At 71.2% G+C, this 55,939-nt stretch carries 54 protein-coding genes and 2 pseudogenes (1 of these 56 cut by a window edge); 29 read left to right on the forward strand and 27 right to left on the reverse strand.

The features are described from left to right. The 4 genes and pseudogenes from ACCP09_RS20290 to ACCP09_RS20305 all read right to left on the reverse strand — a co-directional run. A pseudogene (locus ACCP09_RS20290) lies at positions 1–907 on the reverse strand (DUF11 domain-containing protein); the annotation flags it as partial. A 126-nt stretch (positions 908–1,033) separates the two neighbouring features. Further along, positions 1,034–1,516 carry a hypothetical protein gene (locus tag ACCP09_RS20295; RefSeq protein WP_027929439.1) on the reverse strand — a complete coding sequence of 161 codons (483 nt, stop codon included), beginning with the start codon at positions 1,514–1,516 and terminating at the stop codon, positions 1,034–1,036. Further along, positions 1,513–3,837 carry a molybdopterin oxidoreductase family protein gene (locus tag ACCP09_RS20300; protein ID WP_433748893.1) on the reverse strand — a complete coding sequence of 775 codons (2,325 nt, stop codon included), beginning with the start codon at positions 3,835–3,837 and terminating at the stop codon, positions 1,513–1,515. The genes ACCP09_RS20295 and ACCP09_RS20300 overlap by 4 nt, the downstream gene beginning before the upstream one ends. Before the next feature lie 55 nt (positions 3,838–3,892). Continuing rightward, positions 3,893–4,360 carry a MarR family winged helix-turn-helix transcriptional regulator gene (locus ACCP09_RS20305; RefSeq protein ID WP_027929437.1) on the reverse strand — a complete coding sequence of 156 codons (468 nt, stop codon included), beginning with the start codon at positions 4,358–4,360 and terminating at the stop codon, positions 3,893–3,895. A gap of 113 nt (positions 4,361–4,473) precedes the next feature. On the opposite strand from ACCP09_RS20305, the gene ACCP09_RS20310 reads away from it, so the two are divergent. From ACCP09_RS20310 to ACCP09_RS20370, 13 genes are all read left to right on the forward strand, one after another. Next, positions 4,474–5,544 (forward strand): 2,3-butanediol dehydrogenase, encoded by a 1,071-nt coding sequence (locus ACCP09_RS20310; RefSeq protein ID WP_433748896.1) that lies wholly within the window; start codon positions 4,474–4,476, stop codon positions 5,542–5,544. A gap of 93 nt (positions 5,545–5,637) precedes the next feature. Continuing rightward, positions 5,638–7,155 (forward strand): DHA2 family efflux MFS transporter permease subunit, encoded by a 1,518-nt coding sequence (locus ACCP09_RS20315; RefSeq protein ID WP_433748899.1) that lies wholly within the window; start codon positions 5,638–5,640, stop codon positions 7,153–7,155. A gap of 266 nt (positions 7,156–7,421) precedes the next feature. Then, positions 7,422–7,715 (forward strand): MSMEG_0570 family nitrogen starvation response protein, encoded by a 294-nt coding sequence (locus ACCP09_RS20320; RefSeq protein WP_084022524.1) that lies wholly within the window; start codon positions 7,422–7,424, stop codon positions 7,713–7,715. Further along, positions 7,712–9,025: an MSMEG_0569 family flavin-dependent oxidoreductase gene (locus tag ACCP09_RS20325; RefSeq protein ID WP_433748902.1), complete on the forward strand. Its 1,314-nt coding sequence runs from the start codon at positions 7,712–7,714 to the stop codon at positions 9,023–9,025. Before ACCP09_RS20320 ends, ACCP09_RS20325 begins: the two co-directional genes overlap by 4 nt. After that, on the forward strand, positions 9,025–9,843 hold the full coding sequence (locus ACCP09_RS20330; RefSeq protein ID WP_433748905.1) for an amidohydrolase family protein: 819 nt from the start codon (positions 9,025–9,027) through the stop codon (positions 9,841–9,843). The genes ACCP09_RS20325 and ACCP09_RS20330 overlap by 1 nt, the downstream gene beginning before the upstream one ends. Positions 9,844–9,884: 41 nt before the next feature. Continuing rightward, entirely contained in the window at positions 9,885–10,397 is a 513-nt protein-coding gene (locus ACCP09_RS20335) for an MSMEG_0572/Sll0783 family nitrogen starvation response protein (RefSeq protein WP_017982569.1), read from the forward strand. A 31-nt stretch (positions 10,398–10,428) separates the two neighbouring features. Then, a complete protein-coding gene (locus ACCP09_RS20340; protein ID WP_433748909.1) occupies positions 10,429–11,490 on the forward strand; it encodes an MSMEG_0568 family radical SAM protein in 1,062 nt (353 codons plus the stop codon). 4 nt (positions 11,491–11,494) lie between these two features. Next, a complete protein-coding gene (locus tag ACCP09_RS20345; RefSeq protein WP_123687350.1) occupies positions 11,495–12,862 on the forward strand; it encodes an MSMEG_0567/sll0787 family protein in 1,368 nt (455 codons plus the stop codon). Further along, positions 12,859–13,719 carry a carbon-nitrogen hydrolase family protein gene (locus tag ACCP09_RS20350; protein WP_433748913.1) on the forward strand — a complete coding sequence of 287 codons (861 nt, stop codon included), beginning with the start codon at positions 12,859–12,861 and terminating at the stop codon, positions 13,717–13,719. The genes ACCP09_RS20345 and ACCP09_RS20350 overlap by 4 nt, the downstream gene beginning before the upstream one ends. Before the next feature lie 4 nt (positions 13,720–13,723). Continuing rightward, a complete protein-coding gene (locus tag ACCP09_RS20355) occupies positions 13,724–14,557 on the forward strand; it encodes a carbon-nitrogen hydrolase family protein (protein WP_027929428.1) in 834 nt (277 codons plus the stop codon). After that, positions 14,554–15,615 carry an MSMEG_0565 family glycosyltransferase gene (locus ACCP09_RS20360; RefSeq protein WP_433748917.1) on the forward strand — a complete coding sequence of 354 codons (1,062 nt, stop codon included), beginning with the start codon at positions 14,554–14,556 and terminating at the stop codon, positions 15,613–15,615. The genes ACCP09_RS20355 and ACCP09_RS20360 overlap by 4 nt, the downstream gene beginning before the upstream one ends. Before the next feature lie 41 nt (positions 15,616–15,656). Further along, the gene (locus ACCP09_RS20365; protein ID WP_433748920.1) at positions 15,657–17,366 is read left to right on the forward strand and encodes an FAD-dependent oxidoreductase; all 1,710 of its coding nucleotides are present in this window, start codon (positions 15,657–15,659) and stop codon (positions 17,364–17,366) included. A gap of 254 nt (positions 17,367–17,620) precedes the next feature. Beyond that, on the forward strand, positions 17,621–18,052 hold the full coding sequence (locus ACCP09_RS20370) for an ATP-binding protein (protein WP_431908630.1): 432 nt from the start codon (positions 17,621–17,623) through the stop codon (positions 18,050–18,052). Between the two features lie 239 nt (positions 18,053–18,291). On the opposite strand, the gene ACCP09_RS20375 is transcribed toward ACCP09_RS20370, so the two are convergent. Beyond that, positions 18,292–18,951, reverse strand: coding sequence for a FadR/GntR family transcriptional regulator (locus tag ACCP09_RS20375; RefSeq protein ID WP_378336229.1), 660 nt, complete (start codon positions 18,949–18,951; stop codon positions 18,292–18,294). Positions 18,952–19,084: 133 nt separating this feature from the next. On the opposite strand from ACCP09_RS20375, the gene ACCP09_RS20380 reads away from it, so the two are divergent. From ACCP09_RS20380 to ACCP09_RS20395, 4 genes are read left to right on the forward strand one after another with little or no spacing between them, the layout of a single operon-like run. Beyond that, positions 19,085–19,969, forward strand: coding sequence for a fumarylacetoacetate hydrolase family protein (locus ACCP09_RS20380; protein WP_237338472.1), 885 nt, complete (start codon positions 19,085–19,087; stop codon positions 19,967–19,969). A gap of 11 nt (positions 19,970–19,980) precedes the next feature. Then, positions 19,981–20,742, forward strand: a complete 762-nt coding sequence (locus ACCP09_RS20385; protein WP_433748926.1) for an alpha/beta fold hydrolase — start codon at positions 19,981–19,983, stop codon at positions 20,740–20,742. Between the two features lie 29 nt (positions 20,743–20,771). Further along, positions 20,772–22,010 (forward strand): amidohydrolase family protein, encoded by a 1,239-nt coding sequence (locus ACCP09_RS20390; protein ID WP_433748928.1) that lies wholly within the window; start codon positions 20,772–20,774, stop codon positions 22,008–22,010. 60 nt (positions 22,011–22,070) lie between these two features. Further along, positions 22,071–22,421: a DUF1636 family protein gene (locus ACCP09_RS20395; RefSeq protein WP_433748931.1), complete on the forward strand. Its 351-nt coding sequence runs from the start codon at positions 22,071–22,073 to the stop codon at positions 22,419–22,421. 78 nt (positions 22,422–22,499) lie between these two features. On the opposite strand, the gene ACCP09_RS20400 is transcribed toward ACCP09_RS20395, so the two are convergent. From ACCP09_RS20400 to ACCP09_RS20435, 8 genes are read right to left on the reverse strand one after another with little or no spacing between them, the layout of a single operon-like run. Next, a complete protein-coding gene (locus tag ACCP09_RS20400; protein WP_433748934.1) occupies positions 22,500–23,891 on the reverse strand; it encodes an MFS transporter in 1,392 nt (463 codons plus the stop codon). Between the two features lie 35 nt (positions 23,892–23,926). Further along, the gene (locus tag ACCP09_RS20405; protein ID WP_433748937.1) at positions 23,927–24,934 is read right to left on the reverse strand and encodes an amidohydrolase family protein; all 1,008 of its coding nucleotides are present in this window, start codon (positions 24,932–24,934) and stop codon (positions 23,927–23,929) included. Then, complete coding sequence (locus ACCP09_RS20410) at positions 24,931–26,145, reverse strand: lipid-transfer protein (protein ID WP_433748940.1); 1,215 nt, start codon at positions 26,143–26,145, stop codon at positions 24,931–24,933. The genes ACCP09_RS20405 and ACCP09_RS20410 overlap by 4 nt, the downstream gene beginning before the upstream one ends. Then, on the reverse strand, positions 26,142–27,716 hold the full coding sequence (locus ACCP09_RS20415; RefSeq protein WP_433748943.1) for an AMP-binding protein: 1,575 nt from the start codon (positions 27,714–27,716) through the stop codon (positions 26,142–26,144). Before ACCP09_RS20415 ends, ACCP09_RS20410 begins: the two co-directional genes overlap by 4 nt. After that, positions 27,713–29,215, reverse strand: coding sequence for a bifunctional 3-(3-hydroxy-phenyl)propionate/3-hydroxycinnamic acid hydroxylase (locus ACCP09_RS20420; protein WP_433748946.1), 1,503 nt, complete (start codon positions 29,213–29,215; stop codon positions 27,713–27,715). Before ACCP09_RS20420 ends, ACCP09_RS20415 begins: the two co-directional genes overlap by 4 nt. Before the next feature lie 9 nt (positions 29,216–29,224). Next, positions 29,225–30,058, reverse strand: a complete 834-nt coding sequence (locus ACCP09_RS20425; RefSeq protein ID WP_433748949.1) for an SMP-30/gluconolactonase/LRE family protein — start codon at positions 30,056–30,058, stop codon at positions 29,225–29,227. Between the two features lie 2 nt (positions 30,059–30,060). Next, positions 30,061–30,990, reverse strand: coding sequence for a VOC family protein (locus tag ACCP09_RS20430; RefSeq protein ID WP_433748951.1), 930 nt, complete (start codon positions 30,988–30,990; stop codon positions 30,061–30,063). Continuing rightward, positions 30,987–31,811, reverse strand: coding sequence for a fumarylacetoacetate hydrolase family protein (locus tag ACCP09_RS20435; protein ID WP_433748954.1), 825 nt, complete (start codon positions 31,809–31,811; stop codon positions 30,987–30,989). Before ACCP09_RS20435 ends, ACCP09_RS20430 begins: the two co-directional genes overlap by 4 nt. Positions 31,812–31,966: 155 nt before the next feature. Here ACCP09_RS20435 and ACCP09_RS20440 point away from each other — a divergent pair, with 155 nt between their 5' ends. After that, positions 31,967–32,662 (forward strand): GntR family transcriptional regulator, encoded by a 696-nt coding sequence (locus ACCP09_RS20440; protein WP_433748957.1) that lies wholly within the window; start codon positions 31,967–31,969, stop codon positions 32,660–32,662. Here ACCP09_RS20440 and ACCP09_RS20445 read toward each other — a convergent pair. Then, positions 32,659–33,513 carry a LysR family transcriptional regulator gene (locus ACCP09_RS20445; protein WP_433748960.1) on the reverse strand — a complete coding sequence of 285 codons (855 nt, stop codon included), beginning with the start codon at positions 33,511–33,513 and terminating at the stop codon, positions 32,659–32,661. The genes ACCP09_RS20440 and ACCP09_RS20445 overlap by 4 nt on opposite strands. A 70-nt stretch (positions 33,514–33,583) precedes the next feature. Between ACCP09_RS20445 and ACCP09_RS20450 the strand changes: the two genes are divergently transcribed. Both ACCP09_RS20450 and ACCP09_RS20455 read left to right on the forward strand, forming a co-directional pair. Further along, complete coding sequence (locus ACCP09_RS20450; RefSeq protein ID WP_433748963.1) at positions 33,584–33,901, forward strand: hypothetical protein; 318 nt, start codon at positions 33,584–33,586, stop codon at positions 33,899–33,901. Continuing rightward, positions 33,898–34,650 carry an SDR family NAD(P)-dependent oxidoreductase gene (locus tag ACCP09_RS20455; protein WP_433748966.1) on the forward strand — a complete coding sequence of 251 codons (753 nt, stop codon included), beginning with the start codon at positions 33,898–33,900 and terminating at the stop codon, positions 34,648–34,650. The genes ACCP09_RS20450 and ACCP09_RS20455 overlap by 4 nt, the downstream gene beginning before the upstream one ends. 179 nt (positions 34,651–34,829) lie before the next feature. Here the strand turns inward: ACCP09_RS20455 and ACCP09_RS20460 are convergent, their stop codons facing one another. After that, a complete protein-coding gene (locus tag ACCP09_RS20460; protein WP_027929407.1) occupies positions 34,830–35,555 on the reverse strand; it encodes an SDR family oxidoreductase in 726 nt (241 codons plus the stop codon). A 79-nt stretch (positions 35,556–35,634) separates the two neighbouring features. Here ACCP09_RS20460 and ACCP09_RS20465 point away from each other — a divergent pair, with 79 nt between their 5' ends. The 3 genes from ACCP09_RS20465 to ACCP09_RS20475 all read left to right on the forward strand — a co-directional run bounded on the left by ACCP09_RS20465 (position 35,635) and on the right by ACCP09_RS20475 (position 37,709). Continuing rightward, positions 35,635–36,207 carry a TetR/AcrR family transcriptional regulator gene (locus tag ACCP09_RS20465; RefSeq protein WP_433748970.1) on the forward strand — a complete coding sequence of 191 codons (573 nt, stop codon included), beginning with the start codon at positions 35,635–35,637 and terminating at the stop codon, positions 36,205–36,207. A 58-nt stretch (positions 36,208–36,265) separates the two neighbouring features. Then, entirely contained in the window at positions 36,266–36,874 is a 609-nt protein-coding gene (locus ACCP09_RS20470; protein WP_123686517.1) for a TetR/AcrR family transcriptional regulator, read from the forward strand. A gap of 73 nt (positions 36,875–36,947) precedes the next feature. Beyond that, positions 36,948–37,709, forward strand: a complete 762-nt coding sequence (locus tag ACCP09_RS20475; protein ID WP_237338489.1) for an alpha/beta fold hydrolase — start codon at positions 36,948–36,950, stop codon at positions 37,707–37,709. 5 nt (positions 37,710–37,714) lie between these two features. Here the strand turns inward: ACCP09_RS20475 and ACCP09_RS20480 are convergent, their stop codons facing one another. Together ACCP09_RS20480 and ACCP09_RS20485 are read right to left on the reverse strand one after the other, a co-directional pair. Then, positions 37,715–38,152, reverse strand: a complete 438-nt coding sequence (locus ACCP09_RS20480) for a hypothetical protein (protein ID WP_433749029.1) — start codon at positions 38,150–38,152, stop codon at positions 37,715–37,717. Between the two features lie 88 nt (positions 38,153–38,240). Further along, positions 38,241–39,224, reverse strand: a pseudogene (locus ACCP09_RS20485) (FAD-dependent monooxygenase); the annotation flags it as partial. Positions 39,225–39,278: 54 nt separating this feature from the next. Between ACCP09_RS20485 and ACCP09_RS20490 the strand changes: the two are divergent. After that, positions 39,279–39,839, forward strand: coding sequence for a TetR/AcrR family transcriptional regulator (locus tag ACCP09_RS20490; RefSeq protein WP_433748974.1), 561 nt, complete (start codon positions 39,279–39,281; stop codon positions 39,837–39,839). A 5-nt stretch (positions 39,840–39,844) separates the two neighbouring features. Here the strand turns inward: ACCP09_RS20490 and ACCP09_RS20495 are convergent, their stop codons facing one another. The 7 genes from ACCP09_RS20495 to ACCP09_RS20525 are packed head-to-tail and all read right to left on the reverse strand — an operon-like array spanning position 39,845 to position 46,465. Then, positions 39,845–40,681 (reverse strand): fumarylacetoacetate hydrolase family protein, encoded by an 837-nt coding sequence (locus tag ACCP09_RS20495; protein ID WP_433748977.1) that lies wholly within the window; start codon positions 40,679–40,681, stop codon positions 39,845–39,847. A gap of 13 nt (positions 40,682–40,694) precedes the next feature. Then, complete coding sequence (locus ACCP09_RS20500) at positions 40,695–41,552, reverse strand: alpha/beta hydrolase (RefSeq protein ID WP_433748980.1); 858 nt, start codon at positions 41,550–41,552, stop codon at positions 40,695–40,697. Then, the gene (locus ACCP09_RS20505; protein ID WP_237338494.1) at positions 41,549–42,583 is read right to left on the reverse strand and encodes an NAD(P)-dependent alcohol dehydrogenase; all 1,035 of its coding nucleotides are present in this window, start codon (positions 42,581–42,583) and stop codon (positions 41,549–41,551) included. The genes ACCP09_RS20500 and ACCP09_RS20505 overlap by 4 nt, the downstream gene beginning before the upstream one ends. A gap of 28 nt (positions 42,584–42,611) precedes the next feature. Beyond that, a complete protein-coding gene (locus ACCP09_RS20510; protein ID WP_433748983.1) occupies positions 42,612–43,946 on the reverse strand; it encodes an MFS transporter in 1,335 nt (444 codons plus the stop codon). A gap of 4 nt (positions 43,947–43,950) precedes the next feature. Next, the gene (locus ACCP09_RS20515; protein ID WP_027929397.1) at positions 43,951–44,361 is read right to left on the reverse strand and encodes a RidA family protein; all 411 of its coding nucleotides are present in this window, start codon (positions 44,359–44,361) and stop codon (positions 43,951–43,953) included. A gap of 26 nt (positions 44,362–44,387) precedes the next feature. Then, a complete protein-coding gene (locus tag ACCP09_RS20520; RefSeq protein ID WP_123686509.1) occupies positions 44,388–45,995 on the reverse strand; it encodes an FAD-dependent monooxygenase in 1,608 nt (535 codons plus the stop codon). Positions 45,996–46,021: 26 nt separating this feature from the next. Beyond that, complete coding sequence (locus ACCP09_RS20525) at positions 46,022–46,465, reverse strand: cupin domain-containing protein (RefSeq protein ID WP_020417246.1); 444 nt, start codon at positions 46,463–46,465, stop codon at positions 46,022–46,024. Positions 46,466–46,636: 171 nt separating this feature from the next. Here ACCP09_RS20525 and ACCP09_RS20530 point away from each other — a divergent pair, with 171 nt between their 5' ends. Further along, complete coding sequence (locus tag ACCP09_RS20530; RefSeq protein ID WP_027929395.1) at positions 46,637–47,680, forward strand: helix-turn-helix domain-containing protein; 1,044 nt, start codon at positions 46,637–46,639, stop codon at positions 47,678–47,680. Between the two features lie 7 nt (positions 47,681–47,687). Here ACCP09_RS20530 and ACCP09_RS20535 read toward each other — a convergent pair whose 3' ends face one another. Next, positions 47,688–48,362, reverse strand: a complete 675-nt coding sequence (locus ACCP09_RS20535; protein WP_027929394.1) for a nitroreductase — start codon at positions 48,360–48,362, stop codon at positions 47,688–47,690. Positions 48,363–48,503: 141 nt separating this feature from the next. On the opposite strand from ACCP09_RS20535, the gene ACCP09_RS20540 reads away from it, so the two are divergent. Beyond that, positions 48,504–49,046, forward strand: a complete 543-nt coding sequence (locus ACCP09_RS20540) for a TetR/AcrR family transcriptional regulator (protein ID WP_433748990.1) — start codon at positions 48,504–48,506, stop codon at positions 49,044–49,046. Positions 49,047–49,065: 19 nt separating this feature from the next. Here the strand turns inward: ACCP09_RS20540 and ACCP09_RS20545 are convergent, their stop codons facing one another. Further along, positions 49,066–52,512 (reverse strand): indolepyruvate ferredoxin oxidoreductase family protein, encoded by a 3,447-nt coding sequence (locus tag ACCP09_RS20545; protein WP_433748993.1) that lies wholly within the window; start codon positions 52,510–52,512, stop codon positions 49,066–49,068. Positions 52,513–52,667: 155 nt separating this feature from the next. Here ACCP09_RS20545 and ACCP09_RS20550 point away from each other — a divergent pair, with 155 nt between their 5' ends. After that, positions 52,668–53,135, forward strand: a complete 468-nt coding sequence (locus tag ACCP09_RS20550) for an Lrp/AsnC family transcriptional regulator (protein WP_123686504.1) — start codon at positions 52,668–52,670, stop codon at positions 53,133–53,135. 36 nt (positions 53,136–53,171) lie between these two features. On the opposite strand, the gene ACCP09_RS20555 is transcribed toward ACCP09_RS20550, so the two are convergent. Next, positions 53,172–53,792 carry a TetR/AcrR family transcriptional regulator gene (locus tag ACCP09_RS20555; RefSeq protein ID WP_237338503.1) on the reverse strand — a complete coding sequence of 207 codons (621 nt, stop codon included), beginning with the start codon at positions 53,790–53,792 and terminating at the stop codon, positions 53,172–53,174. A 148-nt stretch (positions 53,793–53,940) separates the two neighbouring features. Here ACCP09_RS20555 and ACCP09_RS20560 point away from each other — a divergent pair, with 148 nt between their 5' ends. Next, positions 53,941–55,452, forward strand: a complete 1,512-nt coding sequence (locus ACCP09_RS20560; protein ID WP_433748997.1) for a CocE/NonD family hydrolase — start codon at positions 53,941–53,943, stop codon at positions 55,450–55,452. A gap of 38 nt (positions 55,453–55,490) precedes the next feature. After that, a protein-coding gene (locus tag ACCP09_RS20565; RefSeq protein ID WP_433749000.1) for a cyclase family protein crosses the window boundary here: on the forward strand, positions 55,491–55,939 show its 5' portion. Its footprint extends 334 nt past the window's final position; 449 of the gene's 783 nt are visible here — the first part of the coding sequence; its start codon is at positions 55,491–55,493; its stop codon lies off the right edge, out of view.

Raw genomic sequence — 55,939 nt, forward strand, 5'->3', positions numbered from 1 at the left:
GCAGGACGGTCAGCGCGCCGGTGGTGGCGGTGTTCGACAACCCGGTGCCGGCCGTGCCCACGGTCGTGCCCTCCGGCGAGGTCACCGAGATGTCGAACGAGTCGTTCGCCTGGCGTCGGTCGGTGACCTGCTTGTTCAGCGTCAGCTTCGAGGTCTGCACCGCGAACGCGACGGCCTCGATGCCCGCGTTCGACCGCAGGGTCTGGGAGAAGGTGGTCGCGCCGACCGAGTTGACCACGAGCGTGCCCCAGGTCGTGTTGGCTCCCCCGGTGCCCGTGCAGGTCACGGTGTTGGTGCCGAAACCGGTGGCGGTGCTTGCCTGGCAGCCCTGCGTTCCGGGAACCGAGGCGACCTGGTTGATCGGCTGGTTCGAATTCCAGGTGATGCTTTCGGCCCCGGTGTTCTCGGCGTCGGCGCCCACCAGCGCGTAACCACTCACGCGCGCGCCGCCCGAGTCCGTGACCACGATGTCGCGCAGGGTCAGCGTGTTGGCGCCGCTGACCCTGGTGTACAGCGCGGGCTTGCCCGGGATGTTCTTGTAGACCCTGTTGCCCATAGCCGATGCCGTGCCGTTGGTTGGCACGGCGAAGGCGGCCACCGGCACCGCCGGGCCGCCAGCGGGCCGGTTCACGATGTTGAACGTCATCGTGTAGCCGCCGGGCAGGGTGACTTTCATGTTCTGGCCCGCGGCGGAGCTGGCCTGGGTGTTGTTGTAGGCGCTCATGTCGAGCCAGCACAGGGTGGAAGCACTCGGCCCGCCGGTGCCGTAACCACAGCCGACCGGCGCATCCGCGGCCGAAGCCGGGGACGCGCCACCAACCATGGTCAGTGCCGCCAGCCCAGCGGCCGACAGCGCACCGCCGACGCGGGCGACGGCACGCCTCAGCGTGTTTGATTCCTGCGACATCCGTTTCTCCATCAGTCGATGTCACCGGTCGGTGACCAATGGAGACGGAATCCCACGGCGAGATCTGACGCGGGTAGTCAGCCCGGGGGACCCCCGCGCCGGCAACAGCCGGCTAGCTCTGGCGGCTCAACCGGCCAGCACCTGCGGGGACAGCTGCTTGAGCATCGCGTTGGTCCACTTCAGCTGGCGCAGCGTATGCGGGTGGCAGCGGCTCGCCAGGGCCTGCAGGTCGTCGTCCTTGATGGCCTGCGCTCCCTGCGCCAGCAGTTCCCAGTCCAGCGACACCCCGGCACACGCGCGGTGCAACCGGCGCAGGTCGGCCAGCAACAGCACCCCCGGCTCGGGCCGCGTGCTCAGCATCTCGCTCACCGCGGTGCGCACCGGCGCCAGCGGGCCCGACCGCTCGGCGACCTCGGCGCCCAGGTCCAGGCCGTAGGGGCGGCCGGCGTCGGCCAGCGCCCGGACGTGGTCGCGGGACCAGCGGGCCAGATCGCGGGCCACGTGGTGGATCTCGGGCTCGGCGTGGTGCCGGTCGGACACCTTGAGCAGGTCACGCACCAGCGCCTTCTCGGCGCGGTGCAGTTCCCGCAGGGCGAGGGCGATCTTCATCGGGCCCCCTCCACGCGCCGGATCGCGGCCGCCGCGGTCTTGAACAGCGGCTGCTTGGACACCGGGTCCCAGTCGGTGATCGTGAGCTCGTTGGCCGCCCGGTGCCGTCCGGACTGGTCGCCGGTGTCCCAGTACCCGTAGTGGAACGGCAGGAACAGCACCCCGTCCCGGATGCCGCGGATCCGCACCCGGGCGCGGACCGCGCCGCGTGGTGTGGTGATCTCGGCGATGTCCCCTTCGGACAGATCGTGCGCCTTCGCGTCCTGTTCGGACATCTCGACCCACACCTCGGGAGCCGCGTCGCGCAGTTGCGGCACCCGGCCGGTCTTGGTGCGGGTGTGGAACTGGTAGATCGTCCGCCCGGTGATCAACGCGAACGGGTGCTCCGCGGACGGCATCTCGTGCGGCGGCACGTACTCCGCCGCCTTGAACATGGCCTTGCCGTCCGGGTTGAACGCGCGGTACTCGTTCTGGTCGGCGGGCGCGCCGGTGACCAGGTCGCGCCCGTAGTCCTCGCAGTAGCCGGGCTGGGCGAAGAACTTCCCGTCGGCGTAGAGCCGTTCGGTGCCGTCGGGGTGTTCGGCGTCGCACGGCCACTGGATCGCGCGCTGACGCAGCTTGCCGTAGCTGAGCCCGGTGTAGTCGCAGGGCCGTCCGGCGCTGGCCCGCTTCCACGCCTCGAACGCCGTCTCCGCGTCGTGCCAGGACGGGAACGGCTGCCCGTCGCGGTCGCGGAAGTCCATGCGCCTGGCGTAGTCGAGGAAGATGTCCAGGTCCGGCCGCGCCTGCCCGGGCGGGTCGACGGCCTTCTCCGACAGGTGCACGGTGCGGTCGGCGTTGGTGAACACGCCCGTCTTCTCGCCCCACATCGCCGCGGGCAGCACCACGTCGGCCAGCTCGGCGGTCTCGGTCAGGAAGACGTCCTGGACCACGAGGAACAACCGGTCCTGGGACAGGATGGACCGGATGCGCGCGAGGTCGGGCAGCGACACCGCGGGGTTGGTGGCCGACACCCACAGCAGGCGCAGGCTGCCGTTCTCGGCGTAGCGGAAGATTTGCATCGCGTGCGTCGGCGGGGCGTAGTGCGGGATCTGCTTCACCTCGAGGTTCCACAGGTCCGCCAGTTCGGCGACGTGCGCGTCGTTGGCCCAGTTGCGGAACCCGGTGAGGTCGCCGTCGGCGCCGCATTCGCGGGTGTTCTCGGCCGTGGGCTGCCCGTTCATCTGCAGGACCCCGCACCCGGGGCGGCCGAGCATGCCGCGGACCAGGTTGATGTTGTTCACCTGCACGGCCGCGGCGGTGGCCTGGTGGGACTGGTAGAAGCCCTGCAGCACGGTGGACAGCAGGCGCTGTGCGCCGCCCAGCAGAGCCGCGGCCTCCCGGATGCGCGCGGCCGGGACTCGGCAGATCTCGGCCGCGCGTTCGGGCGGGTAGTCCGCGACGAGCGCGGCGAGCTGGTCGAAGCCCACGGTGCACCGGTCCACGTAGTCGTGGTCGACCCAGTCGCGGGCGATGATCTCGTGCAGCAACGCGTTCATCAGGGCCAGGTTCGTGCCCGGCAGGGGCGCCAGGTGCACGGTGGCCGCCCGCGCGACCGGGGTGTCCCGCGGGTCGACGCACAACAGCGACGGCGGGTTCGGCCCGGCGAGCCGGTCGAGCATCCGGCTCCACAGCACGCTCTGCGTCTCGGCGACGTTGTGGCCGTAGAGGGCGATGACGTCGGCGTGGTCGACGTCGGTGTAGGAGCCGGGCTGACCGTCGCAGCCGAAGGTCTCCTTGAGCGCGGCGGCCGCGGTCGCGGTGCACAGGCGGGTGTTGCCGTCGAGGTGGTTGGTGCCGATGGCGCCGTGCGCGATCGCGGCGAGCGTGTAGTACTCCTCGCAGAAGAGCTGGCCGCTGGTGTAGAAGCCGATCGAGCTGGGGCCGCGCTCGTCCAGCAGGGCCCGGCTGCGGTCGGCGACCAGGCCCATCGCCTCGTCCCAGCTCGCCTCGACGAGCCGCCCGTCCCGGCGGACCAGCGGGGTGGTGAGCCGGTCCGGCGAGGCGTTGGCCTGCCAGCCGTAGAGGTCCTTCGGGTCGACGCGGCCGCGGTTGACCCGGTCTTCGGCGCGGCCGCGGACGCCGACGAGGCGGCCGTCCTTGACGGCCAGTTCGAGGCCGTCGCCGTTGGAGTGCAGGACCGCCGCCGTCGGGACCCACCGGTCGACGTCGTCCTCGGTCAGGCCGTCGGCGAGCTGGGAATCGACCCGCACGGGCCAGGACTGTCCCGGTCCGTAGGGCGTGCGGGCGCCCCACGGATCGGCGATCGCGTCTCGTCGCACCCGGCCCGGGTACCCGCTCCCCCGGCGGGAAAACCACGTTGGTTGCGCAGCGCAATCATCGGGCGGTGTCGGCGCCGGGGTGGAGGGCGGCCTCGGCGGCGTCGGCGAACGCGCCGAACACGCGCGCCAGCTGCTCCCGCGCCCGGGGTTCCATCCGGTCGAGCACGTCGGCCAGGACGGACCTGCGGTCGTGGTCGACGCGGTCGACCAGCCTGCGTCCACGTGCCGTCGGCGCGAGCAGGATCTCCCGCCTGTTCAACGGGTTCGCGGCGCGTTGCAGCAGCTTGGCCGCCTCCAGGCGGTCACAGGCGCGGGTCACCGACGACGGGTTCAGGCCCAGCTCGACGGCCACCCGCCGCATCGTGACCGGGGTGCGCTCGGCGACCACGCGCAGTGCCCGGAACTGAGTCAGGGTCAGCCCCGCGGTCCCCCGCTCGACCGTCGCGTCGGCGATGCCGACCATCGACCGCAGCACGGCGAGGGCGGCGTCCGTCTCCGTCGTCACCGCGTTCGTTTGCGTCACGCAATCACCGTACGGGACGTTTGCCCGGCGGGCGGTGCAACTCGTTGCAACCCTGGCCGCGCCGTCGCCGCCACGTCACCCTCGACCACACGGTTCGGCGACGAGGAGGTCCCATGAAAGCCGCACGGTTCCACGGTCCCGGCGACATCCGGATCGACGAGGTGCCCGACCCGAGGGTGGGGCCAGGACAGGTGGAGGTCTCGGTCGACTGGTGCGGCATCTGCGGCACCGACCTGCACGAATACCTGGAGGGCCCGATCTTCATCCCGCCGGCCGGCTCACCGCACCCGCTCACCGGGGTCGGGCTGCCCGTGGTGATGGGCCACGAGTTCGCGGGCGTGGTGTCCGCGGTCGGGCCGGGCGTCACCGGCATCGCCGAAGGCGACCGTGTGGCCGTCGAGCCCTACCACGTGTGCGGCAAGTGCGCCGCCTGCCAGGCCGGGCGCTACAACATCTGCCGGAACCTCGGCTTCATCGGCCTGTCCGGCAACGAAGGCGGCTTCGCCGAACGGTGCGTGGTCGACCAGCGCTGGATCCACCAGCTCGGCGACCTGCCCACCGACATCGGCGCCCTGGTCGAACCACTGGCCGTGGGCTACCACGCGGTGCGGCTGTCCGGGATCCGCGAGGGCGGCACCGCGGCCGTGTACGGCGCGGGCCCGATCGGTCTCGTCACCGCCGCCGCGCTCAAGGCCCGCGGCGCCGGCCGGGTGATCGTGGTGGAACCGGCCGCCGCCCGCAAGTCGAAGGCCGGACCCGCGGGCGCGGACGTCGTCATCGACCCCACGACCGACGACGCGACCGAGGCGATCCGGGACCTGACCGACGGCGCGGGGGCCGACGTGGCGTTCGAATGCGCCGGCATCGACGCGGTCCTGGCGTCGGCGATCTCGTCGGTGCGCCCCGGCGGGACCGTGGTCAACGTCGCGATCTGGGGCCACGTGCCGCGGGTGGCGGTCAACGACCTGGTGATGAGCGAGATCAACCTGGTCGGCTCGCTGGCCTACTGCGGCGACCACGCAGGCACCATCGCGCTGCTGCGCGAGGGCAAGGTCGACGCGTCGCAGTTCATCACCGGCCGGATCACGCTCGACGACCTGGTCGACGGCGGGTTCCGGGAGCTGATCGACAACAAGGAGGACAACGTCAAGATCCTCGTCTCACCCCGGGAGCAGCTCGCCTGATGTAGCGGGCGGAAACCGCTTCGCACGCGGGCCGGTGCGGGCGTAGCTTGGAGCTTCGTCGCGGACCGTCCTTACCAGCATGCGGGAGCCATCATGGATCCCTCCACCACCGCGCGTGCGGAGAAGCTCGATCGCGAGGTCGTCGTCACCGGGCTCGTGGTCGTGTGCGGGCTCATCATGGTCGTGTTCGACACCACGATCGTCAACGTCGCGCTGGGGACCGTGAGCCGCCAGCTCGGCGCGAGCCTGTCCACGGCCCAGTGGATCGTGACCGGGTACCTGCTGGCGGTGGGGCTGGTCATCCCGCTCACCGGGTGGGCCGTGGACCGGTTCGGGACCAAACCGGTGTGGATCTTGTCGGTGGTGTTGTTCGCCGCGGGTTCGGCCCTGTGCGCGAGCGCCTGGTCGATCGAGAGCCTGATCGCGTTCCGCGTCGTGCAGGGTCTCGGTGGCGGCATGCTCCTGCCGGGCGGGCAGACGATCATCACGCGGGCCGCCGGGCCGGCGCGGCTGGGGCGGGCGATGGCGATCCTCGGGGTGCCGATGCTGCTCGGGCCGGTCTTCGGCCCGGTGCTCGGCGGCCTGCTGGTCGAGTACACCAGCTGGCACTGGATCTTCCTCGTCAACGTGCCGGTGGCGGCGTGCGCGGTCGCGCTGGCGGTGTGGAAGCTGCCCGGGGGCGGCGAGGCGGAGCACCCCGGCCGGATCGACGTGCGCGGTCTCGTCCTGCTGTCCGGGAGCCTCGTCGTGCTGCTCTACGGCCTGTCGCGGGCCAGCTCCCAGGGCGGTTTCGGGCACTGGAGCGTGCTCGCCTGGCTCATCGCCGGTGGCGCCGGACTCGCGCTGTACACGTGGCACAGCCTTGCCCGGGGGCCCGCCTCGCTGATCGACGTGCGGCTGTTCACCGACCGGTACTTCACCGCCGGCACGGTGACGATCTTCCTCGTGGCCGTCGCGCTGTTCGGCGGCCTGCTCCTGCTGCCGCTGTACTACCAGACCGTGCGGGGTGAAGGCGCCCTGGCCGCGGGCCTGCTGCTCGCCCCGCAGGGACTCGGCGCGATGGTGGCGATGCCGCTCGCCGGCAGGCTGACCGACCGGGTCGGGGCGGGCTTCGTCGTGCCGGTGGGCATCGTGCTCGCGCTGCTCGGGACCGCGCCGCTGGGCATGCTCGGGACCGGCACCTCGTACGGGTGGCTGAGCGCGGTGCTGTTCGTGCGTGGCCTGGGGCTGGGTTCGGTGATGATGCCGACGTTCGCCGCCGCGTACGCGCAGCTCGACCCGCGCGCCGTGTCCCGTGCCGCGCCGACGCTGTCGGCGATCCAGCAGATCGGGGCGTCGCTGGGCAGCGCGCTGCTCGTGACCGCGCTGACCCAGCACCTCACCGGCGAACTCACCGCGCGCGGCATCCCAGCGGTCGGCGCCGGGGCGAACCAGATCACCTCGATGCCGCCCGCCGTGAGGGCGACGGTGGCCCCGATCCTGGCCGAGTCGTTCGGTTTCGCGTTCTGGGTGGCGTTCGGCATGACCGCGGCGCTGATCGTCCCCGCGCTCCTGCTGCCCCGCCACCCCCGCCGAAGCGTGAGCGCAAGCCCGATGACGCCCGGCGCCTGAACCGCCCCCGTTCGCCGCTGCCCACCATCGGCTTGACCCGGCGTAGTCCGTGACCGCCGCTCCCCCGCACCAGGCGGCCAGCCGATCCGGCTCGGCACCCCAGGCGTGCTCGCTCCCCCACGCCAGACAGGACTCACCCCCCGGCACAACGGCATCCGCCACCTGCGAAACCCGTTGGCAACAAAAGCCTGGTTCCGAAACGAGCCGGTGTTCCGGATGCAACGCCCCCGACATCGCGGGCCGGTGAACTACTCCCATCGCCGCAGATGGGGAGGAAACCCGTGCCGGAGATTGTCTTTCGCGTTCGTTGGCCCGACGCCTCCGTTCAGCAATGCTACTCGCCCTCCACGGTCGTGGAGGAGTTCTTCGTCCCCGGGGACAGCTACCCGGTCGCCGAGTTCGTCGACCGCAGCCGCACCGCGCTGAACCAGGCCTCGGAGCGCGTGCGCCGCATCTACGGGTTCGGCTGCGCGCAGGCCGCGGCCCAGCTGGCCGACATCGAGGCCCGCGCGAAGTCGTTCGACGACGGCCGGGTCGTGGTCGAGGGGTTCGAGCGATGAACGGCCACCACACGGTCGTCGTGGTCGGCGGCGGTCAGGCCGGCCTGTCGGCGAGCCACTGCCTGTCCGCCCGCGGCATCGACCACGTCGTGCTGGAGCGCGACACCGCGGGCCACGAGTGGGCCGACCGCCGCTGGGACTCGTTCTGCCTGGTCACCCCGAACTGGCAGTGCCGCCTGCCCGGGTTCCCCTACCCCGGCGACGATCCCGACGGGTTCATGGTGCGCGACGAGATCGTCGCCTACCTGCGCGCCTACCGGGACGCCTTCGACTTCCCGCTCATCGAAGGGATCGAGGCGACCCGGCTGCGCCGCACCGGACGCGGGTTCCAGCTCTCCACATCGGAGGGTGAGCTCACCGCCGACCACGTCGTACTCGCCACCGGCCCCTACCAGGTGCCGCTGATCCCGCGGATGGCCGAACGGCTGCCCTCGGACGTGGTGCAGGTCCACTCCGCGGACTACCGCAACCCCGAACAACTACCGCCGGGTGAGGTGCTCGTCGTCGGCACCGGCCAGTCCGGCTGCCAGATCGCCGAAGACCTGCACCTGGCCGGCCGCCGCGTGCACCTGGCCGTGGGCAGCGCGCCGCGCGTGGCCCGCCGCTACCGGGGCCGCGACGTCGTGGCCTGGCTGGACGACATGGGCTACTACCGGCGCGGCATCGACGAGTTCGCCGACGCCGACGCCGTCCGCTTCCGCGCCAACCACTACGTCACCGGCCGCGACGGCGGGCGCGACATCGACCTGCGCGCCTTCGCCCGCGACGGCATGCGACTCTACGGCCGGCTCACCGGAATCAACGGCGGGCGGCTGACCTTCGCCCAGGACCTGAGCCACAACCTCGACGCCGCCGACGCCGTCTCCGAAGGCATCAAGGACTCCATCGACACCTGGATCACCGCCCACGCCATCGACGCGCCCCACGAGGACCGGTACGTCCCGGTGTGGCAGCCGGACACCGAACCGTCCGAACTGGACCTCGCCAGCAGCGGAATCACCTCCGTCGTGTGGAGCACCGGATTCGGCCGCGACCACCGCTGGATCGAGGTGCCGGTGTTCGACGGCCGCGGCTACCCCACCCACGAGCGCGGCGTCACCAGCTGCCCCGGCCTGTACTTCATCGGCCTGCCGTGGCAGCACACGTGGGGTTCCGGCCGGTTCTGCGGCGTCGCCGACGACGCGGAGTACCTGGCCGCGCACATTGCCTCCACCAGCCGCCGCACCGACGGGCTGCACTGGATCGCGGGCACCCCGGAGAGCACCTACCCGGCCGACGAGTACTGGACCGCGCCCCGGACGGTGGCCTGATGCCCGTCAACGACGCGCACCGCCACCTCGGCGTGCTGCCCGCCTACCCGTTCTACGGTGGACCCGCCGTGCACCCGGACCTGGGCGCCCGCGCCACCATCGACGAGCTGATCGCCGACCTCGACGCCGAAGGCACCGAGCGCGCGCTGGTCATCCCCAACTACGGGGTGCCCGACCCGGAGATCGCCTTTTCCTTCAACGAACTCTGCGTCGAAGCGGCCCAGCGGGACGACCGGATCCGCGCCGGGCTGTGGGTGTCCCCGCTGGACCGCGACGCCGACCGCACGGCGAAGGCCCTGAGCCTGGCCGCCGAGCCGGGTGTCCGGGCGCTGAAGCTGAGCTTCCTGCTCGGCGGCCGCCCCACCGACCCGGCCTGCCGCCCCGGCCTGGACCGGATCTTCGCCACCGCCCGCGAGCACGACCTGGTCGTCCACGTGCACACCTCGCCCGGCGCGGCCTCCGACATCGACGAGGTCGGCACGCTGGTCGAGCACTACGGCGACGACGTCAAGGTGCACCTGGTGCACTTCGGCGGCGGCATGAGCGGCCACATCAAGCTCGTGGGCAGCCGGTTCTTCGACTGGATCGCGGCGGGCAAGCAGGTCTACACCGACCTGTCCTGGGCGATCGGCTTCGCGCCGCGCTGGCTGGCCGCCGAGGTCGACCGCCGCGGCATCGGCGGCGACCGGATCCTCTTCGCCAGCGACGAGCCGTGGGGCGACCAAGCGGGCGAGTACGCCCGGCTGGCCGCCGCGGCCGGTGACGGCGAACTCGCGGACCTGGTGTTCCGCGGCACCTTCGACAAGCTCTACGGGTGATCCGCACCCGTGGCAACCCCGCAACAACAAGGAGATTCATCGTGTCCGAGCTGACCGAGACCGAGCAGCAGAGCCTCAACGAGATCCCGCACCCGTCGCTGCCGGAGGGCTCCAGCATCTACGGCGGCACCAAGGTGTTCCCGGACTACCAGGCCGAGCCCGGCCAGTCGTACTTCACGCTCGTGCACGGCATCGCGCACGAGTCGTCGGTGAGTTTCGTGGCGATCCTGCAGGCCACCCGCGCGCTGCGCAAGGGCTTCGAATCCGCCATCTACTTCTACGGCCCCGGCTCGATGAACGCCATGGCCACCCGCGGTTTCCCGACCACCGGCAACTCCGCGTTCCCCGGCGAGCACAACATCAACGACCAGCTCAAGACGTTCATCAAGGAGGGCGGCAAGGTCTACTGCTGCCGCTTCGGCCTGTCCCTGCACGGGCTGCGGGAGGAGGACCTGATCGAGGGCGTCATCCCGACGCATCCGCTGGACGTGCAGGACGCGCTCATCCACTACGCCCGCAAGGGGGCGATCATCAACTCGACCTACATGTGGTGACCCCGGGCTGACGGAAGAGGAGGCAGTGCGCGTGAAGACCGACAACCTGGACGCCCGGACCGACCTCGCGGTGCACGGGGTGCGCTGGGACGCGCCCGTGCGGCGCAGCAAGGGCGCCGGCCCGAGCGACGACGGGCACCTCGTCGTCGACGGTGCGAACGCGGCGCTGCCGCTGAACCCGGACAGCCCCTACACCCTGCGCGACGGCCGCGTCTACAAGGGACGGATCGACCTCGGGCTCACCGTGGAACCGGTGTCCCGCCCGAAGTTCTACGACCTGACCACCGCGGACGGCGTGCCGTACCGCAAGATCGCGCTGCTGCACGGGCGGGACGTGCTCGCCACGACCGTCGTGCAGACGTGCATCCGCTACGCCGAGGATCAGCGCTGCCGGTTCTGCACCATCGAGGAATCGCTCAAGGCCGGGGACACCGTCGCGGCGAAGACACCGGCGCAGCTGGCCGAGGTCGCCGAGGCCGCGGTCCGGCTCGACGGGGTGCGGCAGATGGTGATGACCACCGGCACCACGGCGGGCCCGGACCGCGGCGCCCGGCACCTCGTCCGCTGCGTCAAGGCGGTCCTCAATGCGGTCCCGGGCCTGCCGGTGCAGGTGCAGATCGAACCGCCCGGCGAGCTGTCCGTGATCGCCGACCTGCGCGCGGCGGGCGCGACCTCGATCGGCATCCACGTGGAGTCGCTGGACGACGAGGTCCGGCGACGGTGGATGCCGGGCAAGGGGTCGGTGCCGCTGCCCGAGTACGAGGCCGCGTGGGACGAGGCGGTGCGGGTGTTCGGCCGCAACAAGGTCTCCACCTACCTGCTGATCGGCCTCGGCGAGGACCCGGACGAACTGGTCGACGGCGCGGCGCGGCTGATCGAGCGGGGCGTGTACCCGTTCGTGGTGCCGATGCGGCCGATGGCCGGCACCCTCGCGCGGCGAGACGGCGTGCCCGGCCCGCCCGCGTCGCTGGTGCGTGACGTGAGCGAGCGGGTCGCGAAGTTGTTGCGGGAGGCGGACATGCGCGGCGCGGACCAGGAAGCCGGGTGCGCGGCCTGCGGGGCGTGTGGCGTGCTGAGCGCGGCGGGTGCCTGACGTGATGCCTGACGTGCTGGCCCTGCTGGGCGACTCGGCGACACTGGCCCGCCGTCCCGCCTTCCACGTCGAACCGGCCGACGCGGCCGCGGTGCGCGCCTACCGCGCCCTGCGCACCGAGGTGTTCGTGCACGAGCAAGGGTTGTTCGAGGGGCACGACCTCGACGACCGTGACGACGACCCGCGCACCGTCGTCCTCGTCGCCCGCGACCGGGAGGGCACGGTCATCGGCGGTGTCCGGCTCGGCCCGGCCACCGCCGAGGACATCGGCTGGTGGCTCGGCGGGCGGCTCGTGGTGCACCCCGCGTGCCGGGGCCGGGTCGGCCCGGCACTGGTGCGAGCCGCGTGCGCGCACGCCGAGAACGCCGGGGTGCTGCGGTTCGAAGCCACCGTGCAGGCCCGCAACGAGAGTCTGTTCACCCGGCTGGGCTGGGACCGAGTCCGGCCGGTGACGGTCGCCGGGACGCCGCACGTGCTGATGCGATACCCGATCGGCCGCATCGCCGCGCTGGCCCGGGCGACCAAGAGCGACCTCGGGCCGCTGCTGTCCGGGCTGACCGGCGTGCCCGGTTTCGTCGGCGACGACGGGGTTCCGGTGCCGGGCAGCGACGTGGTGGCGGCGTGCGACGCGATCCTGCCGTCCATGGTGGAGCGCGACCCGGACTGGGCCGGCTGGTGCTCGGTGCTGGTCAACGTCAACGACCTCGCCGCGATGGGCGCCGAACCGGCCGGGCTGCTGGACGCGCTCGGCGCGCGGGACGCGTCGTTCGCCAGCCGCGTGCTCGGCGGGCTGCGCCGGGCGAGCCAGGCCTACGGCGTGCCCGTGCTCGGCGGCCACACGCAACTCGGGGTGCCCGCCTCGCTCGCCGTGACCGCCTTGGGGCGGACGGACTTCCCGGTGCCCGGCGGTGGTGGACGGCCCGGGCAGCAGGTGCGGCTCACCGCCGACCTCGGCGGACGGTGGCGGCCCGGATACGCCGGACGGCAGTGGGATTCCACGACCTCCCGGCGCACACCGGAACTGCGCGCCATGCTGACCGCCGTCGCCCGGGCACGGCCCGCGGCGGCCAAGGACGTGTCGATGGCGGGCATCGCCGGAACGCTCGGCATGCTCGCCGAGGCCAGCGGCTGCGGCGCTGTCCTCGACGTGGCCGCCGTGCCGCGGCCCCGCGGCACGAGCATCGGCGACTGGCTCACCTGCTTCCCCGGCTTCGCGATGCTCACCACCGGGCCGGCAGAGCTGGACGCCGGACCGGCGGTGAGCGCCGGGTGCGGTGAGCTGGTGGCCGGGCGCGGCGTCGCGCTGCGCTGGCCGGACGGAGAACAGACCCAGGCCATCGCGGCCGGGGTGACCGGATTGGGGACCTCATGAGCACCCTGCGGATGGCCGCGGTCGCGGCACCGTTCGACCGCGACCTGGAGCGCGATTTCGACCGCATCGCCGCCCTGATCGCCACCGCCCGCGCGGACGGCGTCGGTCTGCTCGCCCTGCCCGAGGCCTGCCTCGGCGGCTACCTGGCCAACCTCGACGGCGGAGCCGACGGGCCACCACCCCTGGAAGTGGACGGCCCGGAGATCAAGCGGCTGGCCGCGCTCGCCGGGGACATGGTGGTGACCGCGGGCTACTGCGAGCACGCCGAAGGACGGCTCTACAACAGCGTCGTGTGCGTGACCGGTGACGGCGTGCTGGGCAACCACCGCAAAGTGCACCAGCCGCTGTCGGAGGACGCCACCTACCGCGCCGGCGACGGGTTCGCGGCGTTCGACACGCCGGTCGGGCGGCTGGGCATGCTCATCTGCTACGACAAGGCGTTCCCCGAGTCCGCGCGCAGCCTCGCCCTGGACGGCGCCGAGATCGGCGTGTGCGTGTCGGCGTGGCCGGGCAGCCGCACCAACCCCTCGGCGGACCTCGCGCAGGACCGGTGGAAACGCCGCTTCGACCTGTTCGACCAGGCACGAGCGCTGGAAAACCAGATCGTGTGGCTGTCGGCCAACCAGTCCGGCGTGTTCGGCGACCTGCGGTTCGTCGCCAGCGCCAAGGTCGTCGACCCGGGCGGCGAGATCCTGGCCGGCACCGGCGTCGCCGAAGGCATCGCGGTCGCCGAGCTGGACGTGCGGCAGGCGCTGGAGACCGCGCGCCGGTCGATGGGCCACCTGCGGGACCGGCGGCCGGCGGCCTACCCGGCGCTGGCCGGCGGCGAGGAGGAACTCGCCGCGGCGCGATACTGACGCGATGGGGACCATCCGCATCGGAGCCGTGGCCGCGCACTTCGGCCGCGACCTCGACTTCGACCTGCAGCGCATCGCCACGCTCATCGAGCACGCCCGCTCCTCGGGGGTGGCGCTGCTGGTGCTGCCGGACGCCGCGCTCGGCGGGTACCTCGCCGACCTGCGCCACCCGGACCCCGGCGCGCTGCCGCCCGCGCTCGCCCCGGACGATGTGCACCTGCGCAAGATCGCCGCGCTCGCCGCGGACATGGTGGTGTGCGTCGGGTACTGCGAGGCCGACGGCGAGCAGCGCTACAACGCGGCGGTGTGCGTCACCGGCGACGGCGTGCTCGGCCGGCATCGCAAGGTGCACCAGCCGCCCGGCGAGGTCGCCGCCTACTCGGCAGGCACCTCCTTCGCCGCGTTCGACTCGCCGGTGGGGCGGCTGGGCATGCTCATCGACTACGACAAGACGTTCCCCGAATCGGCGCGCAGCCTCGCCCTCGACGGCGCCGAGATCCTGGCCTGCCTGTCGGCGTGGCCCACCAGCATCACCAACCGCGCGCCCCGCATGTCGCAAGACCGGCAGGCCCGGTTGTTCGACCTCTACGACCAGGCGCGCGCGGCGGAGAACCAGGTGGTGCTGGCCTCGTCGAACCAGACCGGCGCGATGGGCGGGATGCGCTTCCTGGGCCAGGCCAAGGTGGTCGGGCCGGGCGGCGACATCCTGGCCCGCACCTGGAGCAAGGCCGGCATCGCGATCGCCGAGGTCGACGTCGCCGGCGAGGTCGCCACCGCCCGGCGGGTGCTGCACCACCTGGCCGAGCGCAAACCCGACGCCTACTGGAGCCGCACGTGAGGATCGCCCTGCTCAGCTACTCGACGAAGCCGCGCGGCGGGGTCGTGCACACGCTGGCACTGGCCGAGGCGCTGGCGGCCGAGGGCGCGGAGGTGACCGTGTGGTCGCTGGGCCGCGGCGGGGACAGCAGGTTCTTCCGCCCGGTCGACCCGGCGGTGAGCGTGCGGATCGTGCCGTTCCCGGAGGTCGAGGGCGAGGGCGTCGGGCCGCGGATCCTGCGCTCGATCGAGGTACTGCGCGCGGCGTTCGACCCGGGCGGCTACGACATCGTGCACGCCCAGGACTGCATCAGCGCCAACGCGGTCGAGCGGGTCCTGCGCACGGTGCACCACATCGACCACTTCACCACGCCGGAGCTGGCAGCCTGCCACGAACGCGCGATCCGCCGCCCGTACGCGCACGTCTGCGTGTCCGCCGCGGTGGCCGGGGAGCTGCGCGAGGGCTGGGGCGTCGAGGCGACGGTGATCCCGAACGGCGTCGACTACGAGCGGTTCGCCAGTGCCGCGCCGGATCCGGCGTGGTCGGGTCGTTTCGTGCTGTCGGTGGGCGGGATCGAGCCACGCAAGGGTTCGCTGGACCTGCTGGAGGCCTACGCGCTGCTGCGCGAGACCGACCCGGATGTGCGGCTGGTGATCGCGGGCGGCGAGACCCTGTTCGACTACCGCGACTACCGGACGGCGTGGGAGAAGCGGGCCGCCGAGCTGGGCGTGGAGCCGGTGGTGCTGGGCCCGGTCGCGCACGACGCGCTGCCGTCCCTGGTCGCCGCGGCGGACGTGTTCGCCTTCCCCTCGACCAAAGAGGGCTTCGGCCTCGCCGCGATGGAGGCGCTGGCCGCCGGAGTTCCGGTGGTCACCCGCGAGCTGCCCGTGCTGCGCGAAGTGTTCGACGGCGCCGCCCGGTTCGCCACCGACCCCGCCGGGCTGGCCGACCAGATGCGAGCCGCGCTGGCTGACCCGGAGCGCCTACGGGAAGCCGGCCGTCAGCTCGCGGCGTCCTACGACTGGGGCGCCGCGGCGCGGGCACACCTGACGCTGTACCGGGGGCTGCTGGCGGACTGAGGCCGTTTCCAGGCGGCCAACAAGCGGTTACAGTCGTCGGCATGTCCGGCGCAGTGCTCGTCGCCGTCGACGGGAATGCGGACGTACTCGGGGATGTCGAGCGGGAGCTGCGGGAGCGCTACGCCCGGCACTACCGGATCGTGTGCCTGTCCTCGCCCCAGAAGGCGCTGGCTGTCCTCGAGGAACTCGCCGGCGCGGGCGATGAGGTCGCGCTCGTCCTCGCCGGCCAGTGGCTGCCCGGGATGACCGGCAGCGAGCTGCTGGACCGCACCCGTCGCCTCCACCCGCACGCGAAACGCGGGCTGCTGATCGCGTGGGGCGACTGGGGCGACCGCGAAACCGGCGAAGCGATCTACACCTCGATCGCCCGCGGGCTCATCGACCACTACGTCCTGCGGCCGATGGCCACCCCGGACGAGGCGTTCCACCAAGCGATCTCGAGTTCGCTGCTGGACTGGGCCGAGTCGCGGCGGACCTCGCCCTACACCATCCACGTCATCGGGGAGACCTGGTCCGGGCGGGCCTACGAGCTGCGCCAGGCCCTCGGCCGCTGCGCGATCCCGCACTCGTTCTGCCTGGCCGACTCCGACGAGGGCCGGGCACGCCTGGCCACGGTGGGCGACGGGATCCGGCTGCCGGTCGTCCTCTTCCCCGACGGCACCGTCCTCACCGACCCGAGCAACACCGAGCTGGCGTTGGCCTCAGGCTCGCCGGTGAGCCCCGAGCGGATGGAGTTCGACCTGGTCATCGTGGGCGCCGGGCCGGCCGGGCTGTCCGCGGCCGTGTACGGCGCGTCGGAGGGGTTCAGCACGCTGGTCGTCGACGAGGGCGGGCTCGGCGGCCAGGCGACCTCCAGCTCACTGATCCGCAACTACCTCGGGTTCCCCCGCGGCGTCAGCGGCCGCCGCCTCGCCCAGCAGGCCTACGACCAGGCGTGGGTCTTCGGCGCGAAGTTCGCGTTCATGCGGCAGGCCCGCGCTGTGGAGCGCGCGGGCGGCGAGCTGGTCGTCACCCTGTCCGGCGACGCCCGGGTGCGGACCCGCGCGGTCCTCCTGGCCACCGGCGCGAGCTACCACCAGCTCGGAGTGCCGGCGCTGGAAGCCCTCAGCGGCGCCGGGGTCTTCTACGGCCCGCCGTCCTCGGAAGCGCCCGCCATGACCGGCCGCGACGTGTACGTCCTCGGTGGCGGCAACTCGGCCGGCCAGGCCGCCCTGTACCTCGCCCGCTACGCCCGCAGCGTCACGCTCGTGGTCCGCGCCTCATCGCTGGACGCAGGCATGTCGCAGTACCTGACGCGCGAGATCGCGGCGACCCCCGGACTGGAAGTCCGCACCGGAACCGAAATCGTCGGCGGCGGCGGTGACGGACGGCTGGACCACCTCGTGCTCCGCGACCGCGCGACCGGCGACGAGGAAACCACCGGCGCGGACGGGCTGTTCATCATGATCGGCGCCCGGCCGCACACCCGCTGGCTGCCATCCGAGATCGACCGGGACGACCAGGGCTTCGTCCTCACCGGATCGGACCTCCGCGACGGCACCTGGCCACTGCAGCGCAACCCGCTGCTCCTCGAAACGAGCATGCCCGGCGTGTTCGCCGCCGGCGACGCCCGGCACGGCTCGGTGAAACGCGTGGCCTCCGCCGTCGGCGAGGGCTCGGTGGCGATCCAGCTCCTCCACCGCCTCTTCGCGGCGAACGCCCAGCAGCCCCGCGGACGCGCGAAGGAAACTCGCCCCGCACCGGCGACCTGACCCGGGTCCAGGAGCCTCCAGCGTCGGGACGACCGTCACCACGCCGTGGTTGACGAGGAAGATCGCCGTGGCCTCGCCGAGATGAGGTCGGCAGTGTGCTCGAACCGCGGGCACGGCGGGCGGCACGAAGAAGTTCGCGGCGTGGCTGCCAGTAACGTCCGCTCGACCCGAACCCCCGCTTGAGTTGCGGTTTTGGCCGTCGGTCAGCAGGGTAGTCGCGAACGACCGCCTTGAGCAGACAGGGCGGAGTGGGGATGACGACGCGACCGATGACTGCCGAGCCGCCGCTGACGTTGGACCTCGAACCGGATACAGTGCCGCCCCTCGTGGCGGTACGGCAGTGGGCGGCGAGAGCGTTGTCCGATCTCGGCGAGGACCACCTGGTCGCGGTGCAGCTGGTGGCCACAGAGCTGCTGAGCAACGCCTACGAGCATGCTGGTGGTGCGCACCAGCTGCGGCTCCGGCGGCTCCGCGAGCCGTGCCGGACCGTGATCGAGGTGGACGACGGCAGCGACGAGCAACCCACGGTTGTGAGGGAGCGTGACCCGCGGGTGGCCGGCGGGCGTGGCCTGGCGATGGTGGACAAGCTGAGCAGCGCATGGGGCAGCCGGCCCCGCTCAGGCGGCGGCAAGACGGTATGGGGCACGATCGACTGCACCGTCTACCCCTGGGACCGCTGCCTCTGAACGCCGGAAACAGCAGGTCGTGGCTACCCGCAAGGAAAGCCGCGTTGAACGGCGTATCCGACTGCCCCACGTGCGTCGGCCGCGGACACCAACGCCAGATCCCGGCCCGGCGCGGCGAGGCCGGAACTCATGAGTGAGCGACGGCTCCATCGGTGATCAGGTGCTTGCGAACCGCACCACCGCTCGCGCTGAGAGAACTGCCTGCCCGTGCCCCTCGCCGCGCTGCTCGTCCCGAACGGTCAGCCGCGGCCGAGCAGGGTGTCGCTGACGTGCTGGAGGTGGGCGCGCATCGCGTCGGCGGCGCCGTCGGGATCGCGGTCGCGGAGGGCTTCCACGATGTCGCTGTGCTCGCGGTGGTAGCAGCGGCGCAGTTCGGGCGTCGAGGTGCGGCGTTTGAGGCTTCCCCACACCGGCAGCGAGCGCGCGGTGTTCATGACGTCGAACATCGTCATCAGCAGGCCGTTGTGCGCGGCCACGGCGATGGAGCGGTGCAGCAGCGCGTCGGAGCGTTCGAAACCCTCGAAGTCCTCCGCCGCGCCACCGGCGTCCAGGACCTCACCGATGCGGGCGAGGTCGGCCTGGGTGGCCACCCGGGCGGCGACCATGGCGACCTGCGGCTCCAGCAACTGCCGGACCTGCATGATCTCGGCGGGGCTGGTGTCCGACGGCGCGTCGGCGGCCGCGGTCACAGCGTCGGTGAGGAAGGTCCCCCGCCCGACGTGCCGGCTCACCAAGCCGTCGCGTTCGAGCGCTTCCAGCGCGCGCCGGACCGCGCTGCGCGGGGCCGACAGCCGCGCCACCAGGTCCCGTTCGGTCGGCAGTTTCGCACCGGGGCCCAGCGTGCCGTCCCGGGCGCCTTCCGCGACCAGGGCACGCAGGGACTGCTCCACCGTCGTCATGGACCAACCTTACCACCGCCTGACCAATCGAGACCAATGAGCCAACGACAAACTCGCAGTCGACAGCCTCCGTCGAAGCCCGTATGGTCTGACACCAGCAACATTGGTTTCGATTGGTTCAGATTGGTCACACATGAAGCTGGTGACGTTCACCTCGGCGGGAACGGACCGGGTCGGCGTGGTGGACACCGCGTCCGGCCTGGTCCACGACGTCAGCGGGGTTCTGCCCGACGGCGCCGGAGTGCTCGAAGTCGTGGAGAACTGGGACGAACTCGGGCCCGTCCTGGCCCGGCAGGCCTCCGAGCAACCAGGAACGCCGCTGGACTCGGTGCGGCTGCGCGCGCCGATCCCGGCGCCCCGCCGCAACGTGTTCTGCGTCGGGAAGAACTACCGGGAACACGTCGCGGAGTTCGGCCGCAGCGGGTACGACACGCCGGGCCGCTCCGAGGCGCTGCCCGACAAACCCATCCTGTTCTCCAAGGCCACCACGTCGGTGACCGGCCCCTACGACGACGTCCAATCGCACCCCGGGGTCACCTCCGAACTGGACTACGAGGGTGAGCTCGCGGTCGTCATCGGCCGGGGCGGCCGCGGCATCAGCCGGGAGCGAGCCTTCGAGCACGTGTGGGGATACACCATCGTCAACGACGTCACCGCGCGGGATCTGCAGCGCGATCACAAACAGTGGCTGCTGGGCAAGTCGCTGGACACGCACTGCCCGATGGGCCCGTACGCCGTCAGCGCCGACGAGGTCCCCGACGTCACCGCGCTCGAGCTGGAGACCACGGTCAACGGCGAGAACCGCCAGCTGGCGCTGGTCAAGGACCTGATCTTCGACATCCCGGACCTGATCGCCACCCTGTCGGCGGGCATCACGCTGCTGCCCGGCGACATCATCGCCACCGGCACCCCGGCCGGGGTCGGCATCGGGTTCGAGCCGCCGAAGTTCCTGTCCCGCGGGGACGTCGTCGAGGTCGCCATCACCGGCCTCGGTGTCCTGCGCAACCGGATCGTGTGAGGGAGACCGACATGAATGTCAATGGTGCGAACCTGGCCGTCGAGGTCGACGGCGACGGCCCCGCGGTGCTGATGGTGCATGGCCTGGGCGGCACGACCAACCTCTACCAGGTCCAGGCCGCCGCCCTGGCCGAACGCTTCCGGGTGATCCGCGTCGACTCCGCCGGGGCCGGCCGCTCCGGCCTGCGGGACGGCATCAGCATCACCACGCACGCCCACGACCTCGCCGCCGTCCTCGACGCGCTCGGCGTCGAAACGGCCGCGGTCGTGGGCCACTCGATGGGCACGCTGGTCGCGCGCGAACTCGCCTCCCGGTACCCCGCGAAGGTGTCCGCACTCGCGCTGCTCGGCGCGGTCGCCGAACCCGCCGAAGCCGGACGGCAAGCCCAGCGGGACCGGGCGGCCACCCTGCGCGCCCAGGGCACCGCGGCCGTGGCGCCCGGCGTCGTCGCCAACGCCCTGTCCGAGGCGACCCGCCGGGACAAGCCCGAGGTCGCCGCGTTCGTGCGCGAGCTGGTCATGCGCCAGGACCCGGAAGGCTACGCCCGCAACTGCGAGGCGCTGGCCGGGGCGGAAGATCCGGGGCCGGTGCCCGCGCACCTCCCCCTGCTCCTGGTCACCGGCGCCGACGACAAGGTCGGTCCTCCCGCCGTCAGCGAGAACCTGGCCGCCGCGCACGGCAACGCCACACTCGAGGTCCTGCCCGGCGTGGGCCACTGGACGCCGCTGGAAGCCGCCCGCGAAACCACCGCCCTCCTGCAGAAGTTCCTCTGATCCCAACCCCTCAACGACGAGGAGAGCCCATGTCCATCCCGGCGAACAAGACCCTGTTCCGCGACGTGTCCATTCTGGACTCCACCGGCGCCGAGCCCTACCGGGGAGACGTCCTGGTCGACCACGACCGCATCGTCTCGGTCGGCGCGACCGCGCCGGGCGCCGCGGACGGCGCCCGGGTGATCGAGGGCCGCGGCCGCACGCTGATGTCCGGCCTGTGCGACGCGCACACCCACTTCACCTGGAACAACAGCGGCGACCTCGACGGCCTGGCCGCCCTGCCGGTCGAGGAGCACCTGCTTTTCGCGATCGAGTCCGCCCGCTCCTACATCGACTCCGGCTACACCATGTGCCTCGGCGCCGCCTCCGCCAAGGACCGCCTCGACGTGGTCTGCCGCGACGCCATCAACGCCGGCCGCATCCCCGGCCCCCGCTACCTGGCCAACGGGCCGGAGATCGCCGTCACCGGGGGCGAACTGGTCAAGGGCATCACCTGGTTCGCCGACGGCCCCGAAGAGATGCGCAAGGCGGTGCGCCGTCTGATCGAGATCGGCGTCGACCAGATCAAGCTGTCCATGACCGGCGAGGAGATCACCGGCACCCAGCGCGCCGAGGACACCTACATGTCCGACGAGGAGGTCGCCGCGGCGGTCACCGAAGCGCACCGGCGCGGCAAGCGGGTCTGCGCCCACGCGCGCAGCGCCGAAAGCGTCAAGATGTGCGTGCGGCACGGCGTCGACATCGTCTACCACGCCAGCTTCACCGACGAAGAAGGCATGGATCTGCTGGAGTCGGCCAAGGACTGGATCTTCGTCGCACCGGGCGTGAACTGGCTGGTGGCCACCCTCTACGAGGCCGCCGACTTCGGCTATCCCCAGGAAGCCGCCGAAGCCGCCGGCTACAAGCGCGAACTGGAGATGGCCACCGCCGCGATGATCGAGATGCACAGGCGCGGCATCCGCGTCCTGCCCGGTGGGGACTACGGCTTCGCCTGGACGCCGCACGGCACCTACGCCCGCGACCTGCAGCACTTCGTCGAACGCTTCGAATACACCCCGATGGAGGCGATCCTGGCCGCCACCGCGTTGGGCGGGGAGATCATGCTGCGGCCGCACGAGCTCGGCAAGGTCCAGCCCGGCTACCTCGCCGATCTGCTCCTCGTCGACGGCGACCCGCTCGCCGACATCACCGTCCTGCAGGACCACGACAAGCTGCACTACATCATGAAGGACGGCAAGTTCCACAAGGAAACCCCCGACCAGCGGTGATCAGCCCGTCGGCCGCCCGGCACCGCGCCGGGCGGCCGTTACCGTGCCCCGAGGAACACGATGCCCCTGCTCGTCTGCCGCACCTGCCCCCGCTACGACACCCACCGCACCGGCCAGTTCGGCCACGCGCTGCTCGCCGCGCTCGCCACACACCCCGGCGCGGACGGGATCACCGTCCGAAGTGTCCAGTGCCTCGGCGGTTGCCCTCGCGACGGGGTGGTCGCCGTGGACGGCCCCGGCAAGACCCGGGTCCGCTTCGCCGGCCTGACGCCCGGGGACGCCGAGGCGATCCTGGAAGCAGCCCGCGCCCACGACGCCTGCCCCAGTGGCGATCCCGCGGAATGGCCGGTGCCCGCAGGCCTCGAAACCCGGATCAGCTCCGTCACGGTCAAACGCGCACCACGCGCGTGAGCCGGGTGCGCCCTCGTTCCCAGCGGCGAACCCGCGCTCGCCGCTCGCCAGAGGTTCTCATTTCGGTGAACTAGTTACTCACTCAGCTGTCCGCGCCGTTCGCCGCACGGCCGACGGTGCCGCTTCGCGACGCCGTCGACGGCGATCGTCGGCGCGGAGCAGGAGTGCGGCGGCGATACCGACGGCGACCGGCGCGCCCATGGCGAGAAAGATCATGTCGATGGTCCATCCGGCGGTCAGCATGAGCCCGCCGAGAAGACCGCTCGCCAGTGTCCCCAGCCGGCCTGCTCCGTTCGCCCATCCCATGCCGGTCGCCCGGGCGGCGGGCGGGTAGGCGAGCGCTCCGATGGCGTTCAGCACGGCGCTGACGCTCGCGAGCGACAGACCCAGCCCGAAGACGATCAGCAGCAGGCCGGTGAACCCGAATGTGAAGGCGGCGACCGCGAAAATGCCGACCAGGCCGAGCGCCCACAGCGACGCAACGACCAGGAAGCGGTCGAGCCGTTTGAGCGCGAACGAGACCAGCACCTGGCCGAGGAACGCTCCCCAGCCGAACATGCCGATGATCACTCCGGTCTGCGCGGCGCCGAAGCTCTGCTGCCGGACCATGAGCGGCAGGTAGTTGAGGATCAGGAAGGCAACGCCCAGCCCGATGAAGAAGGCGAGCCAGAGCAGGACGGTGGTGAGCACGAGGCGCCGCGACAGCACGGTGGCAACGCCGGAGTTGCGGCGGAGTGATCCTGATCCGGCCGGTGCCGCGAAAGACACAGTGGACAGATCGCGACCGGGTACGAGCCTCGCCAGCGCCCGCCTGACCTCCGTTACGGGACGCCCTCGGGCGAGGAGCACGCCGGGCGAATCCGGGACCAGCAACACGATCGGCAGCACCAGGCAGAGCGGAGCGACACCGCAGGACACCAGCAGAGCGGGCCAGCCCCACACCGGGATGATCGCCGAGGCCAGGAACCCGCCCACGACAGTGCCGACGGCAACGCCACAGAAGGCCAAGGACACCATTTGCGCGCGGCGGCCGCTGGGAACGGCGTCGGCGACGACGGCCAGCAGGACCGGGACCGTGCCACCGAGACCGAGACACGCGGCGACGCGGAGGATCATCAACGGCTCGATCGACGTCGCGAGCCCCATCGCCGCCGTGGTCGTCCCGAACAAGACCATGCCGGCGACGACGGTGCTCCTGCGGCCGTAACGGTCCGCGAACGGCCCGGCGAGCACGCTGCCGATCGCCATTGCCAGCACGCCGGAGGTGACCGTGGCGGTGATCGCACCCAGCGAGGTACCCCAGTCGCGGACGATCTCGGGATAGACGAAGCCGGCGATGCTGATGTCGAGCCCTTCGGTCACCATCGCGACAAAGGTGAGCAGCACGACGACACGTTGCCGGCGACTCATGCCTCCGGCGGAATCGAGGAACTCCTGCCAGGTTTGCCTGGGTTCGGGGGCAGTGCTCATAGCGGTTCCCTTCGTTGGGCCCGGACTACCTGTCGTCAGGAGAGTGCGAACACCCGCTGCGCGGTGCGATGACTGATGTTCGCGCGCTGGGTCGCGGTGAGCGGGGCGTCCCGGAGGAAGGCGATCCCCTGCCCTGGGTCCTCGTACGGGGTGTCGATGGCGAACATGACGTTGTCGTCGCCGACCGCGCGAAGTCCGAGGCCGAGGACGTCCGCGTCGTCGATCCCGCTCGTGGTGAGGACGAAATTGCGCCGGAAGTACTCACTGGGCGTGAGGTCCAGTTTCGGCATGGGAGTGGCGGCGCCCGAGACCTGTCGCGCGAACGCGTGCCGGTTGTCGATGCGCCGGAGCCAGAACGGGATGCCTTCGCCGAGGTGCCCGAGCACGATGGTCAGATCGGGGTTGCGGTCCAGGGCACCGCTGAGGATGAGCCGCATGGCGTGCAGGCCGGCTTCGGCCTGGTAGCCCCAGATCGCTCCAGACAAGCCGTAGTCCAGGTATGGACCGCCCACACTGGGGATCCGCGGGTGAAGGTAGATGGGCGCCCGGTTGGCTTCGGCGGCGTCGAGCAACGGGGCGAAGAACGGTTCGTCGAGGTACCGCCCCTCGGTGTGCGAGTTGATCATGATGCCGCTCAGGCCGAGCGGTCCCGTGATCCGCTCGATCTCCTCCGCGGCGGCCTTCGGATCCTGCGGGGCGACCGTGCCGAGACCGGCGAATCGCGCCGGCCGCTGCCGCACGATGGTCGCGAGGGAGTCGTTGAACTCACGGGCGAGCTCCGCGGCGATCGCGGCCGGGTACGGCTGGACCCCGGGCGGATTGAGGCTGAGCACGGCCATGTCCTGGCCGAGAGCGTCCATCTCCGCCACGCGCGCGTCGAGGTCGACAAGCCGGGACCGCATGGGCTCCGCCCGCTCGACGCGACGCATGAGCTCCATTTCAGCGCGATCGCCCGACACGACCTCGCTTTCATGCGCGGCCTGCAGGAAGGTCTCGGTGGTGAAGTGCTCCTCGACGGCGATGACACGGTTTCCGGCGATCACAGTCCCATTCCTCCGGATCGGAACGCGCGGCGGAACACCGTCACGACGGCAGCTCCGCCGAGCCCGAGGTTGTGCTGGAGAGCCACGTCGGCGCCCTCGACCTGCCGCCTGCCGGCATCTCCGCGCAGCTGCCAGGTCAGCTCGGCGCACTGGGCGAGACCGGTGGCGCCCAGGGGATGCCCTTTCGCGATCAGGCCGCCCGACGGGTTGACGACCGGCCCGTCGCCGCCGTACGTGGTGGCCGCACGCTCGACGAGCAGATGCCCTTTGCCCTCCTCCGCGAACCCCAGCGCCTCGTAGGTGATCACTTCGTTCGTGCTGAAGCAGTCGTGCAACTCGCACACATCGACGTCCTCGGGCCCGATCCCGGCCTCGCGGTAGGCCCGATTCGCCGCCTCCCGCGACATGTCGGAGCCCACGATGCGCATGCAGTCGGTGTCGTTGCTGAAGCTCGACTCGAGGTCGGTGACCATGGACTGGCCGGTGATCTCGACCGCCCGGTCCCAGCAGCGCGCGCGTTCGACGAAGCGTTCGGAGACGATCACCGCGGCGGCCGCGCCATCGGAGGTGGGCGAGCACTGGAGCTTGGTCAGCGGATCGTGGATCATCCGCGAGCCGGCGATCTCGTCCATCGTGTACTCGGTCTGGAATTGAGCGTAGGGGTTGTCGACCGAGTGTTTGTGGTTCTTCCACGCCACCCACAGGAAGTGCTCGGGTGCCGAGCCGTACCGGGCCATGTGGTCGCGTCCGGCGTTGCCGAACATCTCAGGGCCGAACGGCACGGCCTCGCGAGGGTGGATCTCCGCCATCCGGTCGAGATGGCGCCCGAGCGGGTTCGTCCGGTCCGTGTACATGGCGGCGAGCGAGCCGGGCTTCATCTTTTCGAACCCGACCGCCAGGGCGCAGTCCACGGCCCCGTGCGCGACGGCCTGGCGAGCCAGGAAGAGCGCCGTGGACCCGGTCGCGCAGTTGTTGTTGACGTTGACGACCGGGATACCCGACACGCCGAGTTCGTAGACCGCTCGCTGGCCGGCTGTGGAGTCACCGTAGACGTAGCCGGCGTAAGCCTGCTCGACCTGTTCGTAGCTCACCCCGGCGTCCCGGAGCGCGACCGTCCCCACCTCACGGACCCAGTCCGGGTAGTCGCCCGGCTTGGTCCCGGGCTTGTCGAACTTCGTAAGGCCGACCCCGATCACGAAAGTGCGCATCATGCCATCTCCTGCCGGTCCCATGCGTCGTGGATGCCGATTTCTCGGAGGGAGTACTTCTGGAGTCGTTGTGTCGCGGTCTTCGGCAGCCGATCGACGAGCCGGACGTAACGGGGAACCATGAAGGCCGCCATCCGTTCCGCGCAGAACTCGATGAGCTCTGCGCAGTCGAGGTCGTCTCCCTCCGGGACGACGACCACCATGACGTCCTCCTCCCCCAGTTCGGAGGGGACTCCGATGACCGCGCTCTCCCGCACCGAGGGGTGTGCGTTGACGATCCGCTCGATCTCGAAGGAAGAGATGTTCTCGCCGCGCCGGCGGATGGAGTCCTTGAGCCGGTCGAGGAAGACGAAGTACCCGTCCGCGTCGCGGCGGCCGCGGTCGCCGGTGTGGAACCAGCCACCGCTCATCGCCGTGCGCGTCGCCTCCTCGTTCTTGTAGTAGCCGAGGAAGATCGTGTCCGGTCGTTTGCTGCGGATCACGATCTCCCCTGGTTCGCCGTCCGGCTGTGGCGTCCCGTCCGGTCCGACGATCTCGACCTCCGACCAGCTCGTCTCCTTCCCGAGCGTGCCGACTCTGATGTCCTTGGGCGGGTTGGCCAGGCAGAATGTCGCGCTCTCGGTGAGGCCGTAGATCTCGAGGATCGTGAGGTCGAACCGCTTCTCGAAGCGGCGCCACAGCTCGGCGGGTGCGGCCCCGCCGATCGCGAGCCGGAGCGGGTTCCGGGCGTCGCCCGGGCGCTCGGGCTGTTTGTAGAGCATGGTCAGCATGGCGCCGATGTAGTTGATCACCGTCGCGTTGTGCGCTCGGATGTCGTCGAAGAACCCCGACACCGAGAAGCGCGGAGCCACCACCATGGGCTGTCCCGAGACCAGCGAGCCGACGACGGTCAGCGACTGCGCGTTCGCGTGGAAGAGCGGGAGACTCGTGTACAGGACGTCGTCCTGCCGGATCCGCACGTACCGCCGGGTGAACTCGTTGGCCGCGACGGCGAAGGAGTTGTGACAGTTCATCACGCCCTTGGGCAGGCCGGTGGTGCCCGAGGTGTACAGAATGGACGCGAGGTCGGCCGGTTTCACCGCGCCGGGCTTGGCATCAGGATGGGCGCCGTCCAGGAGTGCGGTCAGCGACCCGTACCCGGACCGCGGATCGTCCTCACCACGGACGTACCGGTGCCGGGGCCCGCTACCGGCGGGGACCACGGCGTCCAGCGTCTCCACCAGCGGTTCGTCCACCGCGATGAACTCGGCCTCGCTGTGCTCCACGATGTAGCGCAAACCGTCGCCCCGCAGCCCGGTGTTGATCGGCACGAACACGGCACCGAGGAGGGACGCCCCGAACCAGATGTCGAGGAGCTCGGTGGAGTTGGGAAGCAGCGTGGCGACCTTGGCTCCCCGTCCGATCCCGAGGGACGCCAGCGCGGCCGCCGCTTGTTCGGCGGCGGCGAGCATCGCCGCGAAGCTCCGCGTCTCCCGGCCGAACGTCAAGCACCGGGAGCCGGGGCTCAGCTCCGCCCGCGCGCGCAGGATGTCCGGCAGGGTTGTCGCCTCGTCCGGGTCACCCACGTACCTCACGGCTGCGCCCGCGCCGTCAGCTCGGTGCCGAGGCGGGCGACGAGCGCGTCGAGCTGCGCCGCGGTCGCCGCGGTGCCGAAGAGGTAGCGGTCGGGCCGGATGACGACCGCGACCGTCTCGAGGCTCTTCAACCAGCTCTTCGACTCGTCGGAGTCCGCCACGATGACTTCGGCCTTCAGCGACCGCAACATCGCCTGCGTCGCCTCGCCCAGCCCAGCGGCGCAGTCCTCGGCGGCCACCACCGCGAGCCGGTAGCCTGCCACATCGTCGATGCGCTGACCGCTCGCCAGTTTCGGTTGCGCGCTCAGCCGCCCGGCGAACTCGTCGTCGCCGGCCCAGATGCCGGCCCCGAGCCGCGGCCGCAGCGTCTCGCGCTCCGTGACCGGCACGTCGGCGCCCTCCTCCGGGGCCTGTGGTTGCATCGCCTCGATCTCGTTCGCCATCTGCGCCGCGAGCTTGACGAACTCGGTCATGTGCGGCTTGCGTTCCGTCTCGTAGGTGTCCAGGATTTCGCGCGGCGACTCACCTCGGACGACGCGCCCAAGCTTCCACGCGATGTTCATGGCGTCCCGGATGCCGGAGGCCATGCCCTGGCCGAGGTGCGGCGGCATCTCGTGGGCGGCGTCTCCTGCCAGGAAGACGGCGCCGGACCGCCACGGCTCGGCGACGACGGCGTCCCACTCGTAGACGTCCGCGCGGAGAACCCGGTACTCGTCCGCGCTCAGCCACGGCGACAACAGCTCGTACACGTGATCGGCCCGCTCGAACGCCGCGGTGTCGTCGTCGTGGCGGAGCAGCTGCTCGAAACGCAGCAACGGTTCGGCGGTGGCGAGGAAGGTCAACGGATTGCGGATGCCGCCCTGGATGAACGCGTCGCGCCCGGCGAGGCTGTCCTTCCGCACAAAGGGCAGGATGTCCACGATCAGCGAGCGGTGCGTCGCCCCGTAGTCGGTCTGGGTGCAGCCCATCTGCTCGCGCACGAACGAATTCGCGCCGTCGCAGCCGACGAGGAAAGACGCCGTGAGCTCATGTTCCTCGCCGGTCGCCCTCTCGCGCAGCCGAACCCGCACGCCGTCGGCGGAGTCGGTGAGTTCGAGCGCGTCCCAGCCGAAGAAGGGAGTGGTTTCCGGATGGTTGTGCGCGTGCCCGCGCAGCACCGCCTCGAAATCGGGCTGGTGGAACATGTAGTCCGAGTGCCAGCCCTGGTCGGTTGTCCCCTTGTTGAAGGGGAATTCCATCACCGGCCGCCACTGTGGGTCGTAGAACCGGTACACGCCAGAGAGTGAGAACCGCTCTTCGAGGTGCCCGAGACCGAGCGTCTGAAAGGCACGCATCGTCTCGTCGTCAAGGTGTGTCGCACGGGGAAACGTCCTCGGAACCCGGGCAGGGTCGATCGCGGCGATCCGCAGCCCCTCCATGGCCAGCAGCCGGGTCAGCGCCAGGCCGGTGGTTCCGCACCCGATGACCACTACATCAACGTCGGTGGTGTGTCTGGTCATTTCCTCACCTCAGGGTTGCTCGTTCGTGGTGATGACGACGACCGAGGTCGTCACCGTCCTGGATTTCACGGCGTCGATGAGCGGTGCTCCGCGGGTGTCGGCCACCGTGGCAATCAGTGCGCCGTCGTCGCGCAGGCAGCACGCGATGGGCAGCAGTGGCGCCGTCGACACCGTCTCGTGGATCCGGCCTTCACCGACTCGCACGATCGCCTGTGCGCTGGTCGTCGCCACCCACACGCCGTGCTCGGCGGGCCAGAGCCCGTCCGGGCGAGCTGCGGGTCCGACCAGCGCGGCCAGGTCGGCATAGGTCCGCCGGCCGCCGAGTGTGCCGTCGGCGAGCACGTCGAACGCGGTCAGACACCGGGCCGCCGTCTGGGCCACGACCAGGGTCAGGCCGCCGTCGATCAGCGCGAGCCCGTTCGGGAACTCGACGTCCCCGGCCGCGACCACGGCGCTGCGACCGGACCGGACCAGGATGATGCGACCCGGTACCGGAGCCTCACCCGCGGCGGCGTTGAAGGCGACGTCGTCGACGTAGAGATTGCCGTGGGCGTCACCGATCATGTCGCCCAGCGGGCCGGCCGCGATTCCGTCGAGGTCCACATAGGACCGCCACTGACCGTTCTCCCACTGCCCGACCCTGCGTTCGTGCGTCATCGCACCGACGAGCCGGCCGTCGGGCAGAAACCACAACCCGTTGGACGGCGAATCGAGACCGATTGAACACCATTCGCCGGAGGCGTCCGTCCACAGCCGCGTGCCCTGCGTGTCCGACAGCCACAACGCTCCGTCATGCCAGCGGGGGCCTTCGCCCCAGACCATGCCCGTCGCGTACTGCCGCATCGTCATGGTGCGTCGTGTGCGCCGATCATCAGCGCCGCGAGGTCTTCCGGTTCGATGAACGACGGTGGGAGCGGCGGACCCCAGCTCAGGAAGCTGTGCGCGCGGGTACCGTCCCACACGTTGGGCTTCCACAGTGCGTCGTCGACGACGCAGTCGAGGTCCGAGTAGTACTCGCAGAAGTTGCCTGAAGGATCCCGGAGGTACCAGAAGAAGTTGGATCCGACGGTGTGCCTGCCCAGGCCCCACACGTGCCGTTCGGGATGCTCTTCCAGCATCTGCATCGCGCCCCGCCCGACCTCGTCCACGTCGTCGACCTCCCACGAGGTGTGGTGGACGAAGTTCACCGGCGCGCTCTGGATGAGGATGTTGTGGTGATCAGTGGAACACCGCATGAAGGTGGCGACACCGGTGATCTCGTCGCTGACCTTGAGCCCGATGCCGTCGGTGAAGAACCGCTGGCTGGCTTCCTGGTCGGTGGAGCCGATCACGACGTGGCCGAGCTTGCGAGGCCGGACGCGGCCGTCGCGGAGCACGCTCGGGGCCCGGGTCGCGCCGCGGTCGTCCCTGCCGGGTCCGTTGTAGGGAGTCGCGGGCGTTGCCGGCTGTATCACCCGAGCCGTCACCGCGACCTCGACCCGGACACCGGTTGTCGGCTCGGCCGCCACCAGCCGGTGATCGTCGACGATCGCCTCGATGCCCAGGCGCGCCAGCCGGGACGCGATCGCGCGCAGATCGTCGGGGGTGTCGGCGCCGATCGACAGTTCGAGCAGCCGCCGCGTGGGCGCGTGCACGAGCCGCAGCTGGCGGCCGCCGTCGCTCGTCGCGAACCAGCCGCCGCCTTCCCTGGCCAGTCCGAATTCCTCGTAGTAGGCGCCGGTCTGCTCGAGCGCCGGTACCCCGATCGTGACCGAGTTAAGCCGATGCAAGCTCATGACGCGCTCCTTTCCGCAGCAGTGACGAAGATCTGCCGGATGCTTCCGATTCCTTCGATGTAGGAGACGAGCTCGTCGCCGGGGGCCAGGAACCGTGGTGGTGTGCGGACGGCGCCCACCCCCGCGGGCGTGCCGGTGAAGATCACGTCCCCGGGGAACAGCGTGGTGACCCGGGAGAGTTTCTCGATCAGGACGTCGATGGGAAAGACCATGCCGGACGACCGCGCCTTCTGGACCGGTTCGCCGTTGAGCAGGCAACCCATCTCCAGGTCGGCCGGATCGGTGAGCTCGTCCGGAGTGACCAGGTACGGCCCGGTCGGGCTGAACCCGGGGAACGATTTGCCGAGGCTGTACTGCGCCGGTGATCCCACCAGCTGCAGGCCGCGTTCGGACAGGTCCTGTCCGACAGTCAAGCCGGCCACATGCCGCCAGGCGTCCCGGGCCGCGACGTGCCGGGCCGTCCGTCCGATCACGACGACGACCTCGACCTCCCAGTCCACCGTGCCGGGCGGTAACTCGACCGCCGAGTCGGCGCCCGCGAACGAGGACACGTACTTCGTGAACACCGCCGGCTCCTCGGGCACCGCCAGCCCGGCTTCGGCGATGTGATCGAGATAGTTAAGCCCGACCGCGAAGACCTGCCGCGGATGCGGCGAGGGTGCCCCCAGCTCCTCAGGCGCGAAACTCGCCGGGTTCCCGGCCGCGGAAGCAGCCCAGTCCACGAGGTCGTCCCACTGCTCGTACAACCCGGGGAAGTCGCACCCGATGCGGCGCCCGCTCGCCTCGTGGATGTCGATTCCGTCAGCCTCGCCCGTGATCAACCAAGGCCGTCCCCGAATGTTTCCGATGCGCAACGTCGCTCCTTTGCTGTCGCTGCTTCGTTGGGTGACAGCCACTCTGCGCCGACGAAGATTCTCATGTCAAGCAAAGTTTCAAAAGTTTCGCTGATCCTCGGAGACCGGGTAAGGTTTCACGCATGGTGAAGCGGGGCGAGTCCGGCACCCGGGCGACCGAGGCGTACGAGCGGCTGCGGCAGGACATCTTCACGGGGCGGCTGGAGCCGGGACAGCGGCTCAAGTTCCCCGCGTTGTGCGCCGAATACGGAACGAGCGCGGGGGTCCTCCGCGAGGCACTCACCCGGCTCGCGGCCGAACGGCTGGTAACGCCGCAACCACACCAGGGATACGCGGTCGCGTCGTTGTCCGTGGGCGAGCTGACCGATCTCACCGCGGCACGCGTGGAGCTCGAGGCGCTCACGTTCCGGCAGTCGATGATCTCCGGCGACGACCGGTGGGAGGCCGACGTGGTGGCCGCCCACCACCTGCTGTGCCTCCGCGAGCGCGAAGCCGGGGGCGGCGAACGCGGTGACGCGTGGTACCTCGCGCACGAGGCGTTCCACGCCGCGCTCGTCGCGGGGTGCGGCAACAGGCGCCTCATCGCGATCACCCAGGGCTTGCGCGCCGAGACGGAGCTCTACCGGCGCTGGGCGGCTCCGTTGAACGCCGAGCACGATCGTGACCCGGCCGCCGAACATCAGGCTCTCGCCGATGCCGCCCTCGCCCGCGACGTCGAGCGCGGCGTGGCATTGCTGCGCGACCACATCGCGTTCACCACGCAGATGCTCCTGAGCCGGCTGGGCGCCGGCGACGAGGCGGAGCTCTCCGCAAGCTAGAGCGCCTGGCGGCGCTCGCCGGTGGCGGCGAGCGCCGCCGCCACGAACGAGGCGACGAGTGGGCGGCGGTCCAGCTCTGCCCAGGCGAGGACGATCTCGCTGGCGGGGGCGTCGACGACCGGGACGCACACGATTCCCGGCGGCACGGGTTCCACCAGCGAGCGCGGAAGCATCGCGATCGTGCGGCCGAGCACGATCATCTGGATCATCTGCGGCACGTCCACCAGCTCCGGCCCCGTCCCGCCGCCGGGCACGCCTTTCCACCGCGGCATCGTTTCGTGCTCGAGGTCGGCCAGCCGCACCTCCTCGCGCGCGGCCAGCCGGTGATCGGCGGGGAGGATCGCAACCCGGTCCTCGACGTGGAGCGCCTCGTACGCCAGCCCCGCGAGATCGTCGAACGGCGCGTACAGCAGTGCCAGGTCGGCCCGGCCGTCGCGCACGTAGTCCGCACGGTCGGTGGCACCACCGAACAGGATGTCGACCCGGCGTGCGTCGGGCAGCTGGGCGTATGCGGTGAGAATGCCCGACAGCAGGTTCGCGTCGCCGCCCGGTTTGATCACGAGCCGCAGATGCGCGTCCGCGTCACCAGCCTGTCGCGCCTGCTGCACCGCGACGCTCATCGCGTTCAGCGCATGGCGGCCGTGGTACAGCAAGGCCTCCCCCGCCGCCGTGAGCGAGACGCGCCTGCTCGAACGCACGAACAGCTGCACCCCGAGCCGCTCCTCGACGCGTCGGATCGCTTTCGACAGCGCCGGCTGGGCGATCGACAGGCGCACCGCCGCACGGCCGAAATGCAGCTCCTCCGCGACCGCGACGAAGTAGGCCAGCTCGCGCGCTTCGACCTCGATCATGCCTCCAGGTTATCGCTGGATGGCGAACCGGTCTTGGACTCCGCACGGCCGCCGCTGCTTGAATCGGTTCGTGCTCAACCACACCATGATTGTCTCCTTCGACCAGCCCATCCCCGACGCCGAGCTGGATCAATACCTGAAAGACATCGAAAACCTGATGCTGGGCTCCGGACGCGTCCAGACCTTCGCGGCCCGGCGCCACATCCGCGTGCCCGCCGACGACCACAGTCCCGTCTTCGTCGCCAGCGCGATCATCCAGCTCGGAGTCGCCGACCTCGACGCGCTCAACGCGGTCTTCACGGTGCCCGGCACCGAGGAGCTAATCCAGCACTGGCAGTCGCGGCATCCCTACCAGGTGGTCTGGATCAACCACGAGGCCCTGTCGTGACCGACTTCGCGGGGAAGGCCGGACTGGTCACCGGCGCCGGCAGCGGAATCGGCCGCGCGAGCGCGCTCGAGTTCGCCCGGCGCGGGGCCGCGGTCGGCGTGCTCGACCTGAACGAGCACGCCGCCACCGAGACGGCGAGACTGATCACCGAAGCCGGCGGCACCGCCCAGGCGATCACCGCAGACATCAGCGACGAACCCTCGGTGCGGGCGGCGGTCGACCGGGTCGAGGCGACCTACGGCGGACTGGACTTCGCCCTCAACAACGCAGGCGTTCCGTCCACCGACCGCGAGCTCACCGCCATGACAACCGAGGAGTGGGAGCACGTCGTCCGCGTCAACCTCACCGGCACGTTCCTGTGCATGAAGTGCGAGCTCCCTGCCCTCCGGCGCCGTGGCGGTGGCGCGATCGTCAACACCGCCTCCAACGGCGGGTTGTACGCGATCCCGCGCGCCCCGGCCTACGTCGCCAGCAAGCACGGCGTCGTCGGACTCTCCAAGGCCGCCGCGGTCGACTACGCGTCAGACAACATCCGCGTCAACGCCCTCTGCCCCGCCCTGACCCGTACGGAGATGTACGAGAGTGTCTCCGCAGGCACCGAAATGACCGCACGGCAGGAAGCACTCACCCCACTCGGACGCCTCGCCACCCCGGACGAAGTCGCCGCCGCCGCGGTCTGGCTCTGCTCCACAGAGGCTTCCTACGTCACCGGCATCGCCCTGTCGGTCGACGGCGGCCGACGGGCATAAAGCGGCGGCAAGGTACGCAGCCGGCACTACCCGGTGTGGCGATCATCGCCACGGTGCGGGACCTGGCCGGCCCGCTCGGGATCAACATGCCACTGCGCGACCTCGGCGTCGAGCCGGGAACCGTGGCCGCCGGGCTGGTGCCGGCACCAGTCCGGCGGTCGTCCACTCTGGACCCCGGGTCAGGACACCAGCGCTGCCAGCTGCTCATCCAGCCAGGGATAGAGCTCCTCGGCCTTCGTGCTCAGCCGGGACTTCAGCTCGCGCGTCGGCTCGTCGGCCAGTACCTCGAGCGCGCCGTTGGCGACTCCGTCGTAGGCCTGGGCGACGACGCTCGCGGCGGTGACCTTCGGGACGTCCCACCCGGCCGTCATCGGGGTGTCGATCATGCCGACGAGCAGGCCGATCACCTGGGTGCCCTGCCCGCGCAACTGCACCCGCAGCGCGTTGGTCGCCGACCACATCGCCGCCTTCGAGGCCGCGTATCCGGTCGGGATGCTGAACCAGGACGCCGCGGACAGGATGTTCAGCAGGGTTCCGCCGCCGTTGGCGCCGAGCACCGGCGCGAAGGCGTTCGCGACGCGGAGCGTGCCGAAGAAGTTCGTTTCGAAGATCCGGCGCAGCTCGTCCTCCGGCCCGGAGATGGAGTCGCCGTCCGGCGCGATTCCGGCGTTGTTGATCACCAGGTCGACGTCGGGGGCGGACGCGACGGCGCGGGCCACGGCGGCGGCGTCGGTGATGTCGAGGGCCAGCGGTTGGACGCGGGAATCGTCCCAGTTCTTCGGCTTGCGCGCCGCGGCGTAGACCTTGCTCGCGCCGCGTTCGAGCGCCTGGGCCACGAACTGTTCGCCGAGCCCGCCGTTCGCGCCCGTCACGAGCACCGTCCGGCCCTGGAGTGACTGGTTCACCTATACTCCTTCATCAAGTGGGGAGTGTCCCCGAATTCAGTATGCGGGGACACTCCCCACTTCCGCAAGGAGGGATGTCATGGCTGACGGCGCGAAGGCGCGGCCACTGCGGGCCGACGCCCGGCGAAACCGCGACGCGATCCTGCTCGCGGCACGCGAGACGTTCGAGACCGAGGGCGTCCTCGCCTCGCTCGACGGCATCGCGGTGAAAGCGGGAGTGGGCAACGCCACGCTCTACCGGAACTTCCCGACGCGGGACGACCTGCTCGCCGCCGTCATGCAGACCAGCATCGAGGACGCCCTGGCCGAATCCGGTGAACTGGCCCGCACCGCCTCCCCACGCGAAGCGCTCGCCGAATGGCTGGCGCGGCTGACCTGGCAGCTGCGCATCTGGCACGACCTGCCCTCCTGCGTCGCCACCGCGCACAGCGATCCGGCCTCACCGATGACCCACGCGTGCAACCCCCTGCTCGACCGGACCCGCGAACTCCTCGACGCGGCGAAGTCCGCCGGCGACGCCGTCGAGGGCGTCACCGCGGAGGAGCTCTACGAGCTGGTCGTGACGCTGTCCTGGGGTGTCGACCGCTTCGGGGACGACGAGCAGACCGCACGCAAGCGAGTCCGGGTCGCCACCGCGGGCGTCTTCACCTAGTGGACGAGGCGACCGTGACACACTTCGTCGACCACGAGGTTTGTCAAGGGGATGACGCATGACCGATCGGCCGGCCCGGCGCACGCAGGAGCAACGACGCGCGGAGACCATCCGTCGCGTGCTGGACGCGGCGACGGAGCTCATCGCGCGCAGCGGGTCCCGGGCCGTCACGCTCGCCGAGGTCGGGGAAGCCGCCGGGTACAGCCGCGGCATCGTCTACCACCACTTCGGCAGCAGGGAACGGCTGCTGGAGTCCGTGGTCGACGAGGCGCAGCGGTTCGACGTCCCCGAATACCAGGGCGACGGCCTGGACCACCTGGTGCTGATCATCGAGGCATACCTGCGCAACGTCGTGCGGCGGACACCGTCGGCGCGCGCGTTCCTGCAACTGTGGGGTGAGGCGATCGCGGCCGACCCCGTGCTGGCTCCGCTGTTCGCCCGCCGGGACGCCGACTTCCGGCAGCTACTGGCGAACGTGGTCCGCCAGGGCGTCGCCGATGGGTCCATCCGGTCCGACGCGGACCCGGCCGCGGCCGCCGTGCTGATCGTCGCACTGGTCCGCGGGACAGGGCTGCAACTCATCGCCCAGCCTCCGGTTCGCAACGTCACGGCCATCATCCGCGAAGCGACGCGCTCGGTACGCGCGGCCTTCGCTGTCACGTCCTAACTTCCGGCAGTGGTCTCCGGCACCGGCCGCTGCTACAGTTACTTGCATACGTACACGCAAGTTAGGAGTGACCATGCCTGCTCCCCTGGTGCTCGTGCACGGCAATCCGGAGAGCCCCGGCGTGTGGGGACCGCTGATCGCCGCGCTCGGCCGGGACGACGCGGTGACGCTGTCCCCACCCGGCTTCGGGATGCCTGCCTCGAACGGCTTCTCCGCCACCGTCGAGGGCTATCGCGAGTGGCTCGCCGCGCGGCTGGAGCAGTTCCGGGAACCCGTCGATCTCGTCGGCCACGACTGGGGCGGCGCGCATGTCGCCCAGATCGCGATGACCCGCCCGGAGCTGATCCGCAGTTGGGCGTCGGACGCGCTCGGCCTGTTCGCCCCGGACTACGTCTGGCACGCGCGGGCCCAGGTGTGGCAACAGGAAGGGGCGGGCGAAGCCTCGGTGAAGGAAATCTTCGGCGGCACGCTGGCGCAGCGTCTGGAGGTGGTCAACGCGCTCGGGATGACCGGTCCGGTCGCGGAACGCGTGGCCGCCGGGATGGACGACGACATGGGGCGGGCGGTGCTGTCGCTCCTGCGATCGGCCGCCCAGCCGGTGATGGCCGAAGCGGGCCGCGGCCTCGCGAACGCCCGGCAGCGCCCCGGCCTGGCCCTGATCGCCCTCGCGGACGTCGACCAGGCCAGTGGAACGCCCGCACAGCACCGGTTCGCGGCCGAAGCCGCCGGCGCGGAGATCGCCGAACTCGCCGATGTCGGGCACTGGTGGCCGGTGACGCACCCGCAGCCGGTCGCACGTGCCCTGACGGATTTCTGGTCCCGTTTGGACGGTTAGGGCGGCTATCGCCGCGTCGTTGCAGTACCAGCCGGAGCACCCAGCCAACGGGTCAGCGTGGTTTCCAGGCCGTCGGTGTCACCCGCATCCGACGCCCACGCCACGAAACCGTCCGGACGTACCAGCAAACCGCTCAGGCCGCTGCCCTCCGCGCTGCCCCGCACCAACTTCAGACGCGTTCCATACGCCTTCGCCAGGACGGCGAGCTCGTCGTTCCCGGCGAAGTCGGCCAGCAGTGCCTGTCCCCCGCGGGCGTGGTCGGCCAGCAGGCTGCCGTCGTCCAGCTGGAGCTTCGGCATCAGCGCGCCGACCAGCGGGTGGCCGCCCCCCCCCCAGGTCGTAGCGCTGCCCCAGACCGGAGATCCGCTTCGCGTAGAGCGTCGCGCCATCCCAGGTGCCGAGGAAATCGGTGACCACGGCCCGGAGCGCGCTGCTGTAGGCATCACCGCGCATCGCGGCGACCTGCGCGCGCGTCCAGTCGAGCACGTCGGCACCGATCGGGTGCCGTTCGCTGACGTAGGTGTCGAGCAGACGCTCCGGCGCCCAGCCCCGCACGGTGGCGGCGAGCTTCCACCCCAGGTTGACCGCGTCGCCGAGCCCCAGGTTCAGGCCCTGGCCGCTGAAGGGCGAATGCACGTGGGCGGCGTCCCCGCACAGCAGGACGCGGCCACGCCGGTAGGTGCTCGCCTGCCGCGCGTGGTCGGTGAAGCGGGTGCCGCCGTCGGCGACGTCGGTCACGTGCACGTCCAGGCCGCTGACCCGCCGCAGGCTCGCGTCCATTTCGGACGCGGTGACCGGGGCTTCCCGGTCCACCGGTGGTCCGTCCAGCTCGACGGTGCGAATCCAGCCCGGCCTCGGCCCGTAGACGTAGAGCCCGGTGGTCGTGTGCTGCCACCCCTGCCCCAGCAGCTCGGCCCCGTGCACGGTGCCGGTCGCCTGGCGGACCGGGATCGTCGGGTCCGTGCCGGGGAAGTCGAAGCCAGCCTGGCGCCGAACCAGGCTTCGACCGCCGTCGCAGCCGACGAGCCACGCCGCACGCAGGTCGCCGCCACCGCGCAGGTGAACGGTGACACCGTCGTCGTCCGCGTCGAATCCGGTCACGTCGGCGCCACGCCGGATCTCGACGCCCAGCTCCGCCGCGCGCCGGCCAAGGACCCGTTCCACCTCGACCTGCTCGACCGGGAGGTACCAGCCGGGGCCGCGCCCGCGCAGCAGCGGGTCCTGCTCGTCGACCGCGGCCGCCGGGACCTGGATCCCGCCGAAGTGCCCGGCGAAGGGCGCCCGGTTCCGCTCCCCCTGGAACGGCAGCGGCCCGCGTGCCGTTTCGATCGCCGGGAGCAGCCCGCGGCGCTCGAAGATCTCCGCGGAGGCCGTGTTGATCCCCGCGGCCTTGGGCGCGGTGTCCGGCTCGGAACGCCGTTCGACCACCACGACCCGGATCCCCGCCAGTCCCAGTTCCGTGGCCAGCATCAGGCCGACCGGCCCGGCGCCCACCACGAGCACGTCGTAGTCCATGTTCGACCTCCCGTTCCGCTAAGATAGACGAGTCTATCTTAGGGAGGTGTGGAGATGGCCGGACGACGGCGTGGAGCGGAACTGGAGAAGGCGCTCCTCGATGCGGCGTGGGAAGAACTCATGGCCGGCGGCTACGCCGGGTTCACCATGGACGCCGTGGTCCGGCGCGCCGGCACCAGCCCGCCCGTGCTCTACCGCCGCTGGCCCGACCGCGACACGCTCGTCCGGGCGGCGATCGCGCACGCCCTGGAGCGGGCCCGGGTGGACGTCCCCGACACCGGAAGCCTGCGGGAGGACGTCCTGACCCTGATGCGCGAGATCAACACCACGCGCGCCCGGCTCATCACCATGATGAACGCGCAGCTGTCCTCCTACTACCAGGAGACCGGCACCAGCCCCGACCTGCTCACCGCACGGCACGAGAAGGCCACGGACGTCCTGTTCGACCGCGCGGTCAGCCGCGGGGAGATCACCGCGGACCGGTTGAGCGGGCGCATCAAGTCGCTCCCCTTCGATCTGCTGCGCCACGAAATCCTGGTGACCTTCGCCCCGGTGCCCGACCACGTCCTGGAGGAGATCGTCGACACGATCTTCCTCCCCCTCATCGGCCTGTGACGGCTTCACGCCTCCTCGACGAAGACGTGCCTCATCTCCCCGATGCCGTCGATGCGGGTGCGGACGACGTCGCCGGGGGTGAGGTACCTCGGCGGGGTCCGTCCCATCCCCACCCCGGCCGGTGTGCCGGTGAAGATGAGGTCCCCTGGGTGCAGCGTGCACACCGCCGAGATCCGCTCGATCAACGCGCCCACCGGGAGGATCATCTGCCCGGTGTGACCATCTTGGACGAGTTCGTCGTTGACCCAGCACCGCAGCCGCAACGGCGTCGTGAACTCGTCGAGGGTCACCACCGCGGGCCCGAGCGGGCCGAAGCCGGGGAAGCTCTTGCCGAGCGAGAACTGCGGTGGCGCCCCGCTCATCTGCACGTCCCGATCGCTGAAATCCTGTCCCACGGTGAGCCCGGCGACGTAGTTCCAGGCGTCCGCCTCCGTGACGTTCCGCGCTTCCCGCGCCATGACGACGACGAGTTCCACCTCCCAGTCCACGGAGGGCCCGCTGAGCACGATGCGGCCGTGCGGGCCGGTCAGCGAGTCGGCGTACTTCGTGAACACCGACGGCACGCCACCGGCGCGCAGACCCGTCTCCGCCGCGTGCTCGGCGTAGTTCAGGCCGACGGCGAAGACCTGACGCGGCCGCGGCACCGGCGCGCCCAGGTCCTCGGGCCGGTACGGCTCGGCGACGTCGGTGCGGGCGGTGGCGGCCCACGCCGCGAACTCCGGCCAGCGGGCGAACAGGTCCGCGGGCTCGGGCCCGAACCGGCCGCCGCTGGCTTTGGCGATGTCGATCGCCGCGCGGTCGCGCAACAGGTGGGCACGGCCGCGCAGATTTCCGATGCGCATGTGGTTTTTCCCCTCACTCCAACGGATCGTGTCGCGCCCACGCCGTGCGCAGGAACTCGACGGCGGGATCGACGACGGCCGGCGTCGCGAACACCGGGTCGGCGTGGTCGGCCCCGGGCACGACGAGCAGCTCGGACCGGCCGCCCGCCGCCAGGACGGCCTCGTGCAACCGGCGGCTCTGGGCGAGGCCGCACCGCCGGTCGCCGGAGCCGTGGCTGAGGTGGACGGGCGGCCGGTAGCGGGCCCGGCGTGCGGCGGTCACCACCGAAACCGCGGCGAGCTGGTCCTCGCCCGACCATGCCGGAACGTCGAGGAACGTGCGAACGATCTTCGCCAGGGCCTCCCGCTCCTCCACTGTGGACGCATCCGACAGCAACAGCCCGAAATCCGTGACCGGATAGTGCAATACCAGCGCGGACAGCGGCACGTCGTCGGAGAACGCGGCGCGGGCCATCAGGTACGCCCCCGCCGAACTCCCCCACCCGGCGACGCGGCCGGAGTCCAGCCCGTACTCGCCACCGCGCGCCCGCACCCAGCGGATCGCCGCCAGCACATCCTCGACCGGGCCGGGGTGGGCGGCCTCGCCGGCCAGCCGGTAACCGACCGACGCGACCGCGATCCCGCATGCGGGCAGCGTCGCCCACGGCCCCATTTCCTTGCTCCCGCCGACGAAACCGCCACCGTGCGCGTAGACCACGACGGGCAGCGGACCGCCGGCGTCCAGGGGCAGGTGCAGGTCCAGGGTCAGCGGACGCCAGCCGGTCACCGTGGCATACCGGATGTCGAGGTAGGACACCGCTCCGTCGAGCACCCGCACCGGATGTGGCCGCGCCAACCGGGGATCGGCCGGCTCGCCACCGGGCTCCGTCATGCCTGCGGCACCAGGATCGCCCGGCCCCGGATCCGGTTCAGCGCGAGATCGTCGAACGCCTCGGCGGCCGCGTCGAGCGGGTAACGGCGGGTGTGCAGGTTCACCTTCCCGCTTTCCGCGAGCACCATCAGCTCGACAAGGTCGCGGTAGGTGCCGACCATGTTGCCGACGACGTTCTTCTCGGCCGCCACGGCCGCCACCGTCGGGATCCGCAGTTCCCCGCCGTACCCGACGACGAACAGGGAACCGCCTGCCGCGGTCATGTCCCAGGCGTCGTTCTCCGCGCCCTGCTCGGCGACGAAGTCGAACACGACCTCGGCGCCGCGCCCGCTCGTCACGTCCAGGACCGCGCTCACCTGGTTGCCGTCGGCCCGCACCGTCGTGTCCGCGCCGAGGCGGGCGGCGAGCGCGAGCGCGGCCGGGTCCCGGTCGACCACGACGATCTTCGTCGCCGTCAGGGCGGCGAGGACCTGGATGCCGATGTGGCCCAGTCCCCCGGCCCCTTGGACGACGGCCGTACTGCCGGGTGGCAGCAGCGGAACCGCCTTGCGCACCGCGTGGTAGGCGGTGAGCCCGGCGTCGGCCAGCGCGGCGACGTCGGCCGGGTCGGTGGCGGGGTCGAGCTTGACGCACGCCCGCGCGGTCGTGCGCAGGTACTCGGCCATGCCGCCGTCGTGGTCGGACACCCCGGGGAAGGCGGCCGCGGCGCAGGCCATGTCCCGGCCCTCCCGGCAGGCCAGGCACAGCCCGCACGAGGGCTGCGGATGCAGGATCACCGCGTCCCCGACCTCGACGTTGCTGACCCCGGCGCCGACAGCCTGCACCCAGCCCGCGTTCTCGTGCCCCAGGGTGTAGGGCAGCCGCGGCGCCATCGCGTCGGCCCACTGCCCCTCGATGATGTGCAGGTCGGTCCGGCACACGCCGGCGCCCCCGATCCGCACGATCACGTCCAGCGGTCCGGACAGGACCGGTTCCGGCACCTCCTCGACGATCGGCTGCTTGTGGTAGTCGTGCAGGCGCACGGCTTTCATGCTGTTCCTCCTTGAACGAACGCCTGACTCAGGCGAGCGGAGCGGGTGTTTCGGCGGCTGTGGTCGTCCGCGCCGTCCGCCGGGGCACGGTGATCACGAAGACCGCGACGGCGGCCGCCACCAGGGGCACCACGAGAAGCCCGAACAGCGAGCGGGGCGACCAGGAGTTGTCCAGAAGCAGCCCGGCCAGCACCGGTGCGGTCAGGGCGCCGATGCGGCCGAACGCCATGGCCCAGCCGACCCCGGTCGCGCGCACCGCCGGGGCGTAGAGACCGGGAGCGATGGCGTTGAGCCCGTTGCCGCTGGCGTTGATGAACATGCCGACCGCGACCGCGGCGATCAACGCGGCGACGGCGGAATCGAGGAACACGCTCATCGCCAGGTACGACAGTCCCGCCGCGAGGAAGCAGGCGATCGTCAGACCGCGCAGCCGCACCTTGAGGGCGATCAAGCCGAACAGCAGGGTGCCCGCGATCCCGCCGAGGTTGAGCAGGAGCCCGGCGTTCATGCCCTGCTGGGCCGAGGAACCACTGTGCTGCAGCAGCAGCGGCGTCCAGCTCGCGGCGAAGTAGAAGCCCGCCATCATCACGAAGTAGGCGATCCACAACAGGACCGTCCGCGCCGCGTCCCGGGTCAGCAACGTCGTCACCCGCACCCGGCGTTCGCCGGGCTCCGGGTCGGGCAGGGTGTCCACGGCGGGCAACCGCATCCGCTCCAGGAGCCGGTTGACCTTCTCCAGCGCCCCACGGGGACGGCGGCTGATCAGGTAGTCCAGTGATTCCGGCATAGCCGCGGCCACCCCGGCCACCATGACCAGGGTCAGCACAGCACCCACGACGAAGGTGGCGCGCCAGCCGTACTCGGCGACCACGAGCTTCGCGACCGCACCACCGAGCACACCGCCGAGCGGCAGTCCCATCCCGTACAGGGCGATCATCGTGCCGCGCAGCCGCTGCGGCGCGTATTCCGTGATGACCACGGGCAGGCTCGCCACCATGCCGCCGATGCCGAGACCCGTCAGCAGACGGCAGCCCGCGAGCATCTCGAACCCGGTGCTGAGCGCGGCCAGTGCCATCCCGGCGGTGCACACGGTCAGGCAGATCAGCGTGAGTGGTCGCCTCCCGATGCGGTCGGCCAGCGGCGCGAGCACGGCCGAGCCGAGCGCCATCCCCACCAGTCCGCTGCTGAGCAGCACTCCCACCCGGGAATCGGTGAGCCCCCACTCGCCTGCCACGCCGGGAGCCGCGAAGGACATCACGAGGACGTCGAACCCGTCGACGAGGTTGATCACCAGACAGATCGCGATGACCCTGATCTGGAACCGGCTCATCCCCGACCGGTCGATGGAATCCCGCACGGACATGCGCTCACCCCTCCTGCCGGTACGCGGTCGCGTCGATCTCGACCAGCAGGTCCGCCCGCACCAGTCCACCGACGATCAACAGGGTGTTCGGCGGAAACTGCCCCCGCGGGTAGTGCTCGGCGAAGTACTCTTCGCGCGCCGCGTAGAAGTCGGCGACGTGATCCCGTGACGTGAGGTAGCTGACGAACCGTACGACGTCCCGGAGGGTGGCGCCCTGCGATTCGAGGATGGTGCGCACGTTGGCGTAGGCGCGGATCGTCTGGGTCCGCACGTCGGGGCCGGTCACGGAATTGTCCTCGGCGATTCCGCACTGGCCGGCGACGAACAGCAGCTCGCCCGCGCGCGCCACGTGCGAGTACGCGCTGAACGGCGCCCCGACTCCCGGCGGGTTCGCATAACTCGGTGCGATGGTCATAGTGGTCTCGTCTCCTTCGAGTTCGGTCAGGCGGTGGCGTGAGCGAGGGTGCCGCCCGCGAGGACCCGGCCGAGCGCGGCGGACAGCTCGGCCCCCTCCCCCGCCTGGCGGGCACGCCAGGCCACGTGCCCGTCCGGACGCACGAGCGCCGCGCCCTCCCGGCCGATCGACAGGGGCCCGAGCAGGTGCGGCAGCCGCTTGACCCGCAGCGGGACGACGGCTGAGGCCGCCAGGTCCTGTCCGGCCCGGTCCCAGCCGTCGGCGTCCGGCCCGCAGACGAGCACGAACTCGGTGTCGAACCAGTCGATGCTCGACTCGGTCTTGTTCACATCGAGCCAGAAATGCGGGAATCGCGCGCCGGGCCGGTCGGTCGGCCAGTAGTACTGCGAGTCGTACGGTGGCACGGGGGAACCGTCGTCGACGACGGCGCCGCGGGTGTAGATGTAGCCCAGCGTGTGCCCGTCGCTGTGCAGCTGCTTGTTCTGGTCGATGAGCAGGTCGCGCCAGCGCTGCGGGTCCTCCTCACGGCGGCGGAACGCCTCGTCCATCTCGTCGATCCGCGTCTGGTTGCGCACGGCGAAGTCCGTGTTGGACTGCGCGACCGGGCGGCGCTCGGAGTCGTAGGTGTCGAGCAGGACGTCGCCCGCCCGGCCGGACAGCACCATCGCGAGCTTCCACGCCAGGTTGTGCACGTCCTGGACGCCGGAGTTCAGCCCATTGCCTCCCGCGGTGGGGAACCGGTGCGCGGCGTCCCCGGCGAGGAACACCCTGCCCTCGCGGAACCGTTGCGCGACCTGGGCGCTCATCCGCCAGGTCATCACGTTGATGCGCTCGACCTTCAGGTCGGGCATCTCCCACTGCTCCCGCACGTCCTGGATCAGGCGCTCCTCGGACAGCGGCTCCTCGCCCTCCCGCAGCTTCTGCACCGCCAGCCACCGGTCCCCGTCCGGACCGGTGGCCAGGACGTTCACGTCGGGCCTGCTGCGGTCGCGCGGCCGGACCAGGAACCCGATCGCGCTGCGGACGTGCGGCAGGTGCCCGACGTCGGCGCGGTAGTAGTGGTTCGCCATGAGCGCCAGGGTCTCCGGGCCGTCCATCGCGATGCCGGCGGTCTCGCGCACCCGGCTGTTCGCGCCGTCGCACCCGACCAGGTACCGCGCCCGGACGTCGAACTCCTCGCCGTCGGAGGCCCGCCGTACCCGCGCGGTCACCCCGTCGGCGTCCTGGGTGAGGGAAACCAGTTCGGTGGACCGGCGCACCTGCGCCAGCGGCCGGGCGGACAGCGCGTCGTCCAGTGCCTCCTCCACCGCGTCCTGGGGCACGATCGAGCGCGGCGCCGGGGTGTGCAGGCTCGGCGCGGGCTCGGTGTAGGCCACCAACGGCCCGTTCAGGCTTTCACACCAGCAGGCCACGTCCGACTCCTGCGGCAGCCCCGCGCGGCGCACCCGGTCCTCGATCCCCCAGATGCGGAACAGCTCCATCGTCCGCGGATGGCAACCCCGGGCCTTCGGGTGCGTGGTCGTGGCGGGCCGTCGCTCGACGAGCAGGCTCTCCACCCCGAACCGGTCGAGCAGCAGCGCGAGGCTCATCCCGACCGGTCCCCCGCCGACGACGAGCACAGGTACCTCGATCATCAAGAGCGTCCTTTCCGGAAAGAGTGTCAGTCGACGTAGGACACCCGGGGCTTGCACCGGTCGTCCTCGAGCTCGGGCAACAGCACGACGCGCTCCTGCTCGAACGCGTCGGTGCGCGCGGTGACGAACGCCGCGTCCCCGGTCAGGCTCCGGTTGTAGGACACGTGGGGGCAGAACGGCGGGATGTACAGGAAGTCGCCGACGCCCACGATCAGGTCGTGTTCGAGTTCGGCGCCCCAGAAGAAGTGCACGCTGCCCCGCAGGCCGTAGAGCGCCGACTCGTGCTCGAGGTGGTAGTGGACGTTCGACTTCTCCCCCGGCCCCAGCGAGGTCACCAGGAGCGACAGGTGCTTCGAGGGCGTGGTCACCCCGTTCACCCCGAAGAGCGCGTTGACGTCCTGCTTGGCGCGCTGCTCCCGCTCCGGGTGCACCAGGGTGACGTCACCGTCCCATTCGACCTTGAACTCCATGTAACCAGTCCTCCTCGGATCAGCGGCTGCGACGATGGGAGAAACGGTGCGCTGCCGGCCCTGCCCGGGTCGAGGTGGCTGTCCAAAATTTGCACAGCGAAAGGCGTTTTCCGGGCTTTCCCAGCCATAATCGGCGGACGGTGTTCTCCCGGGCACTGAGGAGGAGGCGCGATGAGATCGGTGGAGACCCGGCTGGCTTGGGAGAGTTTCCAGTCCGGCGCGCAGGCCCGGATCCGCCAGGAGATCGTCGCGTCGTGGCGGCGCTCCCGCAGCAACGGCGTCGACCCGGACCGGCTGGACCTGGCGCACGGCGAGATCGACGTGCAGTCCCCGTTCGTCCGCGTCGCGGCGCCGGTGCTGCTCGGCATGGCCGACCTGCTGACCGGCAGCGACACCTCGCTCGCCCTCGCCGACCCCGACGGGATCCTGACGTGGCGCTGGGAGTCCGAGCGGACCCTCACCCGGGATCTGGACCGGATCGAGTTCGAGCCCGGCTCCCAGGTCGCCGAGCAGAGCGCCGGCACCAACGGCATCGGGGTCGCCGCGACCACGCGCCGCCCCTCGATCGTGATCGGCGCCGAGCACTACAAGCAACCGTGGCACCCGTGGGCCTGCGTCGCCGCCCCGGTGGTCCACCCGATCACCCGGCGCGTCGCGGGCATGGTCAACGTGGCGTGCCACGCGGACGACGCGAACCACCTGCTGCTGGTCGCGGTCCGGGCACTGGTCGACGGGATCACCACCGCGCTGGGCGAGGCCGCGACCTCCCGGCAGCGGCGAATGCTCGACGCGCACCTGTCGTTCCGATCCGCCTCGGCCGGGCCCGTCGTCACCCTCGACCGCCAGACGATGATCGTCGAGGACGACGCCGCCGAACTGGGCCTGGACCGGCCGACCCTGTGGGCGGCGGTGCTGGAGGCGGGTCCGTCCGCGAGCGAGATCGCGCTCGCGGACGGCCTCCGCGCACGCCTGTACCCGGTCACCCCGGGCCGGCTCGACGACGGCGTCGTGCTGGTGCTCACGCGCGGCTCCACACCGGGCGGGGCGGCATCCGGCCGGGAGGCCGCGGCCTACGGACCGCTGGAGCGGGCCGAGGTCCGGGTCATCACGGACACCCTCGCCGAGTGCGGGGGCAACAAGTCGGAGGCGGCGGCACGCCTGGGCATCTCCCGCGGCACGCTCTACCAGCGGCTCCGTCGCTACCGGCTGGGATAAGCCGCGCTCAGCGGTGGAATCGCGTGGTGACGGACAGGTTCTCCCGCTCCACGGTGATCGCGTTGACGGGCGCTTCGGTGTCGGCGTAGCCGAACGAGATGCCGAACAGCAGCTTTCCGCCGCTGATGCCGAGGACCTCCCGGACGGTGTCGGCGTAGAAGCTCAGCAGGCCCTGCGGACAGCTCGCCACGCCGTGGGCCGTGAGTGCGAGCATCAGGGTCTGCCCGTACATGCCGACGTCGGCGGCCAGCCGCGCCTCCGCCGTGTCGGGAGCGAACAGCATCGCGACGTGCGGGGCGCCGTAGAACCGCAGGCTCTCGGCGTCGTATGCGGCGCGCTTGTCACGCTCGTCCGGGCCGATGCCGAGCGCGCCGTAGAGCGTGGCGCCGAAGGCGGCGCGGCGTCGCTGGTGCACGGGCGCGTAGATGTCCTCGCTGTAGGGGAAGTCGACCGACGTCCGGCCGGCCCGGTGCGCGGCCACCAGCGCGTCCGCGAGGGCGTCGCGCCGCGCGCCGCTGACCACCTCGACTTGCCAGGGCTGCGCGTTGGAGTTCGACGGGGCGGCTGCCGCCAAGGAAAACACGTCGTGGAGCGTCGTCTCCGGAACCGGCGTCGGGCGGAACGCCCGGGTCGCCCGGCGGCCACGGATCAGCTGGGCCGCATAACCGGCGAGATCACTCATCACAGGAACTCCTCACTGAAGTAAACGATGACGTTTACTTCAGACGGTAACAGTGACCCACAGCCAAGTAAACGGTCGCGTATACTCTGTGACGTGGCGAACGGAACGACCAGTAGACCGGGACGCGGGGGGCGGGAGCGGGTGCTCGCCGCGGCGAGCAGGCTGTTCGCCACCCAGGGGATCAACGCGACATCGATGGAGGACGTGGCGGCACAGGCCCCGGTGTCGAAGCGAACGCTGTACGCGCACTTCCCGACGAAGGACGACCTCGTCCTCGCCCAGCTCCGCGCCCTGGTGGAGTCCGGGGACACCCTGCACGCCGTGCTGACCAGGGAGGACATCCCGGCCCGCGAACGGCTGCTGGCGATGTTCGACATCCCCGCCCCCGCGACCGGCCCGGTGCGCGGCTGCCCCTTCCTCGACGCCGCGGCGGAGTTCCCCGACCCCGACAGCGCCGCGCACGCCTACGCGCGCGCACAGAAGCTGCTGATGCTCCGCCTGGTGACCGACCTGGTCACCGAGCTGGGCGTCGCCGAACCCGAGCTACTCGCTGAGCAACTCGTCACGCTCGCCGACGGGGCCGCGATCCGCGCGATGACCCTCAACGACGCCGGCTACGGCCGCCACGCCCGCGCCGCCGCCGCGACCCTCATCGACCACGCGGAACGCACGCCAGCCGAATAGGCCGCAGCGCGAAACCACGTCAGGCACTGTGCTGCGCCGTGCGACCGCTCGCCCGGCCCAGCGCCTCGGCCAGCTCGGCCTGGCGCTGCCGGTACGCAGCGACGTTGGCGAGCTTGATGTCCTCGTAGCCGCGCACCGCGTCGGGGAGTTCGGCGAGCTCGAGCAGCGCCGGCGCATTCGCCTCGGAGACGCGGAGGGCCTTGCTGATCGCATCGCGGTATTCGGTGATCAGCTGCCGCTCCACGCGCCGCACCCGGGCGTAGCCGAACAGGTCGAACCGGGTGCCGCGCAGGCGCCGTCCCGCGCGCAGCAGCCGCAGCACCGGCTGCGCCCAGGGGCCGAGCGCGATCTTGCGGTTCAGGCCGAGCGCACGCAGCACCGGCGGGTGGAACTGGTGGGCATAGCGGGCGCCGGGACCGAACTCGGCTTCGATCTCCGCCCGCAGCGCCGGGTCGAGGGAGAGCCGGGCGACCTCGTACTCGTCCTTGTAGGCCATGAGCTTGTACAGGTTGCGCGCCACGGCCTGGGTGACCGCGCCGTCACCGGCCCGGCTGCGCACCTGCTCGACGAACTCGGCGTAGGCGCGGGCGTAGTCCTCGTCCTGGTAGGCGATCAGGTCCGGGATCCGCACGTCGAGCAGCCTCGCCAGCTCCCCGCCCTCGGCCCGCACCAGCGACCGCACCCGTCGCACGGCCGCGGGGTTGGCTGGGGTTCCGGGCGCCGCCGGCGCCGGGACGAGCTCGGCAGCCAGGGCGTCCGGGTCGGCCACGAGCTGGCGGCCGCGGCGGAACGCCTGCAGGTTGGCCGCGACCGCGGTGCCGTTGATCTCGATCGCCCGCTCGATGGCCGCGGCCCTCACGTTCAGCGCGCCGGTCTGGTAGGCCGCGCCGAGCTGGAGGATGTTGGCGAACTGGTCGTCGCCGAACAACGCCTCGGCCGCGGCGCGGGCGTCCAGGTAGTGCCCGCGCACGGTCGCACCGTCCAGGACGGACCGGATGCTGGACTGCTCGGGGAAGGACACCGCGGTGTCGATGATCATCCGCCCGGTCGGGATCTCCGAAGTGGACACCACGGCGACCGTGCGGTCCCGGTCGGCCACGGCCAGGTGCGCCGGATCGGCCGCCACGAGCGGGTCACAGGCCAGGTACAGGTCGCACTCCCCCGCGGCTAGCTTGGGCGCCTGCTCCACCGGTTCCGTGGTGATCTTGACGTCGGAGACGACGGCGCCGCCCTTCTGCGCCAGGCCGGTCTGGTCGAGGGTGCGCACGTGCCGGCCGTCGAGGACCGCGGCCGTGGCCAGGATCTGCGCCACCGTCACCACGCCGGTGCCGCCGATCCCGGTGATGCGCACGGCGACATCGCCGTCCGCGTTCCGCGGTTCCGGCAGCTCGGACGCCTCCAGCGACCCGATCTGCTTGCGGCGCTTCCCGTTTCCGGGCACGACGGTGAGGAAGGACGGGCAGTCGCCGTTGAGGCAGGAGTAGTCGACGTTGCACGAGGACTGGTGGATGCGGGTCTTGCGGCCGAACTCGGTTTCCACCGGCTGCACGGACAAGCAGTTGGACTTCACGCCGCAGTCGCCGCAGCCCTCGCAGACCCGTTCGTTGATGAACACCTTGGTGGCCGGGGTTTCCTGCTTGCCGCGCCGCCGCTTCCGCCGTTTCTCCGCGGCGCACTCCTGGTCGTGGATCAGCACCGTGACGCCCGGAATCGCGGCCAGCTCCTCCTGGGTGCGCAGCAGATCGTCGCGGGACCGGACCTCGACCCCGCGGGGGAACCGCAGACGTCGCAACCGGCGTGGCTGGTCGGAGGTGATCACGACCTTCGCCGCGCCCTCGACGAGGAGCAGTTCGGCGAGCTTGTGCACCGGCAACGCCCCGACCGCGTCCTGGCCGCCGGTCATGGCGACCGCCGAGTTGTGCAGCAGCTTGAACGTGACGTTCACGCCGGCCGCGACCGCCGCCCGGACCGCCAGGCTGCCGGAGTGGGTGAAGGTGCCGTCGCCGATGTTCTGCACCAGGTGCCGGGCCTCGACGAACGGGGCCATGCCGATCCACTGGGCGCCCTCGCCGCCCATTTGCGTGATGCCGATGACGTCCCCGACCTGGTCGGGTTCCATGAACAGCGCCATGGTGTGGCAGCCGATCCCGCCACCCACGAGGGTGCCGTCGGGCACCTTGGTGGAGGAGTTGTGCGGGCAGCCCGAGCAGAAGTAGGGCGTGCGGGCCAGCAGCGGCACCGCGATCCGCTCGCGCCGGCGCCGGCCCTGCCACGCGCGCACCGGTTCGATGTCACCGAGCAGGCGGGCGAGCCCCTTGGCGATGACGTCCGGATCCAGCTCGCCCAGCTCGGTGAACAGCACCCGGCCGTCGGGACCGGTTTTGCCGTGTACCCGCGGCGCTCCCGTGCGGCCGTAGAGGATCTCCTTGACCGCGGGCTCGATGAGCGCCCGCTTCTCCTCCACCACCACGATCTCGTCGAGCCCCTGGGCGAAGTCGGTGATGATGCCGGGCTCGACGGGGTGGATCACGCCGAGCTTGAGGATGCGGATGCCGAAGCGGGCGAGGGCGTCCTCGTCGAGGCCGAGCGCGCGCAACGCCTGCCGCAGGTCCAGATAGGACTTGCCGGCCGTGACGATCCCGATCCGGTCGCCCGGCCCGGACCGCACGATCCGGTTGACACCACTGGCCCGCAGGTACTCCAGCGCGAGCGGCAACCGCACCCGGTGCAGGCTGTGCTCCAGCGTCGCCAGCTCCGGCCCGAGCAGCCGGCTGCTCGGGCGGTGGCCGTACGCACCCTCGGGCAGCACCGGCGCCGTCCACGACGGGTCGACGACGGCGGTGCCGGCCGCATCCGCGACGTTGGCGACGATCTTCATCGCCGTCCACAGCCCACTGGCCCGCGACAGCTCCACCGCGTGCCGGCCGTGGTCGAGGACGTCCTGCGAATCCGCCGGGAAGAACACCGGCATCGCCAGGTCGGCCAGCGCGTGCTCGGAGGCGCACGGCACCGACGACGACTTCGCGTTCGGATCGTCCCCGACCAGCGCGACCGCGCCGCCGCGCGGGTGGGTTCCGGCGAGGTTGGCGTGCCGCAACGCGTCCGTGGCCCGGTCCAGGCCCGGGGCCTTGCCGTACCAGAATCCGGTGACGCCGTCCCTGCGCAACGAGCCCAGCCCCGCGGCCAGCTGGCTGCCCATCACCGACGTCGCCGCGAGTTCCTCGTTGAGCCCGGGCCGGTGCACCACCGCGTGCTCATCCAGCAGCTTCCCGTGCCGCGCCAGCTCCAGGTCGAAGCCGGCCAGGGGCGAACCCTCGTAACCGGACACGAACGCCGCCGTGTCCCGTCCTGCCCGCCGGTCCTGCCGGACGCGGTCCAGCACCACGCGCACCAGAGCCTGCACACCGGTGAGGTAGACCGTTCCCGTCTCGCGCACGTACCGCTCGTCCAGGGTGAAGGTGGTCATGCCGGGCCTTTCGCGTCACGCCGGTTGGGACGTGGATCACTTCAGCCAACGCGAGCGGCGCCGCGCAACAACGAACAGGCCGGTTCCACTGAGCACGCAAAAATTCTCGCGATCGGAGTGTTCCGGCTCGCATCTGTTGCGTACGATCCCCCGTCATGACCGACGAGCTGATCGACGCGACCGACCGGGAGATCCTGACGCTGCTGCGGGAGGACGCCCGCCGGACGCTGTCCGACATCGCCTCTCGCGTCACGCTGTCCACGGCCGCGGTGAAGCGGCGCGTCGATCGGCTGCAGGAGGCCGGGGTCATCACCGGGTTCACCGTGCAGATCGACCACGCCAAGCTCGGCTGGGGCATCGAAGCCTTCACCCAGCTCCGCTTCTTCGGCACCACGAACGTCGACGAGATCGTGCAGACCACCACGCGGATGCCCGAGGCGCAGGCGGTGTTCACCATCGCCGGCGACCCGGACGCCCTGGTGTGGCTGCGGGTGCGCGACATGCAACACCTGCAGCGCACGATCGACGAACTGCGCCGCAGCCACCGCATCACCAGCACGAAAACCCTCATCGTCCTGGATTCCTGGACGCGGGGCCAGCAGTGGCCGGGCACCGCGCCCTGACCGGATCGGTCAGGCGAAGACGACCGTTGTTCCCCGTCAGGGGCGATTGCCGTTCCGGTTGCGTGGCTCGGCAGCCGTGACGAGCCCACGGAGGAGTGCGTCGACGATGCGGGTGGGCAGGTCCGGTTCGAGCGGCTCGCGGGTGAGCACGATCCTGAAGTGCAATGGCGCGACGAGCATCTCGAGCACGAAGCGGGGTTCGGTGGTGCCGGGCAGCTCGCCGCGCTTGATCGCCCGCTCGGCGATCTGTCCGGACTGGGCGTAGCGGGCGTCCCAGTACTGGTCGCGCAGTCGCCGGGTGGCCGGGTCGTCGCCCGCCGAGGCCAGCGCCCGATCGAGGGCGTTACCCCCGGGCGAGGTCAGGTACCTGGCGAGCGCGGTGGCGTAGGCGATCAGATCGTCCCGCAGGCTCCCGGTGTCGGGCACCGGGAGCTGTTCGGCGGCGTCGGCGAGCAGGGCGTCGATGATGAGATTCTCGCGAGTGCCCCACCGTCGGTAGATCGACGTCTCGTTCACCTGCGCGCGCCGGGCCACCTCGCACACCGTCAGGCCCGTCAGGCCCTGCTCCAGCAGCAGCTGGTTGGTCGCCTCGATGACAGCGGCGCGCACACGCGCCGACCGTCCACCCGGCCGTCGCCGGACGTCCACATCACTCACAGGACGACACCCTAATACAAGTCCTCTTGCTTTAGCGCGGACGAGCCGACATACTCCTGACGCAAGCCGACTGGCCTTAACGGCGAGCCTCGGTCGCAGCGGCGGCGCTCGGACCCGGCCCGCCTGCCCCACTCACAGGAGTACTGAAATGCGCATCGAACGGGACATCGAGGTCCCCACCCGCACGGGCTCGCCGATCCTGGCCGACGTGTTCCTGCCCGACGACGACGGCGCCTTTCCCGTGCTGGCGTCGATCAGCCCGTACGGCAAGGACGTGCACTGGCCGGACCGCTACCCGCTCTACGAACTCGTTCCGCAGAACGAGCACATGGTGTGGGAGACCCCGGATCCCGAGTGGTGGACGGCCCGTGGCTACGCGGTACTGCGCGCCGACACCCGGGGCACCGGGAAGTCACCCGGCCGCATGGACCTGCTGAGCCCGGCTGATTCCGAGGACTTCTACGACGTCGTCGAGTGGGCGGCCGAACAGACGTGGTCCAACGGCAAGGTGGCTTCCAGCGGCATCTCCTGGCTCGCGATCATGGGCTGGAGGGTGGCGGAGCTGCAGCCGCCGCACCTCGCCGCGATCGTGATCTGGGAAGGCGCGTCCGACTTCTACCGCGACTTCATCTACCAGGGCGGCCTGTACGCCCACGGGTTCGTCGAGTTCTGGTGGAACCGCCAGATCACCCCCCAGCGCAACGGCAGCGACGGCGACGACTGGCGCGAGGTGCTCCCGCAGCATCCCGTGCTCGACGAATACCACCAAACGCGGATCGTCGATCTCGACCGGGTCACGGTTCCGGTGCTGTCGGCCGCCAACTGGGGCGCCCTGCACGTGCACCTGCGCGGCAACATCGAAGGCTGGGCCCGCGCGGCGTCGCGGGACAAGTGGCTCGTGGTGCACACCGGCACCCACATCGACCCCTACTACGCCGAGTGGGCACTGGATCTGCAGTTGCGCTTCCTCGACCGCTTCCTCAAAGACCAGCCCGACCGCATGGACGGCGTGGCCCCGGTGCGACTGGCGATCCGGCGCGGGCGCGACGTGGACTGGCGGGACGCCACGGATTTCCCGCTCCCGCAGACGCAGTGGCGCGAACTCCACCTCGGTGACGGCGTCCTCGACTGGGACCCGCCCGCAGACGCCACGACGGTGGCCTACCCCGCCGGCTTCGACACCGCACCGGTGTCCGAACCGCTCGAGCTGACCGGTCCGGTCGCGCTGCGCCTGTGGCTCAGCGCCGAGCAGGACGACCTCGACATCTTCGCGCGGGTGCAGCACATCGGCGTCGACGGCGAGCCGATCCCGGCTGTCGGCCCGCAGGGCGACCCGATCCCGATGGCCATGGGCTGGCTCAGGGCGTCACACCGCGAGACCGACCCGGAGCGGTCACTGCCCTACCGGCCGTGGCACACCCACGCCCGCGAGATCCCCCTCGTGCACGGCGAGCCGACCCTGCTCGAAGTCGAGATCTGGCCCACCAGCATCACACTCGCACCAGGCGAGCGGCTGCGCCTCGAACTGGTCACCGGGGACAGCGACCTCGGCTTCATGACCCACGACCACCCCGATCTGCGTCGCCCGGCGACCACCGCCACCATCCACCTCGGCGGCGACCACGCCTCCCACCTGCTCGTTCCCGTCATCCCGCGATAGGGCCGGCCACGCCCGTGAGCCCCGGAAGAGGATTCGCCATGCGACAACTCGTGGACATCTCGGTCCCCCTGCAGAGCGGGATCGCCTCCGACCCACCCGGCCACCGGCCCTCGATCACCTACATCGACCACCAGCAGTCAGTCCCGGACATGCTCCGCTTCTTCCCGGGCGCGACGGCCGAGGACCTGCCCGACGGCGAGGGCTGGGCGATCGAGCGGATCGAGGCCACCACCCACACCGGCACCCACCTCGACGCCCCCTACCACTACGCGTCCACCATGGACGGAGGACGCCGGGCCATCACGATCGACGAGGTCCCCCTGCACTGGTGCTTCCAGCCCGGCGTCAAGCTGGACTTCCGCCACCTCCCCGACGGCCACGTCGTCACCCCCGCCGACATCGACGCCGAGCTCGACCGGATCGGCCACCAGCTGCGCCCGCTCGACATCGTGCTGATCAACACCCGCGCCGGCACCCGCTACGGCCA

Origin of the sequence: Amycolatopsis sp. 3B14 (assembly GCF_050958625.1) — a bacterium.
GTDB classification, from domain to species: Bacteria; Actinomycetota; Actinomycetes; order Mycobacteriales; family Pseudonocardiaceae; genus Amycolatopsis_E; species Amycolatopsis_E thermoflava.

Bases quoted from the DNA above. Each gene is read 5' to 3' on its own strand.
- ACCP09_RS20515 (WP_027929397.1), bottom strand. From the start codon at position 44,361: ATGACCATCGCACCGAGTTATGCGAACCCGCCGGGAGTCGGGGCGCCG.
- ACCP09_RS20520 (WP_123686509.1), bottom strand. From the start codon at position 45,995: ATGATCGAGGTACCTGTGCTCGTCGTCGGCGGGGGACCGGTCGGGATG.
- ACCP09_RS20535 (WP_027929394.1), bottom strand. From the start codon at position 48,362: ATGAGTGATCTCGCCGGTTATGCGGCCCAGCTGATCCGTGGCCGCCGG.
- ACCP09_RS20440 (WP_433748957.1), top strand. From the start codon at position 31,967: ATGGTGAAGCGGGGCGAGTCCGGCACCCGGGCGACCGAGGCGTACGAG.
- ACCP09_RS20550 (WP_123686504.1), top strand. From the start codon at position 52,668: ATGACCGACGAGCTGATCGACGCGACCGACCGGGAGATCCTGACGCTG.
- ACCP09_RS20320 (WP_084022524.1), top strand. From the start codon at position 7,422: ATGGGGAGGAAACCCGTGCCGGAGATTGTCTTTCGCGTTCGTTGGCCC.
- ACCP09_RS20380 (WP_237338472.1), top strand. From the start codon at position 19,085: ATGAAGCTGGTGACGTTCACCTCGGCGGGAACGGACCGGGTCGGCGTG.
- ACCP09_RS20500 (WP_433748980.1), bottom strand. From the start codon at position 41,552: ATGACGGAGCCCGGTGGCGAGCCGGCCGATCCCCGGTTGGCGCGGCCA.
- ACCP09_RS20530 (WP_027929395.1), top strand. From the start codon at position 46,637: ATGAGATCGGTGGAGACCCGGCTGGCTTGGGAGAGTTTCCAGTCCGGC.
- ACCP09_RS20430 (WP_433748951.1), bottom strand. From the start codon at position 30,990: ATGAGCTTGCATCGGCTTAACTCGGTCACGATCGGGGTACCGGCGCTC.
- ACCP09_RS20480 (WP_433749029.1), bottom strand. From the start codon at position 38,152: ATGCCTACAGCAGCGCGCTCCGGGCCGTGGTCACCGATTTCCTCGGCA.
- ACCP09_RS20370 (WP_431908630.1), top strand. From the start codon at position 17,621: ATGACGACGCGACCGATGACTGCCGAGCCGCCGCTGACGTTGGACCTC.
- ACCP09_RS20350 (WP_433748913.1), top strand. From the start codon at position 12,859: ATGAGCACCCTGCGGATGGCCGCGGTCGCGGCACCGTTCGACCGCGAC.
- ACCP09_RS20385 (WP_433748926.1), top strand. From the start codon at position 19,981: ATGAATGTCAATGGTGCGAACCTGGCCGTCGAGGTCGACGGCGACGGC.
- ACCP09_RS20330 (WP_433748905.1), top strand. From the start codon at position 9,025: ATGCCCGTCAACGACGCGCACCGCCACCTCGGCGTGCTGCCCGCCTAC.
- ACCP09_RS20425 (WP_433748949.1), bottom strand. From the start codon at position 30,058: ATGCGGCAGTACGCGACGGGCATGGTCTGGGGCGAAGGCCCCCGCTGG.
- ACCP09_RS20525 (WP_020417246.1), bottom strand. From the start codon at position 46,465: ATGGAGTTCAAGGTCGAATGGGACGGTGACGTCACCCTGGTGCACCCG.
- ACCP09_RS20410 (WP_433748940.1), bottom strand. From the start codon at position 26,145: ATGATGCGCACTTTCGTGATCGGGGTCGGCCTTACGAAGTTCGACAAG.
- ACCP09_RS20315 (WP_433748899.1), top strand. From the start codon at position 5,638: ATGGATCCCTCCACCACCGCGCGTGCGGAGAAGCTCGATCGCGAGGTC.
- ACCP09_RS20325 (WP_433748902.1), top strand. From the start codon at position 7,712: ATGAACGGCCACCACACGGTCGTCGTGGTCGGCGGCGGTCAGGCCGGC.
- ACCP09_RS20465 (WP_433748970.1), top strand. From the start codon at position 35,635: ATGGCTGACGGCGCGAAGGCGCGGCCACTGCGGGCCGACGCCCGGCGA.
- ACCP09_RS20505 (WP_237338494.1), bottom strand. From the start codon at position 42,583: ATGAAAGCCGTGCGCCTGCACGACTACCACAAGCAGCCGATCGTCGAG.
- ACCP09_RS20420 (WP_433748946.1), bottom strand. From the start codon at position 29,215: ATGACCAGACACACCACCGACGTTGATGTAGTGGTCATCGGGTGCGGA.
- ACCP09_RS20490 (WP_433748974.1), top strand. From the start codon at position 39,279: ATGGCCGGACGACGGCGTGGAGCGGAACTGGAGAAGGCGCTCCTCGAT.
- ACCP09_RS20345 (WP_123687350.1), top strand. From the start codon at position 11,495: ATGCCTGACGTGCTGGCCCTGCTGGGCGACTCGGCGACACTGGCCCGC.
- ACCP09_RS20375 (WP_378336229.1), bottom strand. From the start codon at position 18,951: ATGACGACGGTGGAGCAGTCCCTGCGTGCCCTGGTCGCGGAAGGCGCC.
- ACCP09_RS20295 (WP_027929439.1), bottom strand. From the start codon at position 1,516: ATGAAGATCGCCCTCGCCCTGCGGGAACTGCACCGCGCCGAGAAGGCG.
- ACCP09_RS20495 (WP_433748977.1), bottom strand. From the start codon at position 40,681: ATGCGCATCGGAAATCTGCGCGGCCGTGCCCACCTGTTGCGCGACCGC.
- ACCP09_RS20355 (WP_027929428.1), top strand. From the start codon at position 13,724: ATGGGGACCATCCGCATCGGAGCCGTGGCCGCGCACTTCGGCCGCGAC.
- ACCP09_RS20445 (WP_433748960.1), bottom strand. From the start codon at position 33,513: ATGATCGAGGTCGAAGCGCGCGAGCTGGCCTACTTCGTCGCGGTCGCG.
- ACCP09_RS20365 (WP_433748920.1), top strand. From the start codon at position 15,657: ATGTCCGGCGCAGTGCTCGTCGCCGTCGACGGGAATGCGGACGTACTC.
- ACCP09_RS20560 (WP_433748997.1), top strand. From the start codon at position 53,941: ATGCGCATCGAACGGGACATCGAGGTCCCCACCCGCACGGGCTCGCCG.
- ACCP09_RS20475 (WP_237338489.1), top strand. From the start codon at position 36,948: ATGCCTGCTCCCCTGGTGCTCGTGCACGGCAATCCGGAGAGCCCCGGC.
- ACCP09_RS20390 (WP_433748928.1), top strand. From the start codon at position 20,772: ATGTCCATCCCGGCGAACAAGACCCTGTTCCGCGACGTGTCCATTCTG.
- ACCP09_RS20545 (WP_433748993.1), bottom strand. From the start codon at position 52,512: ATGACCACCTTCACCCTGGACGAGCGGTACGTGCGCGAGACGGGAACG.
- ACCP09_RS20400 (WP_433748934.1), bottom strand. From the start codon at position 23,891: ATGAGCACTGCCCCCGAACCCAGGCAAACCTGGCAGGAGTTCCTCGAT.
- ACCP09_RS20510 (WP_433748983.1), bottom strand. From the start codon at position 43,946: ATGTCCGTGCGGGATTCCATCGACCGGTCGGGGATGAGCCGGTTCCAG.
- ACCP09_RS20310 (WP_433748896.1), top strand. From the start codon at position 4,474: ATGAAAGCCGCACGGTTCCACGGTCCCGGCGACATCCGGATCGACGAG.
- ACCP09_RS20395 (WP_433748931.1), top strand. From the start codon at position 22,071: ATGCCCCTGCTCGTCTGCCGCACCTGCCCCCGCTACGACACCCACCGC.
- ACCP09_RS20470 (WP_123686517.1), top strand. From the start codon at position 36,266: ATGACCGATCGGCCGGCCCGGCGCACGCAGGAGCAACGACGCGCGGAG.